The organism is Acidobacteriota bacterium, from assembly GCA_009861545.1.
GTDB lineage: Bacteria > Acidobacteriota > Vicinamibacteria > Vicinamibacterales > UBA8438 > WTFV01.
In genome coordinates, this window is the sequence record VXME01000137.1 from 1 (window position 1) to 51993 (window position 51993).

At 69.5% G+C, this 51993-nt stretch carries 45 protein-coding genes and 1 tRNA gene; 16 read left to right on the plus strand and 30 right to left on the minus strand.

Features of this window, described 5'->3' with window-relative positions; genetic code table 11:
* Positions 1-160: 160 nt before the first annotated feature.
* The 3 genes from F4X11_21460 (at position 161) to F4X11_21470 (ending at position 2270) form a co-directional block, all read left to right on the plus strand.
* Positions 161-868 (plus strand): hypothetical protein, encoded by a 708-nt coding sequence (locus F4X11_21460; protein MYN67561.1) that lies wholly within the window; start codon positions 161-163, stop codon positions 866-868.
* Positions 869-970: 102 nt separating this feature from the next.
* Positions 971-1765, plus strand: coding sequence for a hypothetical protein (locus F4X11_21465; GenBank protein ID MYN67562.1), 795 nt, complete (start codon positions 971-973; stop codon positions 1763-1765).
* Position 1766: 1 nt separating this feature from the next.
* On the plus strand, positions 1767-2270 hold the full coding sequence (locus F4X11_21470; GenBank protein MYN67563.1) for a hypothetical protein: 504 nt from the start codon (positions 1767-1769) through the stop codon (positions 2268-2270).
* Between the two features lie 408 nt (positions 2271-2678).
* Here F4X11_21470 and F4X11_21475 read toward each other — a convergent pair whose 3' ends face one another.
* From F4X11_21475 to F4X11_21495, 5 genes are all read right to left on the minus strand, one after another.
* Positions 2679-2954, minus strand: a complete 276-nt coding sequence (locus F4X11_21475; GenBank protein MYN67564.1) for a hypothetical protein — start codon at positions 2952-2954, stop codon at positions 2679-2681.
* 208 nt (positions 2955-3162) lie between these two features.
* Positions 3163-3591, minus strand: a complete 429-nt coding sequence (locus F4X11_21480; GenBank protein ID MYN67565.1) for a type II toxin-antitoxin system VapC family toxin — start codon at positions 3589-3591, stop codon at positions 3163-3165.
* Positions 3588-3806 carry a DUF2191 domain-containing protein gene (locus F4X11_21485; GenBank protein MYN67566.1) on the minus strand — a complete coding sequence of 73 codons (219 nt, stop codon included), beginning with the start codon at positions 3804-3806 and terminating at the stop codon, positions 3588-3590. The genes F4X11_21480 and F4X11_21485 overlap by 4 nt, the downstream gene beginning before the upstream one ends.
* A gap of 263 nt (positions 3807-4069) precedes the next feature.
* Positions 4070-5020: a hypothetical protein gene (locus F4X11_21490; GenBank protein ID MYN67567.1), complete on the minus strand. Its 951-nt coding sequence runs from the start codon at positions 5018-5020 to the stop codon at positions 4070-4072.
* A 112-nt stretch (positions 5021-5132) separates the two neighbouring features.
* Positions 5133-6131, minus strand: a complete 999-nt coding sequence (locus tag F4X11_21495; GenBank protein ID MYN67568.1) for a hypothetical protein — start codon at positions 6129-6131, stop codon at positions 5133-5135.
* Between the two features lie 401 nt (positions 6132-6532).
* Between F4X11_21495 and F4X11_21500 the strand changes: the two genes are divergently transcribed.
* Positions 6533-8995 (plus strand): ABC transporter permease, encoded by a 2463-nt coding sequence (locus F4X11_21500; protein ID MYN67569.1) that lies wholly within the window; start codon positions 6533-6535, stop codon positions 8993-8995.
* A gap of 966 nt (positions 8996-9961) precedes the next feature.
* Here the strand turns inward: F4X11_21500 and gcvP are convergent.
* The 6 genes from gcvP to F4X11_21530 all read right to left on the minus strand — a co-directional run bounded on the left by gcvP (position 9962) and on the right by F4X11_21530 (position 16844).
* Positions 9962-12934, minus strand: a complete 2973-nt coding sequence (gene gcvP / locus F4X11_21505; protein ID MYN67570.1) for an aminomethyl-transferring glycine dehydrogenase — start codon at positions 12932-12934, stop codon at positions 9962-9964.
* A 7-nt stretch (positions 12935-12941) separates the two neighbouring features.
* A complete protein-coding gene (gcvH, locus tag F4X11_21510; GenBank protein MYN67571.1) occupies positions 12942-13322 on the minus strand; it encodes a glycine cleavage system protein GcvH in 381 nt (126 codons plus the stop codon).
* A gap of 98 nt (positions 13323-13420) precedes the next feature.
* Positions 13421-14551: a glycine cleavage system aminomethyltransferase GcvT gene (gene gcvT / locus F4X11_21515; GenBank protein MYN67572.1), complete on the minus strand. Its 1131-nt coding sequence runs from the start codon at positions 14549-14551 to the stop codon at positions 13421-13423.
* Between the two features lie 89 nt (positions 14552-14640).
* The gene (locus tag F4X11_21520) at positions 14641-15678 is read right to left on the minus strand and encodes a sigma-54-dependent Fis family transcriptional regulator (protein ID MYN67573.1); all 1038 of its coding nucleotides are present in this window, start codon (positions 15676-15678) and stop codon (positions 14641-14643) included.
* Positions 15679-15856: 178 nt separating this feature from the next.
* Complete coding sequence (locus F4X11_21525) at positions 15857-16510, minus strand: hypothetical protein (protein MYN67574.1); 654 nt, start codon at positions 16508-16510, stop codon at positions 15857-15859.
* A gap of 4 nt (positions 16511-16514) precedes the next feature.
* Entirely contained in the window at positions 16515-16844 is a 330-nt protein-coding gene (locus F4X11_21530) for a helix-hairpin-helix domain-containing protein (GenBank protein ID MYN67575.1), read from the minus strand.
* Between the two features lie 471 nt (positions 16845-17315).
* On the opposite strand from F4X11_21530, the gene F4X11_21535 reads away from it, so the two are divergent.
* Both F4X11_21535 and F4X11_21540 read left to right on the plus strand, forming a co-directional pair.
* Positions 17316-18662 (plus strand): adenylosuccinate synthase, encoded by a 1347-nt coding sequence (locus tag F4X11_21535; protein ID MYN67576.1) that lies wholly within the window; start codon positions 17316-17318, stop codon positions 18660-18662.
* A 47-nt stretch (positions 18663-18709) separates the two neighbouring features.
* A complete protein-coding gene (locus F4X11_21540) occupies positions 18710-20512 on the plus strand; it encodes a M2 family metallopeptidase (GenBank protein MYN67577.1) in 1803 nt (600 codons plus the stop codon).
* 97 nt (positions 20513-20609) lie between these two features.
* Here the strand turns inward: F4X11_21540 and F4X11_21545 are convergent, their stop codons facing one another.
* Positions 20610-21002 (minus strand): cupin domain-containing protein, encoded by a 393-nt coding sequence (locus F4X11_21545; GenBank protein ID MYN67578.1) that lies wholly within the window; start codon positions 21000-21002, stop codon positions 20610-20612.
* An 8-nt stretch (positions 21003-21010) separates the two neighbouring features.
* The gene (locus F4X11_21550) at positions 21011-22768 is read right to left on the minus strand and encodes an L-lactate permease (GenBank protein MYN67579.1); all 1758 of its coding nucleotides are present in this window, start codon (positions 22766-22768) and stop codon (positions 21011-21013) included.
* Here F4X11_21550 and F4X11_21555 point away from each other — a divergent pair.
* From F4X11_21555 to F4X11_21565, 3 genes are read left to right on the plus strand one after another with little or no spacing between them, the layout of a single operon-like run.
* Positions 22737-23180: a Rieske 2Fe-2S domain-containing protein gene (locus F4X11_21555; protein ID MYN67580.1), complete on the plus strand. Its 444-nt coding sequence runs from the start codon at positions 22737-22739 to the stop codon at positions 23178-23180. The genes F4X11_21550 and F4X11_21555 overlap by 32 nt on opposite strands.
* Positions 23181-23201: 21 nt before the next feature.
* Positions 23202-23756 (plus strand): hypothetical protein, encoded by a 555-nt coding sequence (locus F4X11_21560; GenBank protein MYN67581.1) that lies wholly within the window; start codon positions 23202-23204, stop codon positions 23754-23756.
* Positions 23753-24904, plus strand: a complete 1152-nt coding sequence (locus F4X11_21565) for a hypothetical protein (GenBank protein MYN67582.1) — start codon at positions 23753-23755, stop codon at positions 24902-24904. The genes F4X11_21560 and F4X11_21565 overlap by 4 nt, the downstream gene beginning before the upstream one ends.
* On the opposite strand, the gene rnc is transcribed toward F4X11_21565, so the two are convergent.
* Positions 24863-25918 (minus strand): ribonuclease III, encoded by a 1056-nt coding sequence (gene rnc / locus F4X11_21570; protein MYN67583.1) that lies wholly within the window; start codon positions 25916-25918, stop codon positions 24863-24865. The genes F4X11_21565 and rnc overlap by 42 nt on opposite strands.
* A complete protein-coding gene (locus F4X11_21575; GenBank protein MYN67584.1) occupies positions 25855-27894 on the minus strand; it encodes a SpoIIE family protein phosphatase in 2040 nt (679 codons plus the stop codon). Before F4X11_21575 ends, rnc begins: the two co-directional genes overlap by 64 nt.
* A 129-nt stretch (positions 27895-28023) precedes the next feature.
* On the opposite strand from F4X11_21575, the gene F4X11_21580 reads away from it, so the two are divergent.
* Positions 28024-28938: a DUF368 domain-containing protein gene (locus F4X11_21580; protein ID MYN67585.1), complete on the plus strand. Its 915-nt coding sequence runs from the start codon at positions 28024-28026 to the stop codon at positions 28936-28938.
* 52 nt (positions 28939-28990) lie between these two features.
* Here F4X11_21580 and F4X11_21585 read toward each other — a convergent pair whose 3' ends face one another.
* On the minus strand, positions 28991-29326 hold the full coding sequence (locus F4X11_21585) for a divalent-cation tolerance protein CutA (protein MYN67586.1): 336 nt from the start codon (positions 29324-29326) through the stop codon (positions 28991-28993).
* Between the two features lie 143 nt (positions 29327-29469).
* Between F4X11_21585 and F4X11_21590 the strand changes: the two genes are divergently transcribed.
* The 3 genes from F4X11_21590 (at position 29470) to F4X11_21600 (ending at position 31459) form a co-directional block, all read left to right on the plus strand.
* Positions 29470-29546: transfer RNA gene (locus tag F4X11_21590), tRNA-Met, on the plus strand.
* Between the two features lie 184 nt (positions 29547-29730).
* Complete coding sequence (locus F4X11_21595) at positions 29731-30069, plus strand: P-II family nitrogen regulator (protein ID MYN67587.1); 339 nt, start codon at positions 29731-29733, stop codon at positions 30067-30069.
* 97 nt (positions 30070-30166) lie between these two features.
* Positions 30167-31459, plus strand: a complete 1293-nt coding sequence (locus F4X11_21600; protein MYN67588.1) for an ammonium transporter — start codon at positions 30167-30169, stop codon at positions 31457-31459.
* A 55-nt stretch (positions 31460-31514) separates the two neighbouring features.
* On the opposite strand, the gene F4X11_21605 is transcribed toward F4X11_21600, so the two are convergent.
* Entirely contained in the window at positions 31515-32585 is a 1071-nt protein-coding gene (locus F4X11_21605) for a tartrate dehydrogenase (protein ID MYN67589.1), read from the minus strand.
* Between the two features lie 34 nt (positions 32586-32619).
* Positions 32620-33804, minus strand: a complete 1185-nt coding sequence (locus F4X11_21610; protein MYN67590.1) for a CoA transferase — start codon at positions 33802-33804, stop codon at positions 32620-32622.
* Between the two features lie 47 nt (positions 33805-33851).
* Between F4X11_21610 and F4X11_21615 the strand changes: the two genes are divergently transcribed.
* A complete protein-coding gene (locus F4X11_21615) occupies positions 33852-34637 on the plus strand; it encodes an enoyl-CoA hydratase (GenBank protein ID MYN67591.1) in 786 nt (261 codons plus the stop codon).
* A 22-nt stretch (positions 34638-34659) separates the two neighbouring features.
* Positions 34660-35952, plus strand: a complete 1293-nt coding sequence (locus tag F4X11_21620; GenBank protein MYN67592.1) for a hypothetical protein — start codon at positions 34660-34662, stop codon at positions 35950-35952.
* Positions 35953-35976: 24 nt separating this feature from the next.
* Here F4X11_21620 and F4X11_21625 read toward each other — a convergent pair whose 3' ends face one another.
* On the minus strand, positions 35977-37806 hold the full coding sequence (locus F4X11_21625; protein ID MYN67593.1) for a transaldolase: 1830 nt from the start codon (positions 37804-37806) through the stop codon (positions 35977-35979).
* The gene (locus F4X11_21630) at positions 37790-39136 is read right to left on the minus strand and encodes a nicotinate phosphoribosyltransferase (protein MYN67594.1); all 1347 of its coding nucleotides are present in this window, start codon (positions 39134-39136) and stop codon (positions 37790-37792) included. The genes F4X11_21625 and F4X11_21630 overlap by 17 nt, the downstream gene beginning before the upstream one ends.
* Positions 39137-39158: 22 nt before the next feature.
* Between F4X11_21630 and F4X11_21635 the strand changes: the two genes are divergently transcribed.
* The gene (locus F4X11_21635) at positions 39159-39779 is read left to right on the plus strand and encodes an isochorismatase family protein (protein ID MYN67595.1); all 621 of its coding nucleotides are present in this window, start codon (positions 39159-39161) and stop codon (positions 39777-39779) included.
* 64 nt (positions 39780-39843) lie between these two features.
* Here the strand turns inward: F4X11_21635 and F4X11_21640 are convergent, their stop codons facing one another.
* From F4X11_21640 to sucC, 10 genes are all read right to left on the minus strand, one after another.
* Positions 39844-42669 carry a c-type cytochrome gene (locus tag F4X11_21640; GenBank protein ID MYN67596.1) on the minus strand — a complete coding sequence of 942 codons (2826 nt, stop codon included), beginning with the start codon at positions 42667-42669 and terminating at the stop codon, positions 39844-39846.
* Positions 42670-42676: 7 nt separating this feature from the next.
* Positions 42677-43621 (minus strand): cytochrome C, encoded by a 945-nt coding sequence (locus tag F4X11_21645; protein MYN67597.1) that lies wholly within the window; start codon positions 43619-43621, stop codon positions 42677-42679.
* A 170-nt stretch (positions 43622-43791) separates the two neighbouring features.
* Complete coding sequence (locus F4X11_21650) at positions 43792-44607, minus strand: DUF4405 domain-containing protein (protein ID MYN67598.1); 816 nt, start codon at positions 44605-44607, stop codon at positions 43792-43794.
* A gap of 22 nt (positions 44608-44629) precedes the next feature.
* Positions 44630-45121, minus strand: a complete 492-nt coding sequence (locus F4X11_21655) for a Rieske 2Fe-2S domain-containing protein (protein MYN67599.1) — start codon at positions 45119-45121, stop codon at positions 44630-44632.
* 276 nt (positions 45122-45397) lie between these two features.
* Positions 45398-46318 (minus strand): HEAT repeat domain-containing protein, encoded by a 921-nt coding sequence (locus F4X11_21660; GenBank protein ID MYN67600.1) that lies wholly within the window; start codon positions 46316-46318, stop codon positions 45398-45400.
* Positions 46319-46519: 201 nt separating this feature from the next.
* Positions 46520-46933, minus strand: a complete 414-nt coding sequence (locus F4X11_21665; GenBank protein MYN67601.1) for a nucleoside-diphosphate kinase — start codon at positions 46931-46933, stop codon at positions 46520-46522.
* Positions 46933-47979 carry a 2-oxoacid:ferredoxin oxidoreductase subunit beta gene (locus tag F4X11_21670; protein MYN67602.1) on the minus strand — a complete coding sequence of 349 codons (1047 nt, stop codon included), beginning with the start codon at positions 47977-47979 and terminating at the stop codon, positions 46933-46935. Before F4X11_21670 ends, F4X11_21665 begins: the two co-directional genes overlap by 1 nt.
* Positions 47980-48027: 48 nt before the next feature.
* A complete protein-coding gene (locus tag F4X11_21675; protein ID MYN67603.1) occupies positions 48028-49926 on the minus strand; it encodes a 2-oxoacid:acceptor oxidoreductase subunit alpha in 1899 nt (632 codons plus the stop codon).
* 174 nt (positions 49927-50100) lie between these two features.
* A complete protein-coding gene (gene sucD, locus F4X11_21680; GenBank protein MYN67604.1) occupies positions 50101-50973 on the minus strand; it encodes a succinate--CoA ligase subunit alpha in 873 nt (290 codons plus the stop codon).
* 17 nt (positions 50974-50990) lie between these two features.
* Positions 50991-51993 (minus strand): ADP-forming succinate--CoA ligase subunit beta (gene sucC / locus F4X11_21685; protein ID MYN67605.1); only part of this gene is annotated, 1003 nt, incomplete at its 5' end.

The following is a 51993-nucleotide window of genomic DNA, read 5'->3' on the forward strand; positions in this document are numbered from 1 at the left end:
ATTCGAGAGATATCCTGTAGAATCAACCACTTGCGGGGTTTTCTGTCGGACACTAATTCTCCTGACGCTCGGGGTCGTCGCGGAGGAAGTCGTGGAGGCACGGAGTTCTCCGCGCCCGTACAGAGCAACTCGTTTCTGGACTCCATGAGAAGAGGAGTCGATGAAGAGACGGATCTTCAGTGCACTGGTTGCAACGGCGATCGCTGCTGTCACGATACTCCTGACGATCGGCACCGTGGAGGTCGTGGACGCAGCGAGCCGGTGCTACCTCGGTGGTCATCTGTACAACCGCAACCGGCAGATCGCTCAAGGAGGCAGGATCTCGGCCGAGTGCCCGAAGGAGTACCCGGTCCCTACCATTCACACGCCGCCGTTCGGCAACTGGGGCGTGTCATCCCGCTTCGGAGGCCGCCGGGACACGTTCCAGTTCGCCGGTTGGAAATGGTCCGACCGGAAGTACCAGTGGAACTCGTGCACGACGCACATCGACTACGACCCTCCGTCCGCCGGCCACTACAACCGACCGCGCAGCGACCGGCGCTGGTGGCAGGAGACCAGGGTTGGTGAGCAACGAGTCAACTCCGCATGGTTCGACCGCGGCAGATCCGGTCAGACGTGCCGGCAGCGGTGGGACAACAGGGTGTACTCGTTCAACAACCTACAGGTGGTTCTGTACGAGCTTGATCCTTGGGACAGAGATGACAAGGTGGCGACGCTGAAGTACGGCGACGTACGGGTTCGACTGGACTGCTCGAGCACGTGGAGGTGCGAAGGCAATTCAGGCTGGAAGTGGGAGCGATCGGTCTCGCCGTCGAACAGCAAGGTGTCGGCGCAGCACTACGTGTTCGTGTCGACGACCGGAAGGTGAGAGCCCCGATGAATACGAAGAGGAAGATGATTGCGGTGCTCGCCGCGGGCGCGGTCGTGACGTTCTTGTCGATCGACGAAGTCGAGAACCAGGGGGCGCCAAGTGACGGGCGTTGTCGCGCGCACGCCGAGCGGCCTGGCGACTGCCGGCAACCCGGTTCAGAACGCCCGTGTCGAGTACTTCGAGGACGGGGCCGACGACAGCACCGCCCTGGTCGCGACGACCGACCAGAATGGACGCTTCGCGTTCCCTGCTGGAGGTTCCGGAATCGTGACGGCGTCGAAGTCCGGATTGGCGACGATCAGCGTCGGTTGGCGAAGCGGCACCGGCGCGCTCCGGATCGAGTTGCCGCCACCGGCCACGCTGACCGGGCGGGTCTACGACATGGCGAGTCGCAGCACCATCGTTGAGGCGCACGTCTCGGTAATGGTCGACCACCCGGTCAGCCCGCGCTCGAGCGCAGTCCTCACGGACAACGGCAGCTTCGATTTCGATGGGCTCCCACCCGGCTCGGCGGTTCTGCTGGTCCAGGCCCGAGGATACGCACCGACCGCCGCGACCGCTACGCTCACCGGCGGAAGAAGCCGGAACGTCGAGGTCGGCATGCTGCTGGAGGGCTCAGTGACAGGAAGCGTCGTCGACGCGCAAGACAACGCTGTGGGCGGAGCCCTCGTCGAGATCGAGTACCAGGGTTTCACCGACGCCGCTCTGTTGTCGAGCGGCGTCAGCGGGTACGTCCTGACCGGGGATGACGGGAGGTTCCTCGTCACCGGCATCGTCCCCAACGAAGGGTTCTCGATCTACGCTGAACTCGAAGACGGAAGCCGCTCGGACAGTCAGACGTTGACAGCGACGCCCGGCACCCTGATCGAAGGCGTCGTCTTGACGATCGATTGACATGATCCGGACGCTTACCGGACTGGTGGTGGTAGGGGCGCTACTCGGCGCCCCGCCGCCCGCTACGGCGCAAGAGAACAGCTTCGGCTTCATCTACACACCAAGCCTGTCGCTGCACGACGAGAGCACGTGCTGTTCCGGAGCTGGGACGTGGATCGCGATCGGTCGGCTGCATGTCGAGCACGTCCTGGCTTGGGACAGCAAGTGGCAGAAGATCGCAGCCGAGTACGACATCCCTGAAGCCACGGCGTCGGAGAAGGTGGACGGTCACGCTCTGACGGCTCTCTGGACTGTGCGGTCGTGGCGTCCAACGGAACGCCTGCAACCTCGGTTCCAGATCGGCGGGCGCTACGCCGCGCCTATCACGCCCACGGACGAGCCGTGGGGCTTCGGAGCCGGCCTGACGGTGGACTACATTGCGGGGCCGGCCGTCCTGCACGGTGCCTTTCGTGCGCTGCTACCGGCGACGCCCGAGTTTCGGTTCGGTTTCGGCTTTCGGTTCTGAAACTGCGCTGCGCGGTCAGACCCGCTCCAGGCATGCACGCGCCCGCATGCGGATATACATGTGCGAGCACGGTGCCGACCGGCCAGATCCGCGAGTTGGCTCTTCAAGCGGGCTCCGCGGCTTCGTCCATCTGCATTCCGCGATCACCTTGTCGCGGCCCTTTGGCCATGCGTCAGATTCGGGCGGTCGCGGGATGCAACCGCGCTCCGGGTCTGGGATTTGCGGCCGGCGCAACAGTCAGCCGAGCCAGCGCAGAGCCCAGCCGGCAGATGGCGCGGCACCTGCGGCGCGAGGTGTACTACACGCCACGCGGGGAGAGCGCGGAGACCCGGGCCGAACGCCTGGAGATGGTCAACCGGCACGACGCTGCTGCCGGAGGATGAGCCGTACCGTTTCCAGGCGCGGCTGTCAGGCGTCCGGCGATCCCCCGCGGTTGAGCAGGTGCGAAGTAAGCATCCGGACATCTTGCTCTACGTCCCGGACATCCTGCTTCACGTCCCGGACGTCCTGCTTCACACCGTCGACGTTCTTCGTGATGCCGGCGTGCGCTTCCTGATTCTCGGCCTTGAAGTTCCGCAGCTCGGCACGGACCGACGTCAAGGTGACGCCCAGCCACACGAGCGCTGCGACCATGCCGACGCCGACCACCGGGCCGTCCAGAGAGAGCAGGCGGACCAGGTCCATGAGATCAAGCTACCACGTTCATCCACGTACAGTCCACGTGCGGGGAGTATGAACGAATCGGCTTGGAGTTGTCCCGTTCACCGAGTGGTCGCTCCGGCGTACGCGTCTACCGGCGGGCACGCGCACTTCAGGTTGCGATCTCCATGGGTCGTCGAGGCGGCCGACGGCGGGCCACGCCGCCGGCGCGTCGGAACGACCCGCTGGGCCGCTACCGCAATGGGTTCTGCCATTGCAGGTCGCCGAAGCGGGCGAAACCGCCGTCCGTCGAGCACAGGACGAGGCCGTGCTCGATGGCCAGGGCGGCCAGATGCGCGTCGGACACAAGATTCGCACGGCCCTCCGCGCTCGCCAGTAGCGGGGCGAGAATCGCCTGGTGGCGCTCCGTCGGGAGCGGGACCCAGACCGACTGCGTCGCGAGCCAGGACTCTGCCTGCCGCCACGCGGCGGATACCGCGACGGGCCGATCGAAGACGCGCGGATTGCTGACGATCCGCACGAAAGCCAGCAGGCTCGGCCACGGAAGACCCACGGGCGCGGCCGCGTTGATGCGCCCATCCAACCACGTGCGCGCCCGCTGATGCTGTGGGAACGAAGCCACGTGCGCGTAGACCAGGAGGTTGGCGTCGACGAGGATCACCGGAAGTCTTCGCCTTCCGCGACCGCGAGCACGTCGGCGATGTCGTCCAGGCTGCCGATCCGGCAGGACCCGAGGTCCACGGCGGGTGTCCGGTAGATCGACGGCGGGCCGGCCGGAGCCGCCATCGCGAGCAGCCCGCAGCGCAGGGCTTCGTTGACAATCGCCTTGAAACTCTGACCGCGCACCCGCTGCATGCGTTCGGCCAGGGCCGCCACGTCGCGATCCAGAGTCAGGGTAGTACGCATACATCAGATCATACGTAGTATGATGCGTTGATGCCGACGGGCTGCGATACGGTCAGCCAGGAGCTTCGTCCGTCGGATTTCGGCTCGCCGGGCCACTCGCTCTGGACTGTGTGGTGTGGGTATTTCGGTGAAGTGGAACAGCGATTCCGGGGATCTGGGACCCGGATTCCGGCGAAGCGGAATGCTCGTCGGAGCGTAGAGACGTTGCTCAGTCAGTTCCCTGTGGGCGGTCCTCACTGATTCGAATACCAGTCCACCAGCAATACGGTGCCGGTCGCGATCCCGCCGAGGAACATCGCGCTCAACGCGCAGATCCCGCCGAGACTGATCTCTTCGCTCCCCGTGGCGACGGCGCCCATTCCCATCAGGCAGCCGGCCCCGCCGACTGCGATCCCGGCGACGATGGCGTTGTGCCTGGTACGGCTGGTCTGCCGCTCGTCCGGTTCCTGTTCTGGAGTCACGACCGGTTCCTGCATCCTCCATACGTCCACTGCCGGCGACAGCTCACGGCCGGACCAAACCAGCATGGCGGTCGGCTGCACGACGAGCGGTATGTGCAGCAGTGGCGTGACGGTCAAGCCAGCGCGCAGCGACAGCCCATCCCGGATGCGGCGCGTGGCGAGCGCTTCCACGTGCCAATACGGCATGAATGCCAATGACCGGAACGGTGCTGCCTCGGCTGGTCGGCGGTAGTGCCAGGTCCACAGCCCGGCCCCGAAGCCCAGGTGGTTGAAGCTGCCGTCATCGCGAATCCACCTTCGCCGCCACGTAACGTGCCCGACGTAGACGGTCTCCCTGTCGTCGTAGTGCGGGACCGCCACGACGCCAGCGGCCCAGCCTTTCCGCTCATCGTACCAGTTGGTCCAAGCGGCACTGATGCTGGGGGTCGACTTCACAACGAAGTCCTCGATGCGCGCCGGGTTGCCGAGCCAGATCCCCGCGCCGGCTTCGATCTCCCGGTGCTGGGCCGCTGCCGGAGCCGCCGTCAGCAGGGCGAGAATCGCAACGAGTCGATGAGCCATATCCACCTCCACCTGGGAATGCGCGAAAGGGGTGTGGATTGGCTCACCAACGCGTCGCGTCAGAGCAGCGACGGTGGCAATGACGCTGTTCGAACGGGAAAGCGCGTCCAGCAATGGGGCTTCGACCAGCCGGACGGTTTCCATCAAGCCGATCGTCAGCAAGAGTGGGTCACGGGCTGGTCGGACGGAACCTCCATGCCGCGGAGACCGTTCCGCAGAGCCTCGTTGACAATCGCCTTGAAGCTCTGACCACGCCCGTTCCGTCTATGGCGTTTCACCGAACGGACGTCCCGGCGTACGCGTCGACAGGCGGGCATGCGCACATCAGGTTGCGATCGCCATGCGCGTCGTCGATGCGGCCGACGGCCGGCCACACCTTGTTCTCGGCGACGAACGGCCTCGGAAACGCTGCGGCCTGCCGGCTGTAGGGATGTGTCCAGGCGTCCCCGGCCACCTCCGCCGCGGTGTGCGGCGCGTTCTTCAGGACGTTGTCGACGGGGTCGGCCCGACCGCTTGCGACGTCGTCCACCTCGTCGCGGATCGCCAGCATCGCGTCGCAGAAGCGGTCCAGCTCCTCGAGCGGCTCGCTCTCGGTCGGCTCCACCATCAGCGTGCCCGGGACCGGGAACGACACCGTCGGCGCGTGGAAGCCGTAGTCCATCAGGCGCTTGGCGACATCCTGCACGGTGATGCCGGCCTGCGCCTGCAGCGGACGCAGGTCGAAGACCAGCTCGTGGGCCACGCGGCCGTTGCGGCGCGCGTACAGCACGTCGTAGCGGGACTCGAGCCGCGACTTGACGTAGTTGGCGTTGAGGATGGCGTGCTCGGTGGCCGCGGTCACGCCGCGGGGGCCCAGCAGGCGGATGTAGGCGTAGGAGATGAGCAGGATGCTGGCGCTGCCCCACGGCGCGGCGGCGATCGGCGCGATGGCGCTCGCCCCGCAGCCGCGCCGCACCGGCCGCGGCACGGAAACTACGACGGCGCCAGCCCGCGGCCGCCAAGACGCCGCAATCGTCGCCTTGCTGTTCTGCGCCGGCCTGCGGCGCTCCGAGGTGGCCCGCTTGCGCTGGCGCGACGTCGTCCCCGCCGCGATCCCCGGCCGCCTGCGCGTGCGCATCCGCGCCTCGAAGTCCCAATCAGGACGGCCGGCGCGAAAGATTGGCGGCTCCTCGTCGGCGCCTTCGCCGCCGCCGTCGAGGATCTGCGCGCGAACACCTCGCGGTCCCGAAGACCACGAGACCGTGGTCCCATTGTCCCCGCGCCAGATCAACACCACCGCCATCCAGCAGGCCGGCGGGTGGCGCAGCCCGGCAGATGGTCGCCCGCTACGCCAGCGCCCGTCAACGTCGAGGCCGGCGCGGTCGCGCGCTTCTTCGGGTAGTGGGTGCCCGACGGCAAGGCCGTCGGGGAACTGCGCGCGCTGGCGGAGTGGATCTATGGCGAAGCGGCAGACGGCGGACCTGAACCTCCTTGGGCCGCCGACGATATAGAGAGCCGCACCCATCGTGAGCCCACTCCTGAACGGAATCCTCCCGAGGACCTTCCGCCGCTGCGTGGAAAATTCGCGTTATTATCTCGATGATGGGGGCAGGTGATGCGCGCGTGGGTCGGGCTGCTGAACGCCGAACGTGAAGCCGAACTCATAGCGACGGTCTTCGGATGACGTGGTAGCAGGTGGATCAGTTACTGATTGACGCGAGGCAGGCGATACGGCAGCTCGGCGCGCGGCCCGGTTTCAGTGTGGCCGTGCTGATCATCCTCGCGGTTGGCGGCGGCGCGAACACGGCTGCGTTCAGCATCGTGCGGGGCATGCTCCTGCAGCCACTGCCCTATCCGGACTCCGAGAACATCGTGGCCGTGGGCCACGCACCACTCCTCAACGCCGAGGGGTTCCCCTACCTGTTGGGCAGCGAACTGCTCCAATTGCAGGCTGAGGCACGCTCGTTCGAGCAGATCACCGGATACGTGCCCAGCCGTGCCGCCGTCATGACACCTGACGGCACGGCCAACCTGAACGGCATGGAAGTGACACCTTCCTTCTTTCCGTTACTGCGGGCGGCGCCACACGCCGGCCGTCTGTTCAACGAAGCGGACGCAGTCGAGGGCGCCCAAGGGGTGGTGCTGTTGAGCTACAGCGCCTGGGTGACATGGTTCGGGGCGGACGAAGGGATCGTGGGCGCCCCGGTCGAGTTGAACACGGATCCGCACATCGTCATCGGCGTGCTCACCGAGGGCTTCGAGTTCGAGGACGCGGATTTCTGGGCGCCATTGGTGGTTGAGACGGGTGAGTACGTCGATGGCATAGCACGCGAGGTCTCCTATTCGGCGGTCGGACGTCTTCAATCCGGCGTGTCGCCAGGCCAGGCCACGGCCGAGGTGCACACCATCCTCGCTCGAACCCCAAGAATGCGCCCGCCGAGCCTCTCGCTCATGACCCACGTGACTCCCTTGCAGGAACAGCGGGGCCGCCCGTTCCACGCTGCACTCCTGATGCTCACCGCCGCGACCGGTCTGGTGCTGTTGATGACGTGCGCGAACGTCGCCGGCCTGCTGCTCGCGCGAGGCATGGTCCGGGCGCCTGAACTGGGCATCCGGGGCGCCATCGGCGCATCCCGCAGCCGGATCGTTCGCCAGTTGCTCACCGAATGCGTGGTTCTGGGCGTCGTTGGCGGATCGGCCGGCTTCGTGCTGGCGGTGGGGATCGTCCGGGCCGCTCCGGCGGTTGGGTCGCATGTTCCCAGGCTTGCCGACGTGGGTGTGGATCTGCCCGTTCTCGCGTTCGCGGCCGGGCTGTCGGTCATCACCGGCCTTCTGTTCGGCTCCGCGCCGGCGATCGCCTGGTCGCGTGTCGATCTCGCCCGCATCATGAACGATGCGCATGCGGCCACCGCCAGCGTCGGCCGGGCCAGCAACGGCCAGACGCTACTCGTTGCCGGACAGGTCGCCATCGCGTTGGTGCTCCTGATCAGCGCCGGATTGCTGCTGCGCAGCTTCGTGGCACACGTCACGTTCGATCCTGGATTCGATCCGGCGAACATCGTGAGAGCCGTTGTTTTCGATGCGTCATCAGACACCGGGAGTAATTCCGGGTACACCGAGGCGCTGATGACGCAGATGGACCGAATATCGAGCGTGCTCGACGTGGAAGCCGTTGCGCTGGCTTCACCACTGCCGCTGAACCCCGCAGCATCGACACCGATTGCAGTTGCCGGCCGTCCGGCATTGAACCTCGCGGCGGGCGTACGCCGCGTGTCTCCCAGCTATGCCGAGACGCTACGCCTCCGGTTGCTGGAGGGCCGGTTCTTCACGGAACTCGACACGGAAGGAAGCCTACCGGTGGCCGTCGTCAGCGAATCGTTCGCACGGGAGGCGTTCGGTGCGGAACCCGCAGTCGGCCAGCAACTGATACAACCCACCGGCCCATCGCTGCCAGGGATCGGTCCCATCGGTGGGGGAAGCTGGGAAGTGATCGGCGTGGTGGCCGACGTGTCCTCGCCATTCCTTCAGACCCTTCCCCTCTTCGCGTCCGTGAATGACATCTACCTGTCCATGCGCCAGCCCAGGATGGAGAGCGTAGCGAGCGTGCTGCTCCAACGGTTCGAACAGGTGTGCGTGCTCGTCCGTACCTTGGGCGACCCCGCCACGGCCATTCCTTTCATCCGCGAAGTGCTGACGGAAGTTGCCCCAAGCGCGACGGTCAACGTCGGCATGATCGAGACGAGGTTATCCAACACAGCGGCCCAACCTCGTTTCTACGCCCTCTGCGCCGGTCTCTTCGGCCTGGTGGCGCTGGTGCTGGCGGCCATCGGGCTCTATAGCCTCCTCAGCCACACGGTGTCCCAACGTCGGCGGGAGATCGGCATCCGCATGGCCCTCGGTGCCGACAGGCGGGACGTCGTCATGCTGGTGTTTCGGCAGGGCGGCATACTCATCTGCGTCGGCGTGATCATCGGCCTCCTGGCGGCCGCCGCAGCCACGCGGATCCTGGGGAGCATCCTGTTCGACGTCACGCCGGCGGACCCATTGACGTTCACCGCCGTCACGGCGCTGCTGCTCACCGTCGCGTTGATTGCCTGCTGGCTGCCGGCGAGACAGGCCGTGCGGATCGCCCCAATGGACGTGCTCAAGGGAACCTAGTGGTGCGTCACATCAAAACCTGTGGGTAGACGGATTTCAGTTTGCACCGTGCATCGTCGGCCTTCATGTGCCAGTCGACACCGCGTTGGGTGTTGTTGACGTCGGCGGACCACGCAGACACTACGCCGTGCAGCGTCGCCAAGTCCCCGATGCGACGCCCCTGGGCTGCGCGAGCTGGCGGAGAACCGTCGCCTCGCCATTCTCGTGTTCACCTTGCCGCCGACCAGTGGCCGCAGGCGCTTCGGGACGCCGGCGCGTTCGAACACGTACAGCCGCGGCTCCGGCAGCGGCCCAGCACCAGGAGATCGAAGCCGGCGCAGGGATCTGGCTCGGCAACCCGGCGCGCATCGAGGACTTCGTTGTGAAGTCGACCCCCAGCATCAGTGCCGCTTGGACCAACTGGTACGATGAGCGGAAAGGCTGGGCCGCTGGCGTCGTGGCGGTCCCGCACTACGACGACAGGGAGACCGTCTACGTCGGGCACGTTACGTGGCGGCGAAGGTGGATTCGCGATGACGGCAGCTTCAACCACCTGGGCTTCGGGGCCGGGCTGTGGACCTGGCACTACCGCCGACCAGCCGAGGCAGCACCGTTCCGGTCATTGGCATTCATGCCGTATTGGCACGTGGAAGCGCTCGCCACGCGACGCATCCGGGATGGGTTGTCGCTGCGCGCTGGCTTGACTATCACGCCGACCATGTCTTCGCGGCGTGCTCGGTCCTCGGCTACGCCTTCATCCCGCGCATCCGGGACCTGCCGTCGAAGCCGTCAGCAGGGCGAGAATCACGACGAGTCGATGAGCCATATCCACCTCCACCTGGGAATGCGCGAAAGGGGTGTGGATGGGTCAGCAAGAGTGGGTCACGGGCTGGTCGGACGGAACCTCCATGCCGCGCAGACCGTTCCGCAAAGCCTCGTTGACAATCGCCTTGAAGCTCTGACCACGCCCGTTCCGTCTATGGCGTTTCACCGAACGGACGTCCCGGCGTACGCGTCGACAGGCGGGCATGCGCACATCAGGTTGCGATCGCCATGCGCGTCGTCGATGCGGCCGACGGCCGGCCACACCTTGTTCTCGGCGACGAACGGCCTCGGAAACGCTGCGGCCTGCCGGCTGTAGGGATGTGTCCAGGCGTCCCCGGCCACCTCCGCCGCGGTGTGCGGCGCGTTCTTCAGGACGTTGTCGACGGGGTCGGCCCGACCGCTTGCGACGTCGTCCACCTCGTCGCGGATCGCCAGCATCGCGTCGCAGAAGCGGTCCAGCTCCTCGAGCGGCTCGCTCTCGGTCGGCTCCACCATCAGCGTGCCCGGGACCGGGAACGACACCGTCGGCGCGTGGAAGCCGTAGTCCATCAGGCGCTTGGCGACATCCTGCACGGTGATGCCGGCCTGCGCCTGCAGCGGACGCAGGTCGAAGACCAGCTCGTGGGCCACGCGGCCGTTGCGGCGCGCGTACAGCACGTCGTAGCGGGACTCGAGCCGCGACTTGACGTAGTTGGCGTTGAGGATGGCGTGCTCGGTGGCCGCGGTCACGCCGCGGGCGCCCAGCAGGCGGATGTAGGCGTAGGAGATGAGCAGGATGCTCGCGCTGCCCCACGGGGCGGCGGCGATCGGCGCGATGGCGGTGTCGGCGGCGGCATCGGCGGCCGGCTCATCCAGCGGGTGCCGGGGGAGGTGCGGCGCGAGGTGGCCGGCCACGGCGATGGGTCCCATGCCGGGCCCTCCCCCGCCGTGCGGGATGGCGAAGGTCTTGTGCAGGTTCAGGTGGCAGACGTCGGCCCCGATGCGCGCGGGCGAGGTCAGGCCGACCTGCGCGTTCAGGTTGGCGCCGTCCATGTAGACCTGCCCGCCCTGCTCGTGAATGGCGGCGCACACGTCCCGGATCGCGTCCTCGAAGACACCGTGCGTCGACGGGTAGGTGATCATCAGCGCGCTGAGCCGCGGGCCGTGCTCGGCCGCCTTCGCCCGCAGATCCGCGAGATCGACGTTGCCGTCGCCGTCGCAGGCCACCACCACCGGCCGCAGACCGGCCATGGCCGCGCTGGCCGGGTTGGTGCCGTGGGCCGAGGCCGGGATCAGGACCACGTCGCGGCCGCCCTCTCCCCGCGCCCGGTGGAACGCCCGGATCGCCAGCAGCCCGGCGAACTCGCCCTGGGCGCCCGAGTTGGGCTGCAGCGACACCGCGTCGAAGCCGGTGATGGTGCGCAGCAGCGCTTCGAGCTCCTCGATGATCAGCCGGTAGCCTCCCGCCTGCGCGGGCGGCGCGAAGGGGTGGACGTTGCCGAACGCGGGCCAGGTGACCGGCTCCATCTCCGCCGCGGCGTTCAGCTTCATCGTGCACGAGCCGAGGGGAATCATCGACGTGTCCAGACCGATGTCCTTGCGCTCGAGCCGCTTCAGATACCGCATCATCTGCAGCTCGGCGTGATGGCGGTTGAAGACCGGATGCGTCAGGAACGGCGAGGTCCTGCGCAGCGCGCCGGGCCACGACGGCGCCGGGAGCGGATCGTCCGGCGCGGGGCCGGGACTCGCCGGGGGGCCGGGGTCTGCCGGAACCGCGTGCGACGGGGCCGGGGCGGCAGCCGGACCGGGCGAGCCGGCGGCGCGCGCGAAGACCTCGACGATGTCCTCCACGTCCGCGGGGGTCGCCGTCTCGTCGAGGGCGATGCCGACGTCGCCGTCCGGGTGATACCGGAAGTTGATGCGCGCGCCCGCCGCCGCGGATCGCACCGCGGCCGCCCCGCCGGCTGATGCCGGGTCGACGCGCAACGTGTCGAAGAACGCGTCGTGGCGCAGGTGCATGCCGAGCGCCGCGAGCCGGTCGACCAGCCGCCGCGCCAGTCCGTGCACGCGCAGGGCGATCTCCCGCAGCCCGGCCGGGCCGTGGTACGCGGCGTACATGCCCGCGACGTTGGCCAGCAGCGCCTGCGCGGTGCAGATGTTCGACGTGGCGCGCTCGCGGCGGATGTGCTGCTCGCGGGTCTGCAGCGCCATGCGGTAGGCCGGCCGGCCGTGCGCGTCGACCGAGACGCCGATCATGCGCCCCGGCATCTGCCGCGCGTGGGCGCGGCGGGCAGCGAAGAAGGCGGCGTGCGGACCGCCGTAGCCGAGCGGCACGCCGAAGCGCTGCGCGTTGCCGACCACCACGTCGGCGTCCATCTCGCCGGGCGGGGTCAGCAGCGTCAGGGCGAGCAGGTCGGAGGCGACGACGACGAGCGCGCCCGCCGCGTGCGCCCAGGCCGTCACCGGCGCCAGGTCGTGCAGGCGCCCGGAGACGTCCGGCGACTGCGCCAGCACGCCGAAAACACCCTCCAGGTCCCCGCCCGCCCGCGCCGCGGCCCCGACGTCGGTCACGTCCACCTGGATGCCGAGCGGCTCGGCGCGTCCCCGCACCACGGCGATCGTCTGGGGAAAGCAGTCGGTCGAGACGAGGAAGCGCCGCGCGCCGGGGCGCTGCCGGGCCTGCAGCCGGAACAGCATCGTCATCGCCTCGGCCGCCGCGGTGGCCTCGTCGAGCAGCGACGCGTTGGCGATTTCCATCCCCGTCAGGTCCGCGACGGCGGTCTGGAAGTTCAGCAGCGCCTCCAACCGGCCCTGCGCGACCTCGGCCTGGTACGGCGTGTAGGGGGTGTACCAGCCGGGATTCTCGAGCAGGTTGCGCAGGATGACGGGAGGCGTCACGCACCCGTAGTAGCCGAGGCCGATGAACGACCGCCACGCCTCGTTGCGGGCGGCGAGCGCGCGCATCCGCGTCAGGAAGGCCGCCTCGGACTCGGCGTCGGGCAGGTCGAGCGGCGCGGGCAGGCGAATGCCCGCGGGGATCGCCTCGTCCATCAGGACGTCGAGCGACGGCGCCCCGACGACGTCGAGCATATGGGGCAGATCGGCCGCGCGCGGTCCGATGTGGCGGTTCGCGAAACCGGTCGTCGCCTCGGCCATGCGGGGATCAGGCGGCTCCGCCGACCAGGTCGCCGTAGGCCGCCGCATCCAGCAGCGTGCCGACCTCGCCGGGATCGTCGAGGGTCAGCACGATCATCCAGGCCGCGTGCGGATCCTGGTTGACCGCCTCCGGCTGCTCGGCCAGCGACCGGTTGACGTCGACCACGGTGCCGCCGACCGGACAGTACAGGTCGGACACCGCCTTGACCGACTCGATCGAGCCGAACTGCTCGCCCTTCTTCAGCGCGCGGCCCACCTCCGGCAACTCCACGTAGACCACGTCGCCGAGCTGCTCCTGCGCATAGTGGGTGACGCCCACGCGGCCGCGGCCGTCCTCCACCCGGATCCACTCGTGATCGTTCGTGTACTGCAGATCTTTCGGATACATCTCGCCTCGCCCGTCAATCGCCGCCGAACGCGACTACCAAGCCGCGCCGCGGGCCGCCGGCCGCCGCTCGACCGGCCCGCCCCAGAGTCTACGCCGTCCTACGGGGCAGACCCCTCGCGCGGACGCCGGTAGAACGGCATCCGCACGACCCGCGCCCGCAGACGCCGGCCGCGGACGTCGATGGAAAGCTCCGTGTCGCGCGCCGCCAGCTCGACCGGCACGTAGGCCATCCCGACGGCCTTCTGCAAGAACGGCGTCAGGGTCCCGCTGGTGACCCGGCCGACGCGGTCGGCGCCAGCATAGACCGCGTGGTCGTGCCGCGCAATCCCGCGATCGAGCATCTCGAAGCCGACCAGCCGGCGCGCCGGGCCGGTCCGCTTCTGTTCGAGCAGCGCCTCGCGGCCGACGAACGACGCCTTCTCCCAGCCGACGGTCCAGCCGAGCCCCGCCTCGATCAGGGTCGTCGTCTCGTCCATGTCCTGGCCGCTCAGGCGCATCCCCGCCTCGAGCCGGAGCGTGTCGCGGGCGCCGAGCCCGGCCGGCAGCAGGCCCTCGGATCCGCCGGCGGCGAGCAGGGTGGACCATACCGTGTCGGCCTGCGCCGGCGGCACGAACAGCTCGAAGCCGTCCTCGCCGGTGTAGCCGGTCCGCGAGATGGTGGCCCGCACGTTGGCCACCTCGCCGTTCGCGAACGTGTAGTAGGCGACGCCGTCGAGCTCCACCGCGGTCAGGCCTTGCAGAATCGCCGCGGCGCGCGGCCCCTGCAGCGCGATCAACGCGTACCGGCTGCTCGCGTTGACGGCCACCGCGTCCCCCGCCGCCCCGATCCCCTTCCGGATCCAGGCGACGTCCTTGGCGATGTTGGCGGCGTTGATCACCAGCAGATAGTGCCCGGCCGCGAGCTGGTAGACGAGCACGTCGTCGACGACCGTGCCCGCCGGGGTGGTCAGCGCGGAGTACTGCGCGCGCCCCGGCTCCAGCTTCCGCGCGTCGTTCGACGCGATGCGCTGCACGGCCGCGAGCGCGTCGTCGCCGGCGATCTCCACCTCGCCCATGTGGCTGACGTCGAAGAGGCCGGCCGCGGTCCGCACCGCCCGGTGCTCCTCGGCGATGCCGCTGTACTGCAGCGGCATGTCCCAGCCGCCGAAAGGCGTCATCCGCGCGCCCAGGGCGCGGTGCCGGGCGTGCAACGGGGTGGTCTGCAGCGTGTCGGCCGGGGTGTGGGCCATCGGTGTGACGGGAGATCGGCGGTGTCGGCTGCCGTGCGCCGGCTCGCCGCCGACGCTTCCCCAACCGTACTACGCGGTCGCGGAAGCGATCAAGACGACTGCGCATGCTGTCCGTCGTCGACCCGCCGTGCCGTCGAGCCCGGTCGCGGCGCCGATCGGGCCGTCGTACTGCCGCCATAGCGCAGATACGACTGCAGCGTGTGGTAGCTGATGCCCAGCACGCGGCACGCCTCGCGCTTGTTGTTGCCGCAGCGGTCGAGGACGATTCGCGCGTAGCGGCTTCCCCATGCCCGCATCGTGTCGTCGCGCAACAGCGACGGCTGCAGGTTCCGCACGTACTCGCCGGTTATCGTCGCCGGCAGGTCCTGGACCCGTATGCGCCTGTTCCCGGAAAAGGCCAGCACGTGCTCGATGACGCGGCGAAGCTCCCGCACGTTGCCCGGCCAGTCGTAGGCCGACAGCGCGTCCATGGCGCACGGGGCCAGGCCTCGTTCGGACTCACCGCGGTGCTGGCGCAGAAAGTGAGTGGCAAGCAAGGGAATATCGGACCGCCGTTCGCGTAGCGGCGGCACCTGAATCTCGACGCCGCTGAGGCGGTAGAACAGATCGGATCGGAACCGGTGTGCTTCGACCATGCTTCTCAGCGTCTGATTGGTGGCCACGATCAGACGAACGTCGAGAGGCCGCGTGGCGTGCGACCCGACCCGTTCGACCGCCAGCTCCTGCACCGCGCGCAGGAGCTTGGCCTGCGCCGCCGACGACAGGTCGGCGACCTCGTCGAGGAAGACCGTTCCCGCGTTCGCGAGCTCGAACTTCCCCGCGCGCCCGCGCACTCCGGTGGCCGTCCGATCTTCGATTCCGAACAACTCCGCCTCGATCAGGGTGTCGACGATGGCCGCGCAGTTGACTGCAACGAACGGACCTTCTCGCCGCGTGCTCTGCTCGTGAATCTGCCGCGCGACCAGCTCTTTGCCCGAGCCGCTCTCGCCCTCGATGAGCACGGTGAAGTCCGTCGTCGCCACCCGCGCGATCTCGTTGCGCAACCGCGCCATGCACGGAGCGTGACCAATCAGGGGCGTCGGCAGCCTGGAAACCTGCGTGGCGAATCCACTTCTCTGAAATTCCATACCGTCCCATCAATCAACATCGGTGCCAATTCGATGTGCTCCCGGTTTTCCGGCGCGGCTTCGAGAGGTGTCCTCCGCTCGCCGCCTCCGACAACGCGGCGTGGGATAGTTGCTACCCCTCGACCGCCGACTGAGTTCGTGCCGGGGCACCGGACGGGTATCAGCTACCCCGCGCGAGTCACCGGGGGCTCCAACGGCCGGTCTGGAAATCGAAGTGGAAGACCTGCACGCGGGCGGTCGCCCCGAGCACCCGCACCGCCGCCTGATGTCCCTCGCGGCTCCTCAGATACAGCGTGCCCGAGGTCGCGGTTCCCAGCGGGGTCAGGCTCAGGATGTCGCTCCCGCCGAGGTTCACCGGATCAGCGCCGGCGCCCGCCGGAGTCGAGCTTCCGATGGCCGGTGCTGCCGGGCTGAGCTCGAACCGCACGCCGCCGAACCGGTCGCCGAGGCTGGTCTCGGTTTCGATCGGGGTGTCGATGCCGTTTCCGATGTCGACCGCACGAACGCCGTTCCCATTCCCGTCGACATAGCTGCGCAGGGCGACCCTTTCGCCGTTGCGCGTAAACCGAATGCCGATCGCGGCCCCGCGCCGCGCGGCGCCCGCCCGCGCCAGCACGATTCGACCGGCGACATGCCGGGCCGCGTTCATCACGTGCTGTTCGTGCCGCCCCGTCGTCACGAAGGGTACCGCGATGCCGACGGCAACGACGACGATGCCGGTGGCGACCAGGGTCTCGGCGAGCGTGGCGCCGCGGTCGCACTGCCCGTGGCTGAACACCGGATGCGCTCCAGGAAAAGCGAGGCAGGCTCCTGACGCCAGGACCTGCCCCATGAAACTAGCGCTCCGCCGGCAAGTCGACGCGAATCAGCGGCCGCAGGCGGAGGAACGTCTTCTCGCCGATGCCGCGCACGTTCATCAGGTCCTCTATCTTCTCGAACCCGCCGTGCTCCTCGCGGTACTCGATGATGCGTTCCGCCGTCCGCTCCCCGACCCCGGGCAGCGTCCGCAGCTCCGACGCGGTCGCCGTGTTCAGCTCCACGGTCTCCGACCGGTCTTCCTCCGCGCTCTGAAGGCCGGGGACCAGCGGACTCGCGACCGCCCGAGCATGGGGCGCCAGGACGAGGAGTCCGGCGCACAGTGCCGCCACTACCAACTTCCGTCGCATGATGAACCTCCGTTCGCACCTTGCTGCCGGCCGGCGCGTGCCTGTCCCGACCCGGCGCGCGGCCCCGCGTCGCGCAGCCAGTTGCAGTCAGGGTCGGGCCGCACCGACCTTCTCTCGGCGGGGCCGCCGGTCATGGGAGCAAGATGCGCGCCACCTCGGGTGCGACGGCGGGAAACCGGCGGCGGCGCGGCCCGCCGGGCGTCTCCGCCGCCGCGACGCTCCCGCACGCAGCGGCCATCGCTGCCCGCATTCGGCCGACTGTCAGCGCAGGTTGCCGGTTCGTCGGCGCGGACCGGGCTCCGTGGAGCAGGTTGGAAGCGCGTCCGCTCCCGCCGCAGCGGAACGGCGTCTTCCTTCCGCGGCCGCACGAGGCGGCCCGCGAGGTGGCAACCCGCGGTGACACCCGGCTTCCCGCCGCCGGAAAGACGGCCGGTTTCCTTCTGCTATCATGGGACGTTTGGCCGCGTGCCGATGACATCGACAGGGAACCTCGCGGTGCTCGGCGCGCAGTGGGGCGACGAGGGCAAGGGCAAGATCGTCGATCTGCTCAGCCCGGCCTTCGCCGTCGTGGCCCGTGCGCAGGGGGGCCACAACGCCGGGCACACCGTCATCGTCGGCGGCGACGAGTTCATCCTGCACCTGATCCCGTCGGGCATCCTGCATCCCGGCGTCACCTGCGTCATCGGCAACGGCGTGGTGGTCGATCCGGCGGCCCTCTTCGCCGAGATCGACGCGCTTCATGACCGCGGCCTCGACACCGCCGGGCGCCTGCTCGTCAGCAGCCGGGCGCACGTCATCCTGCCCTATCACCGCGACATCGAGGCGGCCGCGGAGAGCCGGCTCGGCGCCCAGCGCATCGGGACGACCTCGCGCGGCATCGGACCGAGCTACGAGCACAAGGCCGGCCGCTTCGGCATCCGGATCGGCGATCTGGCCGACGGGCGCCCCGGCGGGCGCCTGGCCGCGCTGATCGAGGCCAACGTCGGCGAGCGCAACCGGACCGTGGCGGGACCGGCGCTGGGCTGGCGGTCCGTATGGCAGGAGGCGGCGGCGGTCTGGGAGCGGCTGGCGCCCCTGGTCGCCGACACGTCGCGCTACCTGCACGACACCCTGGAAGCGGGTCGGCCAGTGCTCTTCGAGGGCGCGCAGGGCACGATGCTGGACATCGACCACGGCACCTACCCCTACGTGACCTCGTCCAACGCGACCATCGGGGGCGTCTGCACCGGGCTCGGCGTGGGCCCGCAGGCGATCGGCGGCGTGCTGGGCATCGTCAAGGCGTACACCACGCGCGTCGGCGAGGGCCCGTTTCCCACCGAGCTCGACGAGGCCGGCGCGCAACGCCTGCGCGAGTGGGGGCGGGAGTACGGCGCCTCGACCGGCCGCCCGCGACGGTGCGGGTGGTTCGACGCCGTCGGGGTGCGCTACGCGGTGCGGGTGAACGGGATGACCGCGTTGGCCATGACCAAGCTCGACGTGCTGGACCACCTCGACGAGCTGCGCATCTGCACGGGTTATCGCCGCGGCGGCGAGGTCCTGACCGATCCGCCGCCGACCATCGACGGCCTCGCCGCCTGCGAGCCGGTGTACGAGACGCTGCCGGGATGGGCCGGCGCCGGGCGGACCGCGGGCGTGACGGACGAGCGCGACCTGCCTGCCGCCGCCCGCGCCTACCTGGCGCGGCTCGAAACACTGAGCGGCGCTCCGGTCGCCATCATCTCGACCGGCTCCGACCGCGGCGACACGATCGTGCGGCGCGACTCCCCCGTCGGCCGCTGGGTGGACGCCGGCGCGCCGGCCGCCGGGCGGGCCCGCTGATCGCCGACGTTCGCCATGGACACGATTTCGATCGCGGGGTGGCGGCGTTGACCAGACCGGCGGCGGCCGCGCTGGCGTGCGCGCTGTCCGCTCTGCTTGCCGCCTGCTCGACGCCGATGCTCGGGCCGACGGCCGCCGACGCCGAGGACTTCGTCGCCGACGCCGAGGCGCGCCTGCTCTCGTCGCGCCACCAGTCGGCGCGCGCCGACTGGGTGCGGCAGAACTTCGTCACCGCCGACACCACGGCGCTGGCCGCCGAGGCCGCCGCCGCGCTGGCCGTCGAGACGGCGGCGCTCGCGCGGGCCGCCACGCGCTTCGACGGGCTGGACCTGCCGGAAGCGACGGCGCGCAAGCTCGCGCGGCTGCGGGGGGCGCCGCTCACCATCGCGCCGAACCATCCGGCGCAGCAACGCGAGCTGGCGGACCTGCAGGCCGGGCTGGAGCGCACCTACCGCGCCAGTGCGAACTGCGCCGCCGCACCGGGAGACTGCCTCGATCCGGCGGCGCTGTCGCGCGCCGCCGCGGACCTGCGCGACACCGATCAACTGCTGGATCTCTGGGACGAGGGGCGGGCCCTGACGCCCCTGATGCGGCGGCGCCACGAGCGGCTGGTGGAGATTGCGAACGCCGGGGCGGTGGAGATGGGCCATGCCGACGCCGGCGAGCGGTGGCGTTCCGCCCACGGCCTGCCCCCGGATACGCTGCGCGGCGAGCTCGATCGACTCTGGAACCAGGTGCGGCCGCTCTACGAGTCGCTGCACTGCCTGGTCCGCGGCGGGCTCGGCGCGGAGTACGGCACCGCGATCGCCCCGCCGGGCGCGGCGATCCCCGCCCATCTGCTCGGCGATGGGGGCAGCGCCCGCTGGTCCGGCCTGTACGACCTGGTCGCGCCGCGCACCCGCGGCGGCTACGACCTGACGCGCCAGCTCGCGCGCAACCGCGTGGACGCGCCGGAGATGGTGCGCTACGCCGAGCGCTTCTTCGCCTCGCTCGGCTTCGACCCGCTGCCCGCCACCTTCCACGAGCGCTCGCGCTTCGTCCGTCCGGCGGACCGCGACGTCGTGTGCAGCCCCGGCGCCTGGAACGTCGACGGCGAGAGCGACGTGCGCATCGGGATGTGCATCACGGTGGACGGCGACAGCTTCGCCGCGGTGCACGCCGCGCTCGCCCGCGCCCACTACCGGTGGTCCTACCGCGCGCAGGATCCGCTGTTCCGCGCCGGCGCCAGCGAGGCCCTTTTCGCGGCCGCCGGCGATGCCGCCGCGCTTTCGGTCACGCCCGGCTACGTCGTCGAGCTGGGGCTGCTGGACACGCCGCCGCCCCCTTCCGGAGACGTCCCGTTCCTGCTCCGGCGGGCGCTCGACGAGCTGGCGCGCCTTCCCTTCGCGCTCGTCGTCGACCGCTGGCGCTGGCAGGTCTTCGCCGGCGCGGTGCAACCGGAGCGCTACAACCGGGCCTGGTGGGAGCTGCGCGAGGAGGTTCAGGGCGTCGGCGCCCCGGCGCCGCTCGCCCCCGCGGACTTCGATCCCGGCACGGTCCCCGAGATCGCCGCCAACGCGCCGCTGACGGACGACTTCCTCGCCGGCATCCTGCGCTTCCAGCTCCACCGCGCACTCTGCGCGGCGGCCGGCTTCGACGGCCCGCTGCACCGCTGCTCCGTCTTCGGGAGCCGCGACGCGGGGGCGCGCCTGCGGACGATGATGGAGATGGGCGCGAGCCGTCCGTGGCCCGAGGCGCTCGAGGCCGTCACCGGCGCGCGCGCGCTGGACGCTTCCGCCCTGCTGGAGTACTTCGCGCCCCTGGCGGCGTGGATGGACGAGCGGAACGCCGGCCGGTCCTGCGGCTGGTAGCGCCGCGAGCGCCAGGAGGCTGCGCCGTAGAACGGCGTAGACGCCTGGTCAGGCCCGGTTGGGCGGCAATCGGAGCCGGCGGCGACGATTGTCGGGCTCAGGCTTCCGCCGCGTATTCGGCGTCGGTCACGGCGTCGAGCCAGGTCGTCGTCGACTCGATGTTGACGGCCAGGTGCGTCATCGGACCGGCGGCCGAAGCCCCGTGCCAGTGACGCTCGCCCGCCGCGATGCAGGCGACGTCTCCCGCCTCGATCTCCCGCACCGGCCCGCCCGCGCACTGCAGGCGGCAACGGCCGTCGAGCACGACGAGCAGTTGCGGCCCGCTGTGCGTGTGCCAGTGCGTGCGGGCGGCCGCTTCGAACGCGACGCGGAACGCCTTGACCGCGGGTGCGTCCGACAGGCCGGGCATGCGCGTCATTCGCGCATGCCCGGTGAACGTGTTCGGATCCGCGGCCTCGGACGCCAGCGCCGCGAGCCGCGCTATCCGCATCCGTCCGCTCACGCGGTTGCCGGCCGCCCGCCGTGGCGCCTGATCATGTAGACCGTGCCGCCGGCGATGAGCGCGACGATCAGCGTCCCCAGGTTGATCAGGCCGCTCGACACCACCAGGTAGCCCACCGACCCGGGCAGCAGGGCGTAGTAGACGAACGGAATGACCGTCATGCGGATGACGGACCCCTCGCGCCCGAGCAGCCCGACGACCGCCGAGGCGGCCACGACGTTGTGGACGCAGATCATGTTCCCGGCGGCGCCGCCGATGGCCTGCAGGGCGACGATCCAGGTCGGATCCACGCCGATCCGCTCGCCCATCCCGAACTGGAACAGCGAGAACATCATGTTGCTGACGGTGTTGCTCCCGGCCACCGCCGCCCCGATGCCGCCGATGAACGGCGCGAAGATCGGCCAGACGCCCCCGACGAGGGCCGCGACGCCGTCGGCCAGCACGATGGGCATCTGGTCGTACCCGGCGGCGCCCCCGCCGCTGTTCAGGAACACCTGCACCATCGGCACCGTGAACACGAGGGCGACCGAGGCCGCGGCCGACACCTTGAGGGAGGTCGACCACGCCTTGGCGTAGTGGTCGCCGGGGATCTTGTGCAGGGCGAACGTGATGAGCGAGGCGACGATGAACAGCGTGCCCGGCAGGTAGAGCGGCTGGAAGCTGGCGGTGATGGACGTGCCGAAGAGCTCGGGGAAGCTCACCACCCAGGACTGCAGGAAGACGCGGAACGGATCGACGAGCCGCGACGACAGCAGCAGCAGCGCGACGACGGCATACGGCAGCCACGCCTTCCACAGGCTCATCGAGCGGCCGTGGTCCACGTCCGTCACCGCGACCGATCCGGTCCACTCGGCCGGCCAGTTCTCCTTCGCGTCGAACTCCCACGCCTCGTCCGGCTTCGGGATGAGGAAGCCCGCCCGCGCCGCGCTCACGACGATGATCAGGCCGGCCATGCTGCCCATCAGGGCCGGGAACTCCGGCCCGAGGAAGTAGGCGGCGGCGAAGTACGGCACGGTCATGGCCAGGGCCGCGAAGATGGCGAAGGGCCAGATCTGCAGCCCCTCGGCGAGAGAACGGCTCCTGCCGAAGAAGCGGGTCATGAACGAGACGAGAATGAGCGGGATCAGCGTGCCCGCGATGGCGTGCAGAATGGCGACCTTCAGGCCGATGAAGGCCAGGAAGTCGGTCCATTCCGTGTATCCCGCCTGCGCCGCGTAGGCCACGATCTCCGGGTTGGTTCCCTGGCCGAGGCCGGTGTTGACGCCGACCAGGATGGGCGTGCCGAGCGCGCCGAAGCTGACCGGCGTGCTCTGGATGATCATGCCGGCGGTCACCGCGGCCATGCCCGGGAACCCGAGGCCGACCAGCAGCGGCACCGCCACCGCGGCCGGCGTCCCGAACCCGGCCGACCCTTCGATGAAGGCGCCGAACAGCCAGGCGATGATGATCACCTGCACGCGCCGGTCCGGCGTGATGTCGGTGAATCCCTGCCGGATGGTCTTGATGGCGCCGCTCTCCTGCAGGGTGTTCAGCAGCAGGATCGCGCCGAAGATGATGTACAGCAGCGTGAACGCGATCACGAGCCCGTTGACCGTAGCGGCGGCCACCTGCAGCATGGGCACCTGCCACACGAAGAGGGCAAGCACGGCAGCCACCGCGTAGGACAACGGCATCGCCCGGCTCGCCGGCCAGCGGAGGCCGACGAGAAAGACCGCGACGGTGATGATCGGCAGCAGAGAGACAATTGTCAGCATCGAGGGGGTTCCTCCTCAGTGGCGGCCTATGGTATCGGAAGACGGATCAACACACAACGGCGTGTCCGGGATGCGCGCGTGGTACGATGGCCGGATGCCGCGCACGGTGACGGTGGCCCGGGCGGAGAGCTTCGGCCCCGGCGCACGGAAGAAGGTGTTCGCCGGAGACCGGCGCATCGCGGTTTTCAACGACGGCGGCGCGCTGCACGCGGTCGACGACGCCTGCACCCACTCCGGCGGCTCGCTCTCGGAGGGCCCCTGCGAGAACGGGGTGGTCACGTGCGCCTGGCACGGCGGGCGGTTCCGGCTCAGCGACGGCAAGGGGCTCGGCCCGCCGGCCTACCGCGGGTTGACGGTGTACCCGGTCGCGGTGGCGGACGGCGTCGTCGTCGTCACCATCGAAGACGTGTAGCCGCGGTCGGGATTCGCAGGGATGCCGACTCCCATCGCGCATGCGCTCGGCGGCGTCACCGCCGGTTGCCTCGTACGGATTTCGGCGGCTCTGCTGAAGCCGGGTCGCGCGCTCGATGCGCCCCTCGTCCGGATCGAAAGGCGCCGCGCCATCGCCGCCCTTGCCTTGCTCGCCACGCTTCCGGACGCGGACCTCCTGCTGGGCATGCACCGCAGCGTGACGCACAGCGCGGGCGCGGTGCTGATCGCCGGCGCCATCGGCTGGGCGAGCGCACGAGAGAGCCGGTTGCTTACCGCCGCCGCCGTCGCGGCGGCGTACGGCAGCCACGTCCTGCTCGACTGGTTCGGCACCGATCCCAGTCCCCCCCACGGCATCATGGCGTGGTGGCCGTGGACGGACGAGTTCTACATGGCGGACCAGCCCCTGTTCATGCGCATCTGCCGGGAGTACTGGCTGGCCGCCTGCTGGCGGAACAACATCCTTGCCCTTGGCCGCGAGCTGGTCGTCCTGGTGCCGGTCACGTCGGCGGCGCTCTTCCTTGCATACCGGCTCCCCCGCCGCACGAGACGCACGTGACCTGGGAAAGACCCGCACTCGAGCGCCGGGTGCTGTCGGCGCTAGACGCCGAGCCCGCCCGCATTCCCGTCCTGCTCGGGGGCTGCGGCAGCGGCCGGACGTCACTCCTGAACCGGGTGGCCGCGTTGTTCGGCGATCGTCGCAGCCGGTACATCGACGTCGAGCGCGTCGCGTCGACCCCGGAACGGTTTCTGGCCGCGGTGACGTGCGCCCCGCCCGCCGGCGCCGGGAACGCTCGCGCGCCGCTGCCGCCCCCCGGACGCCGGAGCCCGCGCGCCGCGTTCGACGAGTTGCTGGCGTTCGTCGGCCGAAAGGGAACCCCGCCGCCGCTGCTGTTGCTCGACGAGCTCCTCGAGGTGCGGACGCTGGAGAGCTTTCCCGGCCTGCGGGGCGGGGCCCGCGAGTTCGTCGGCGCCCTCGCGAACAGCCCGCATCGTTTCGTCCTGGCGAGCCGCTACGTGAACCGCGCACGGCGCCTCCTGCACGACTTCGCCCCGCGGATGGAGCTCGTGCACCTGCCGCCGCTGACCGCCCGCGAGGTCGACGCCGTCCTGCGGGAGAAATCCGCGGCGCGTGACGCGGCCGCCCGAACCCGGCTAGGGCGCCTCGTGCACGCGCTCGCCGCGGGGCGTCCGAGCTACGTCCACGCCCTCTCGGCCGCCGTGTCGTCCGCGGCGGCGCCGGGAGGAGATCCGGTCGCGGTGCTCGCGGCCCAGATGGCGGCGGGAACGCCGCTCTCCCAGCTCTGCCGGTTCTCGTACGAGCTCCGGCTGCATCGGGCGCGCGGCTACGGTGTCCTGAAGGCGATCCTGGGCATTCTCGCGGAAAGCGAGCCGCTGAGGCTGACGGAGGTCGGCCGGCAACTCGAACGAACGCCGGGATCGACCAAGGACTATCTGTCGTGGCTGGAAGACGTAGACCTGGTGGAGACGCGCGAGAAGCGCTACCGGTTCTCCGACCCGGTGCTGCGCCTGTGGGTCCGGCTGCACGGCCGGCGGACCGCCCCGGGCGGACAGGAGCGCGCACGAGCGGTTCGGCAGTACGCCGCCGAACGCCTCGGCGGCGACGGGGTCGCGGCCGCCGCGCCTTCGCCCGCACCGGTCACGTCACTGCGGCGCCCGTCCGGGGACCTCATCGAGATCGACTGACGGCGTCCCCTGCGCGTCGGCGACGAGTACGGCCAGCGCCTGCCGGGCGGCCTCGCGCTCGGCCTCCTTCTTCGTCGGGCCGGAACCGCTCGCCACCGGTCGGTCGCCGACGAGCACGTCCGCCACGAACTCCTTGCGGTGATCCGGCCCCGTGGCGCCCGCCAGCCGGTATACGGGAAGGGGCAGCGACCGGGCCTGGAGCCATTCCTGCAGGGCCGACTTGTGATCGCGGGTGCCGGCCGGCGACACGCCGTCCTTCCTTATCCGTTCGAGCAGCGGCCGAAACGTCCGTTCGATGAAGGCGGTCGCCGCCTCGTGCCCCCCGTCGAGGTAGATCGCCCCGACCACGGCCTCGAATGCGTCGGCAATCAGCGACCGCTTCCGGCGCCCGCCGGTCTTCTCCTCCCCGCGGCCGAGCAGCAGATGGTCGCCGAGCCGGAGGTCGTCGCCGAGCCCCGCCAGGGTCGCGGCGGACACGAGCTGCGCCCGCGCCTTCGACTTGCGTCCCTCGTCGTAGTGCGGAAACTCGCGAAACAGGCGATCCGCGATGACCAGCCCGAGCACGGCGTCGCCGAGGAACTCGAGCGACTCGTTGTCGTCCACCCCGCCGCTGTCGTCCTCGTGCGCGCGGGAGCGGTGCGTCAGCGCGCGTACGAGCAGATCGCGATCCGTGAACGGGTGGCCCAGGCGCGCCTCCAGTACCGGCACCCCGTTTCGCGGAGCTCCCTCGGCCGCGGCGGCGCGGTAGTCCCCGAGCAGACGCACCGCGTGCTCCGCCTCGTCCGCACGCACGGACAGCCGTACCTCGCCGAGTCCGTCGATCGCGAGCGGAAACACCGCGTGGGGCACGTCCGACGAGATCAATACGCGTATGCCGTGCGTCTCGAGCAGCGCCCGCGCGATGTTCGCCTCCACGTCCGACTGCGTGCGCAGGACGACGGCCAGCGTGCTCACGCGCCTGCTCCCGCCTCGACCGCGGCGCCCGCCGGTTCGGTCCGTCCGTCGCGGCGCCACACCTCGTCGATGCGCAACAGCACCATCGTCATGTCGTCGTGCTGGGCGGCCGAACCGACGAAGGCGTCCACGTCGCGCAGAATGCGCTCGTGCAGCGCCTCCGAGGAATCGGCGGCCTCGTCGTCCTCGAGCAGCCGCGCGAGCCTCGCCTCGCCGAAGAGATCGTCCTGTTCGTTCATCGCCTCGGTCACCCCGTCGGTGAACAGCACGGCAACGTCGCCGGGCTGCACCGCCATCTGGTGCTCCTCGAGCAACTCGGTGAACTGCCTTTCGAGACCACGAAGCCCCAGCACCAGACCGTCGGGGATCAGCACGCGCACCTTGCGCCGGCCGCCTTGCGCGGACGCGTGGATCAAGGGCGTGTGCCCCGCCCGGGCGTACGTCAGGGTTCCGGCGTCCAGGTCGATCACGGCGTAGAGCATCGTGATGAAGCTGCGGCTGTCGAGCGCCCCGGCCAGAATGCGATTGGCCTCGATGAGAAGCTGCCGCGGCGACTCGTAGGTATGCCCCAGGCTCAGCACGAGCCCCTTGAGCTCGGCCATGTAGAGCGCCGCCGAGGTGCCCTTGCCCGACACGTCCGCCACCAGCACGCCCAGCCGGCGCTCGCCGAGCCGGATGAAGTCGTAGTAGTCGCCGCCGATCTCGCGCGCCGGCCGGCAGACGGCGGTCACCGACAGACCGGGCACCGACGTGGGATCGCGCGGCAGCAGCGACATCTGGATCTGGCGGGCGAGCCGCAGCTCGTTCTCCAGACGCTTCTTCTCCGCGGCCTGGTGCAGCAATCCCTCCACGCTGGCCGTCATCGCGTTGAACGACTCGGCGAGGTCGCCCAACTGATCTCCCGACGTGACGCTTATCCGCTGCGTGAAATCGCCGCGACGAATGCGATCCGTCCCGATGGACAGGGCATGAATCGATCCCGTGATGGACCGCGCCAGAGCGAGCCCCATCACGAACGCCGCCAGCTCGATCACCAGAAAGAGGCCGCCGATGGCGGCCAGCAGCACGAGGAAGAAGTACCTGACGCTCGCCTCGTCGGCGCCGACCCGGGCGCCGAAGAACTGCTCCGAGAACGCGGCCGCCGGAACGCGGATGAACAGATTGCCGGACTCCTCGCCGCCGGTGGCCCAGTCGAGCGGGTCGAGGAACACCACCCAGGCCAGCCCGTCGGCCGACGCCAACCGGGCCGGATCCAGCGTATCGTCCCCCGGCAGCGATGCGAACGAATCGATGTCGACGCCGGTGGCGGTCGCGATGCGTTCCTGCACGTACGTGTCCAACGGCACGTCGATCACGACGGCTCGCGCGTCCGCCCGCCCGACCCACGCGACGGCGCGAACGGAGAGGGGCCATCGCGAGCCGACCGTCACGAGCCCCGCCAGCCCCTGTTCACCGACCCATTCGGGTATTCCGTCCGGACGCGGGCCGCCGGACCAGGGACCGGCCGACACCGGCCCGCCGGCCGCGACGGGGCGGAGCACCAGCGCCGAGGCGCCCGGGTAGTCCCCGTGCAGCTCCGACCCCAACGGCTCGAGTGCGGCGGAGATCTCCATTCCGCTCGACAGCCGCGCCGCGATCCCCGCCGCCGCGACCCGAACATCCGCGACTACGCCGTCGATCTCTCGCCGCACGGTCTCGGAGCTCGCCGAGAGCACCGACATCGCGCCGGCGACCGCGAAGAATGCCGCGACCAGCAGGACGGGCACGAAGCCGATGAAGACGTAGGAGAGGATCAGCTTCCGCCGGACGCGCCACAGCAGGCGCCTCCTGAGCCGTGCAACCGACTGCAGCAGCAGGTGACCCAGCCCGACCGCGAGCGCGAGCGACGCGGAGACGTCCACCCAGGCGAGCAGCGAGCCGCCGGCCGTGACGAAAGGCAGCAGCAGGATCTTGGCGAGCGCACCGGCCAGCAGAAACCGCCCCGGCCAGGACCGCGCCAGGGTACGAGGTAACGCCCGCAGCCGCTCTCGAACCATCCCGCGCCTTCCCGAATCGTATCAGATGCCGCCCCGGCCCTGGCGGTCTCGGCGTTCACTTCGTTGCGTTCTGCGGCGCAGGCTCCCTAGAATGGGTCGGCGTACCGGAGCGCCCCACCGCCGCCTTCCATGCCGCACGGTCCTGCACGAAGCCATGCACCGCCAACCTCCCCACTGCGGGGCTGGTCGCTGGTCGTGCGCGGCGTCGCCGGGGGTGCGTTCATGGGGCTCGCCAACCTCGTGCCGGGCATCTCGGGCGGCACGATGCTCCTGGCCGTGGGCGTCTATCCGCAGTTCATCGGCGCCGTGGCGAAAGCGTCGACCCTTCGGTTCAGCCCGACGGCCCTGTTGCTGCTCGCCTGCGTGGGCGGGGGCGCGGCCGGCGCGATAGCGGGCGGCGCAGGCGTGATCGGGACGCTCCTGGATGGATATCCGTCCGCCATGTACAGCCTCTTCATCGGATTGACGCTCGGCGGCGTCCCGATCCTGTGGCGCATGGTTCAGCCGCTGGATCGCCCGGTCATCGGCAGCGCGGCCGGCGCCATCGCCCTCATGATGCTGCTCGCGGCGACGGACCCGGAGCGTGCCGGCACCGGCGCGTCCTCGGATGCGGCCGCGTACGCCATGCTCGCCGTCGCCGGCTTCTCCGGCGGGGCCGCGATGATTCTGCCGGGCGTGTCCGGCGCCTATCTGCTGCTCCTGCTCGGCCAGTATCGTCCCATCGTCGACGCGGTGGCCGCCGTCGCGTCGGCGGCGCGGGCCGGAGACGCCGACATGGCGGCGGCGGCGCTCTTCGTGCTGTTGCCCGTGGCGGTCGGCGTGGGACTGGGCGTGGTATGCGTGAGCAATCTCGTCGAGCTGCTGCTCGAGAGGTACCGGCGCACGACGCTCGGGTTCCTGCTCGGGCTGCTGCTGGGATCCGTCGTCGGCCTGTGGCCCTTCGCGGGCGTTCCGTCCACGGCGCAGGCCGCGGCCGGAGCCGCGCTGGCGCTGACCGGATTCGCGGTCTCCTGGACGATTTCGCGGCTCGGCCGCGCCACGTAGCGCGCGGAAACGCTGGGCTGGCTCGGCGTTTCCGCGCTGACTTCCAGCCGCCTCAGGCGTCCCGGGTCGATTCCGCGACCCACGCGAGATAGGCCGGGTTGCCGTCGACGACGGGCACCACCACCAGCTCCGGCACCTCGGCAGGATGGAGCTTCCCCATTCGATCCCGGAGGGCGGCAATGCGGTCGCGCGTCGTCTTGATCATGACGAGCTGCTCCTGATCCTCCTCGATCGCCCCGCGCCACCGATACACCGAACGCACCGGCAGTTGCGCCGTCACGCAGGCCGCAAGGCGCTCCTCGACCAGCACCCGTGCGAAGCCGCGTACGTCCCCTCCGGCAGGCCAGGTCGTCCAGGCCACCACCGCTTCCGAACCGTCCTCCGTCATCTCTCCACGATAGTGCACGCCGCGGTGCGGCGTCATCCGCTGCCCTGCGCCACGGGCCGCCGATGTGATGTCGCATCCGGCGGCGTATCGAGTTGACCGCGCAGAGGCGGCCGTGCTATATTGCTGCTCTGGCAATTTTCTGGCGCGGGGTGGAGCAGTCCGGTAGCTCGTTGGGCTCATAACCCAAAGGTCGGGGGTTCAAATCCCCCCCCCGCTACCAATCTCAGGTCCCCTTCGGAACATCCGTCTTTCCTCGTCGGCCGATTGGCGCGCGGCTTTCCTGCGGCAGCCTGCCTTCTTGTGGGTTCGAGCGCCGGTACTGCTATAGTGGGCACCGCCCGCTGGAGCACGGAACCCTCCGTGCGGCCCGAATCGCCGGGATACCGCGGGGAAGGAGTACGGGAATGAAGCTCGTCACCGCGATCGTCAGGCCCCACGTAGTCGACGACGTGCGCGACACGTTGTCCCGTCTCGGCGTGACCGGTCTGACCGCGACCGAGGTGAAGGGTTTCGGCCGCCAGAAGGGACATACGGAGATGTACCGCGGCGCGGAGTACTCCATCGACTTCGTGCCCAAGGCGAAGCTCGAAGTCGTGATCGACGACGACAAGCTCGACGCCGTCGTCGAGGCGGTCAAGTCGGCGGCCCGCAGCGGCCAGATCGGCGACGGCAAGATCTTCGTCAGCGACGTCGGGCAGGCGGTTCGCATCAGAACCGGCGAGATGGGCTCGGACGCGCTCTGACGTCATCCGCGCCGGTCCGGCGCGGGCTTCCTGTTCGGAACGCGGCGGCACGCGCCGCCGCCCCGTATTCCCGGTACCAGCCCCGAAGGACCAGACCATGACCCATCACATGACCAGGCTCGCCTTCCTCGTTGCCGCCGCCCTCGTGCTGGCGCCGCGCCTCGCGTGGGCGCAGGACACGCTGGATTCGGGCGACACCGCGTGGATGCTCACCGCGAGCGTGCTCGTGCTGTTCATGACCATCCCCGGTTTGTCGTTGTTCTATGCGGGGCTGGTCCGCGCCAAGAACGTCCTGTCGGTAATGATGCAGTGCTTCGCGATCGCCTGCATGGTCACGATCCTGTGGACCGTCTACGCGTACGGCCTCGCGTTCGGCGACGGCGGCGACCTGAACGCCTTCGTCGGGTTCGGCAAGTTCTTCCTGTCGGACGTCGGCGTCGACACGGTGTCGGGCTCGATCCCCGAGTCCGTCTTCCAGATGTTCCAGTTGACCTTCGCCATCATCACGCCGGCACTCATCGTCGGCGCGTTCGCCGAGCGCATGAAGTTCTCCACGATGATGGTCTTCATGGCGCTCTGGCTCACGATCGTCTACGCGCCGGTCGCCCATTGGGTGTGGGGCGGCGGCTGGCTGGGCGAGATGGGGGTGCTCGACTTCGCCGGCGGCACCGTCGTGCACATCAACGCGGGTATCGCCGCCCTCGTGCTGTGCCTCGTCATAGGGCGGCGCCAGGGCCATCCCGGCACGCCGATGCCTCCCAACAGCCTCGTGCTCACCGTGGTGGGCGCCTCGATGCTCTGGGTCGGGTGGTTTGGGTTCAACGCCGGCAGCGAGCTGGCCGCAGACGGTGTGGCCGGCATGGCGATGGCGGTCACCCACATCGCGACGGCCACCGCCGGTTTCACCTGGATGCTGATCGAGTGGAGGAACCACGGCAAGCCGAGCGTCCTGGGGATCGCCACCGGCGCGGTCGGCGGGCTCGTGGCGATCACCCCGGCCTCCGGAACCGTCGGCCCGATCGGCGCCCTCGTCATCGGCGCCGCGGCGGGAATCTTCTGCTACATCGGCGCGGGCAGCCTCAAGCGCTACTTCGGCTACGACGACTCGCTCGACGTGTTCGGCGTGCACGGCGTGGGCGGCTTCGTCGGCGCCATGCTGACGGGCGTCTTCACGGCCGAGGCCTTCGGCGGCGCGGGCCTGGAGAACGGGATCGGCACGCAGGTCTGGCTGCAGTTCGTCGGTGCGGCGGCCACGATCGCGTACAGCGGCGTGCTCACCTTCGTGCTGGCGAAGGCGCTCGACGCCACGATGGGACTGCGGGTGACCGCCGCCGAGGAGTCCGAGGGACTCGACATCGCACTCCACGACGAGACCGGCTTCCATCTCTAGCGGCCGCCGGGCAGCGAGACGCGCGGGGTTCCCGCCTCGGGAACTCCGCCGCCGCCTACTCCGTGTTCTCGACGCGCCGGACGAGCGCTTCGGCGACGGCGTCGGTCGCCGCCTCCCCACCCAGATCGCGGGTGACGACCGCGCCCTCGGCGAGTTGCGCCTCGATCGCTGCCACCAGCGCCCCGGCCGCGTCCGCCTCCTCCAGGTGCTCGAGCATCATGGCGGCCGTCCAGACCTGTGCGACCGGATTGGCGATACCCTGCCCCGCGATGTCCGGCGCGGACCCGTGCACCGGTTCGAACATCGACGGGGCCGTGCGCTCGGGATTCAGGTTGGCGCCCGGCGCGAGGCCGATGGAGCCGGCGATGGCGGGACCGATGTCCGAAAGGATGTCGCCGAAGAGGTTGCTCGCGACGACCACGTCGAACCAGTCCGGATGCTGCACGAAGTGCGCCGACAGGATATCGATGTGGTACTGGTCGGTGGTGACGTCGGGATACTCCCCCGACAGCGCCGCGAAGCGCTCGTCCCAGAACGGCATGCTGTGGATGATCCCGTTCGACTTGGTCGCGGAGGTGAGATGCCGCGCCGGACGCCGGCGGGCCAGCTCGAACGCGTAGCGCAGCACCCGGTCGACCCCGCGGCGGGTGAACACCGCCTGCTGCACCGCCATCTCGTCGTCGGTTCCCCGATAGAGCCGCCCGCCGATCTCCGAGTACTCCCCTTCGTTGTTCTCGCGTACGACCACGAAGTCGATCTCGTCCGGCCCGCGGTCCGCCAGCGGCGAACGCACGCCGGGGAGCAGCCGCACGGGCCGCAGGTTGATGTACTGGCCGAACGCTCGTCGTATCGGAATGAGCAGCCCCCACAGCGAGACGTGGTCGGGCACGCCGGGATATCCCACTGCGCCCAGGAAGATGGCGTCGTGGCGCCGCAACTGCTCGAGCCCGTCCTCGGGCATCATCTGCCCCGTCCTCGCGTAGCGCTCACAGCCCCAGTCGAAGGACGTCCACCGGCAGTCGAAGCCGAAACGCCGGCCGGCCGCGTCGACCACCCGCATCGCCGCCGGAACGACTTCCTGCCCGATGCCGTCACCGGGAATCACCGCAATCGAATAGCTCGCCATCGGAACCTTCTTCCCTTTCTCGTGCGGCCACCCGTCACCGCACGACCGCGGCCGCCCGCAACGCCGCGATCTCCTGCTCTCCGTATCCCGCCGCCGCGAGCACCTCGTCCGTATGCTGCCCGAGCAGCGGCGCCGGCCGGCCCGGCGTGAGCGGGGTGCCGGAGAGCTTGATCGGCGTGCCGAGCGTCGGCAGGGTCCCCAGCGTCGGATGCCGCGTCTCGACCACCATCTCCCGGGCCCGGACCTGCGGGTCCCGCATCACCTCGCGGTAGTCGTTGATCGGTCCGCATGGAATGTCGTGCTGCTCGAGGCGCTGCAGCCAGTACTGCCGCGCATGCCGGGTCGTCACCGCCTCAATGAGCCTGGCCAGCTCCGCCCGGTGCGCGACGCGGGCCGAGTCGCTCTCGAAGCGCGCATCGTCCAGCCATTCGCGATGCCCCAGCAATTCCGCCAGACGCCGGAAGATCCGGTCGTTGGCGGCGCCCAGCGTGATGTAGCCGTCCGCGCACCGCACGGCCTGGTAGGGCGCGCTCATGCGATGCGCCGAACCCAGGGGTCCCGGAACGACGTCGCGCGAGAAGAGCTCGGTCGCCTCCCAGACCGACAGCGCCACGCCGGCGTCGACGAGCGATGTGTCGACGTGCTGTCCCTGCCCGGTCCGTTCCCGTGCCTGCAGCGCGGCCAGGATTCCACACGCGGCGAAGAGGCCGGCCCCCAGGTCGGTCAGCGGGACGCCGACCTTCACCGGTGGTCGATCCGGCTCACCGGTCACCGACATCAACCCCGACACGCCCTGGGCGACCAGGTCGAACCCGCCCTTGTGCGACGCCGGCCCCGTCTGACCGTAGCCGGAGATCGAGGCGTAGACGAGTCGCGGGTTCAACTCGCGCAGCGACCCGTGATCGAGGCCCAGCCGCCCCAGGACGCCCGGACGGTAGTTCTCTATGAACACGTCCGCGCCGGCCGCCAGCCGCCGCAGGACGTCCGGGCCGCCCGCGGCCTTCAGGTCGATCACGACGCCGCGCTTGCCGCGGTTGACCGCGTTGAACGAGGCGCTGTCGTTGCCGCTCGCCCCGGCCATCCGGCGCGACGAGTCGCCGGCCGGCGACTCGACCTTGATCACGTCGGCGCCCATGTCGCAAAGTAGCATTGCGCAGAACGGACCTGCCATGACCTGCGTGACGTCGAGCACGCGGATGTCCTGCAGCGCGCTCGTCATCGGTCCATCACCCGCCGCGCCGCACCGCGGCCCAGGAGGTGCTCGTTTTGCCGACGCCGCACGTCGTCCTCGATCGGGACGGCCCCATCGCCACCGTCACGTTCAATCGCCCCGAAGCGCGCAACGCCATGACTTGGCCGATGTACGACGCCCTCGTCGAGTTCTGCGGCGCGCTGGAGAGCGACGCCGCGGTACGCGTCATCGTTCTGCGGGGCGCCGGCGGGAAGGCCTTCGTCGCGGGCACCGACATCGGGCAGTTCCGGACGTTCCGCACCGAGGCGGACGGGGTGGCCTACGAGCACCGCATCGATGCGGTCGTGGATCGCCTCGAACGGGTCGCCAAGCCGACCATCGCGGCGATCGACGGCGTGACGACGGGGGGCGGCTGCGCGCTGGCCGCCGCCTGCGACCTGCGCGTATGCACCAGTCGCTCGCGATTCGGGGTGCCAATCGCCCGTACGCTCGGCAACTGCCTGTCGGCCGCGAATCATGCCCGCTTCCTGGATCTCGTCGGTCCGGCCCGGCTGAAGGAGATGCTCTACACCGGCCGCCTGTTCAGCGCCGAGGAAGCGGCCGCGGCCGGTCTCGTGAACCGCGTGGTGGAGCCGCACGACCTCGACGCGGTCGTGGGAGAATACGCCGAGACGATGGCCGCCAACGCCCCGCTGACCATCCGCGCCAGCAAGGAGATGATCCGTCGCGTGCAGAGCCACCGCCGTATCGAGGCGAGGCTGGGCCGCGACCTGATCGTGAACTGCTACACGAGCGCCGACTTCCGCGAAGGTGTCCAGGCGTTCCTCGACAAACGCCCGCCGCGCTGGACGGGCCAGTGAGATTCTATCGTGAGGCCCGCAAATGACGCAGTTCCCGACGAGACACCGGCGCATCGGCGATGGCCGCGGCCTGACCCGCAAGGCGTTCCTCGAAGCGGTGGGAGCGGCTGCCGCCGCCGCCCTGTGGCCCGCCGCCCGTCCGCGCGCCCAGGAGGCGCCGGCACGAGACGCGCGCGCGCGCATCGCCCGCATCGTCCGCGAGTACGACAGTCAGGGCGACCATCGGACCGGTTCTCCCGTCGACGCCGAGAGCGGCCGCTGGCTGGCTGATCGGGTGGACGAAGCGGGTCTGGTTCCCGAGATCGAGTGGATGGGATTCTCCCGCATCGGCGTCCAGGCCGCCTACGTCGAGGTGGGCGATCGCTGGGCCGAAGGGGTGCCCCTCTTCGACGGCGGCTTCACGGACGCCGCCGGCGTGACGGGCGCCCTGGGCTCGATCGACGGCGCGGGCACGATCGGGCTCGGCCACGTCGGCCCGCGCACGGGAGCGGACTTTCGCGCCCACCGCCGCGCCACATCGCAGCGGGCGGTGGTGACGGTGACGGGCGGTGCCTCCAACGGCGTACCGGAGGGGCTCGCCCTGATGAACGCGCCCGACTTCAAGGCGCCCTTCGGCCCGCCGGTGCTGCAGGTCGCAAGCCGCCATCGCGCCTGGCTCACCGCCGCCGCCGCATCCGGCGCGACGGCGCGGGTGGTCGCCCACGTGACCCGGCGTCCGGAGGAGGTGTTCAACGTCACGGCGACCCTGCGCGGCAGGGAGCCTTCGCTGGCGCCCGTCTTCGTGATGACGCCGCGCAGCGGGTGGTGGACCTGCGCGTCCGAACGCGGCGGCGGCATCGCCGTCTGGATCGAGATGATCCGCGGCATGGCGGCCGCGGCGCCGCCGCGGCGCACGACGGTGTTCCTCGCGTCCACGGGACACGAGCTGGGCCACTACGGGCTTGAAGAGTTCCTGCGCACCCGGTCGCGCCTCGTCCGGAGCGCCGCCGCCTGGATCCACCTCGGCGCGAACTTCGGGGCCGCCATCGGCGGCGATCCTCTGCTGCAGGCATCGACGGCCGAATTGCAGGACCGGGCGCAGGATGCACTGCGGCAGGTCGGCGAGGCCCCGGTGCGCCGCCGCCCCGCGGGCGAAACTCCCGGTGGTGAAGCACGTCACATTCACGCCGGCGGCGGGACCTACCTCTCGGTCGTCGGCGCAAACGGGTTGTTCCATCACCCCGCGGACCGGTGGCCGGACGCGGTCGACGTCGACCGCGTCGCACGCTACGCCCGGGCGTTCACCGACGTCGGGCTGCAGCTGGCCAACGCCTGACCGGGCCGGCGCGGCACGCGCCGTTCACCGCGCCGGGACCCTTCTCCTGCCCCGTGCGACGGCGGCGAGCGCCTCGGCCACCAGCGCGGCAACGGCGGCGAGTCCGCTCCCGACCTCGCCATCGAGATGGAGCCGGAGCCAGCGCCGGCGGCGCGCCGCGAGCACGGCGCAGTCTCCGGCCGCCTGCGCTTCCTTCACCGTGCCGAACGTGAGCGCGCCGTCCGGGGCGGCCACGTCGATGACGTCCGCGCAGGTGAGGATGAGGAACAGTCCGTCCGCGGGACCGCCCTTGTGCGCCTGCCCCGTCGAATGCAGGAAGCGCGGTCCGAAACCGACGGCGGTCGCCACTCCCGTCGCCGCGCGCACCTGGTGCCGCAGGTCCTCGAGAATCCGCCGATACGGCTCGCACATCTCGAGATAGGCCAGTACGGCGAAGTAGCTGCCGGGTCGCAGCCGGCGGATGTGCGCGGCGACCCACTGCGCCAGCGGGGCCTCTGCGCCGACCGACCGCCGCAATGCCGCGGAGTACGGGCGCGCCGCATAGGCGCGGATGACGCCGGCGTCCCAGGCCAGCTCGGCCACGGGTCCCGCCGCCGCTCGGTCGCTCCCCGGCCCCTCACTCGTGATGGCGCGGGTCGCGACCTTGCTCGCTTCGACGTCCGGCTGATTGAAGGGGTGTACGCCGAGAACGGCTCCCGCCACCGCCGTGGCGAGCTCCCAGCGGAAACACTCCGCGCCCACGTCGTAACGGTCGTGCGCGTGCAGCCGGACCACCGGATGACCCGCCCGCGCCAGCGCGCTCAGCACGCTCTCGCACTCTTCGTCCGGTTCGTCCCCGAGCGCGGTCGAAACGAACAGGCGGTCGTCCCGGTAGATCGCCGGATCGTCCGTCCGCTCGCCGTCCACGGGGATGATTCCGACGCCGTCCTTGCCGGTCGACTCCGCCAGCAACTGCTCGATCCAGGCGCCGAGTCCGTCCAGCCCGGGTGCGGTCACGAGCGTCGTCTTGTTGCGGCCGGCACGGGCCGCAAGCCCGAGCCAAAGGCCGAGCTGAACACCGGGGTTGCTCGCTGCGGGCGACTCGGAGCCGCAGGCTTCGGCCATGGCCCGCGCCCGGTCGAGCAGCAACCGCAGGTCGATGCCGAGGAGCGCGGCCGGCAACAGCCCGAAGTACGACAGGGCGGAATACCGACCGCCGATGCTCGCCTCGCCGTGGAACACGGCGCGGAAGCCGCGTTCGGTTGCCAGGCGGTCGAGCGCCGATCCCGCATCGGTCACCGCCACGAACCGGGACCCGGCCGCCTCGCTGCCCGCACGTTGGCGCACGCGCTCGAAGAAGTGCGCGTGCAGCAGGCTGGTCTCGAGCGTGGTGCCGGACTTGCTGGAAACCACGAAGAGCGTCCGATCGAGGTCGATTTGCGCCTCGAAACGCCTGAGCTGGGCCGGATCGGTCGAGTCCAGCACCCGCAGCTCGATGCCCCCGGCGCCGCCGAAGATGCGCTGCAGCATCTCGGGACAGAGGCTGGATCCCCCCATGCCGAGGAGCGCGGTGACAACGAAGCCGTCCCGCCGCGCCTGATCGACGAAGGCCTCCAGCCTCCGCACCTCCGCCCCGTCCGGCTGGGGGACATCCAGCCAGCCCAGCCAGCGTCCCTCGTCGCCGCCGGTCCACACGGTGGGATCCCGCTGCCAGAGACGTCCGAGAAGTCCCGCCGGCGACCACGCCGCCGCCTCCTTCTCCACCGCTTCCCGCAGCGCCGGCGGTGCATCGACCTCGCCCGTGAGCTTCTTCTCGGTCACACCCTCTCCACGTTCCTTCCCCTGCCGGCCGGACCGGTCAACCGGCGACCGCATGCATGCGCTGCCGCAGATCCTCCGTGAGCCGCACCAGACCGTCGCTGACGACGACCTGGTAGTCGGTCGGCTCCTCCAGCCGCAGCACCCCTGCCGGCAGCGCCTCGACCGCCCGCAGCGCATGGCCCTGAATCTCCCGCATGGGAGGACCGGGTCGCAGCCGTCGTCCCCGACGCATTACCGGCGAGAGCAGGGCCCGCCCCTGCCCCGGCGGCGGTTCCCGATCTGTCGCCAGCACGTCGTGGGTCACGGCTCCGCAATCCGCGACGCGCCACACCTGCTTCGGCCCGGGATACGTCCCCTTGCCGCGACTCAGCTTGAGCACCGGCTGCACGAGGCCGGCCCGGTCCACTTCGACCAGCTTGTACACGCCCCCGAGGGCGGGCGCGTCGGAGGAAGTGCTCAGCGCGGTGCCGACGCCGAAGATGTCGATCGGAGCGCGGTCCTCCACCAACTCGGCGATGCGCCGCTCGTCGAGGTCGCCGCTCGCGAAAATCCTGGTCCCGCGCAGACCTGCCGCGTCGAGACGCGCGCGGATCGCCCGGCTCTCGGCGAGCAGGTCGCCGCTGTCCAGGCGTACGCCGAACGGAGAGAGCCCCGCGGCGGCGATGCGATCTACCGCACGCTCGCTGTCGTAGGTGTCGATGAGGAGCACCGTCCGATCGCCGTACATGTCGATGAAGCGGATGAACGCTTCCTTCTCCGAGTCGTGGCTCATGACCCAGGAGTGCGCCATCGTGCCGGCCAGCGGCAGGCCGAAAGCCAGACCCGCTTCGACATCGGATGTCCCGCTGCAGCCGCCGATGAACGCCGCTCGGCCGGCGAGCGCACCCGCCTCGGCGCCATGGGCGCGGCGCGCGCCAAGCTCGAACACCGGGCGTCCGGCCGCCGCCCGGACCACGCGAGACGCGCGGCTCGCCACCGACGTTTGGAACAACACCGTCGACAGCAGCGCCGTTTCGACGATCTGCCCCTCGATGAGAGGCGCCGTGACGCGGAGCAGCGGCTCGTTCGGAAAGACCGGTTCGCCCTCGGCAACCGCCCAGACGTCCCCGCTAAAGCGAAACCCCGGCAGGTAGTCGTCGAAGAAACCCGCCGGAGCCCGCCGGAGCTGCGGGATCTGCCGCAGGTACTCTATGTCCGCCGCCGTGAAACAGAGCCCTTCCAGATAGACCAGCGCCGGCTCGATTCCCGCCGCCAACAGGTATCCTCGGTCCCTGGGCAGGCTGCGGACCGACAGTTCGAAAGTCGCCCGAGGAGGCGCGCCCGCGCCGTAGTGGCCCGCCGCCATCGTCAACTCGTAGAGGTCGGTGGACAGCGCGCTCGGCATCACGTTGTAATGTACCACTGCAATGTCGCCCGGCACCGCTGTCGCACTGCTCGTCGTGGACGTCCAGAACGACTTCTGCGCCGGCGGGGCCCTGGCCGTTCCCGATGGCGATCGCGTGGTCGATCCCATCAACCGTTTGCTGGCGGCCCATTCCGCGGCGGGCGCGGCGATCTTCGCTACGCGCGACTGGCACCCCGTCGGATCGTCCCACTTCAGCGACCAGGGCGGGGACTGGCCGGTCCACTGCGTCGCCGATACCCCCGGCGCCGCCTTTCATCCACGGCTGCGGTTTCCCGCCGCGACGGTCGTAGTGAGCAAGGGGCAGGCGCGCGACAGCGACGGGTACTCGGCCTTCGACGGCAGGCTCCCCGCGGGTGAACCCCTGGCCCGCGCTCTCGCCGAACACCACGTCGGCCGCCTGATCGTCTGCGGGCTGGCGACCGACTACTGCGTGCGGGCCTCGGTGCTCGACGCCCGCGTCCGCGGGCTCGATGTCCTCGTCGTGCGCGACGCCATCGCCGCAGTCGACCTGCGTCCGGGCGACGGCGCCACGGCGCTGCGGGAGATGGAGGCCTCCGGCGCCCGTCTCGTCACCCTCGATCGGGCGCTGGCTCTCGCCGAAGGCGACGCGGACCGCAACTGAGAGAGCGCGCCGCCATGCATCGCTGCATGGGGCGCGCTCTTGAAAACCGGCCGGCCGGCGCGGATCAGTTGCCGCGGATGGGAGACGGACCGCCCTCGAACGTCAGCATGTAGTCGCGAATCGCTTCCAGTTGCCGTGGTCCGTCGCTGTCGAGCTGCGGGTACGGCGACGCGGGAAAATCCGTCCAGAACATCGGCATGCGGGTTCCAGGCTGGATTTCCAACGGCGCCCGGAGCCAGTCGACGATCCAGTCCGGCTGCAGCCGCTCGCGCGCCATCCGCAGATCCGGCGCGAGATTGTCGGTCGGCTGATCGGCCGGGATCGTGTCCAACACGTGACACTGCTGGCACCGGAGCAGATCGAACAGCTCCTCGCCTTCGCGCGGCACCGCCGCCGCCGACAAGGTGTCGTGGGTCCGGAACTCGCCGACCGTGCCCGAGATGGCGCCGAAGTAGTCGATCACCCCGTTCCAATGCGCGTCGTCGAGCGCGAAGCTCGGCATACGCACGTCCAGCCACGGGCGAATCGGGATCGGCCCCTGCAGGAAGGCATACATCCAGTCCGGTTTCACCTTGGCGCCTTGCGGCGTGAGCATCGGCGGGGCCAGCGACGGATCGTCCACGAGCGCCACGTAGTCGCCGCCGTCCTCCTCGATCTCGTGACATCCGATGCAGTTGCGGCGCCGGACCAGGTTGCGGCCATCGCGCAGGGCGTCGTTCCGGGCCGAGCGCGGCGGCTTCGCGGCCAGCGGCTGCACGTCGCTCTGGAAGCTCATGATGGCGGTGGCGAAGAGCTTCGACTCTTCCTCGCTCATCTCGAAATCCGGCATCCGCAGCTTCTCGAGCGGCTGCAGCACGCGATTCCTGTCGAACGCACGCGGATCGCGCATCTTCTGCTTGAACCACTCCACCTTCGTATGCGGAATGTCGTGGACGAAAGCGAAGTCGAGCCGCGGCAGCAGCTTCGATCCCTCTTCCGACAGCTCGATCCCGATCGGCTGGGCGCCCTCGAACCCCGCGATTTCGTGACAACTGTAGCAACCGTAGCGGCCAATCACGCGTTGTCCGAGGTCGACCCGCTGCTCGTCGAGCGACATGCCTCCGACGAGCTCCTCCGCCTCAGCGGTGGGCAGGATGGACCTCACGTAATCCAGCAGCACCGCGGTGACCTCGCCGTCGTCGTAGGTCGCTTCCGCTCCTCGTCCGTCCGGACCGGTGAGCGTGCTGAGATAGGTCGCGATGTCCGCCGCCTCGCGATTCGTCAGCCGGAGATCCGGCATGTACGTCTCGCTGCTGAAGTGCGTCGGGTCCCGCACCCAGTCGAAGAGCCACTCGTAGCTGGTCTTGTTGCCGATGTTCTGGAGCGGCTGCCCGAAGGTGCGCCGCGTGCCGGCGGCCAGACGGTCCTGGTCCTCGGTGATGTGGCAGGCCAGGCAGCCGACGGACTCGACGAGGTCCTGTCCGCGCTCGGCGTTTCCGCGCGGCGGGAACAGCACCGCGTAGTCATGCTCCTCCGAGTTCGCGAACAGGTACGCGACCGCGGCGTCTATCTCGACCTCGTTGCGAACCGCGTCCTCCGGACTGCTCGTGTTCGAGTTGTACCAGACCCGCGGCATCCACGTGCTCGGCTTGACCTCCCGTGGATCGCGAATCCACGAGGACACCCACTCGGGTGAGAGCTTCGAGCCGATTTTCGTGAGGTTCGGACCCGGCTTGCGCAGATCGGTGAAGCCCGTGGTCGTGTGGCAGGCGTAGCACCCGGCGCGCTCGTACAGGCCGTAGGCCAGGTTCAGGTTCTCCGCCTCGTCCACGTACACCGTCTCCGTGTGACACTTCGCGCAGGACGCCTCGGTCATGTCCGTGGGCAGCATCGGGTAGTCCCACAAGTGGGGCACCGCCCAACCGTACTGCTCCTCCCAGGCATGCATCTGCTCCTCGGTCTCGGGCGTGTGCGAGGAGTGAACGAAGCCGATCGACTGCCCCATCCCCTCGTGACACACGGTGCAGCCGGTGGTCGCCAGCGGATGCGGCGACGCGCTGCCGACGTACGTCTCCAGGCGCGGATGCGTCGTGTACGGCTGCGGGTACGCCTCGTAGCCCTCGCGGTCGATCGCGATGTGGCACGTCCGGCAGCGATCCATCTTCTGGAAGCGGATGAAGTTCAGCTCGTCGTGGACGTTCGGCGTAATCGTCTGCTGCACGGTCAGGCTCGGGGCCATGAAGTCGAGCAGCGGAGCGTTCAGCAGGTAGTCTCCGACAAAGTCGACCTGCAGGTCCTCGACCAGGGCGGCCAGCCGGGTCGCCTCCGCCGTCAGCTCGCGGATCTCGGTGTCCGCGTCCACCACGCCGCCGGTGTATTCCCCGATCTGCGCGCGCAGATCGTCGCGCCGCGCAACCAGCTCTTCGACGCGCAAGCCCAGCTCGACCCAGCGGTCGTACATGTCGTCGATCGCGGGACGCAGCTCCGCGGCTTCCTCCGGATGCTCTTCCTGCAGCTCCTCGTACGCGTACCGCTCGACGTCGTAGTCGGCCTTCAGGAAGTTGTACTGCTGGTTGGCGAGGTAGAAGTCCGCCTCGACGTCCGCCAACTGGCCCTCGAGCTCGGCCACCCGCTCGCCGTTGGCGGCGAGCTCCTGCTCGGCCGCAGCCCGCTCGGCGTTCAACTCCTGCAGGCGTTCCTGGTCGATGCCGGCCTGCGCCGCCTGGAGGCTCAGCGAGGTGACGTACCCCTCCAGCAGCACGAACTGCCGCTGGTAGCCCTTCCACTCGCGGTCGAAGTCGTCGAAGACCATCCAGATGGTCGTGAAGAACAGGAACAGGCTCGACGCCGCGAAGACGACGTTGAGAAAGTCGACGTTGTAGGCGTGTCCGACGCTTTTCTTGTTGGCCATGGTGGGCTTAGATGTTGAAGAACCACTCCGGGATCGAGACGACGTACTTCAGGTTCACCAGCCAGCGGCTGAACATCTTGATCGGCAGCGACAGCATCATCAGGAACAGGAAGGCTCCCACGTAGAAGCGCGTCGGTCCCATCTTGTCGTAGTACCGCTTCAGGACGGTCTTGGCCAGGAGCACCGGCAGGACGGTGACGTAGGCCAGCGAGAGCAGGATGCCGACCCCCTCGCGCACGAGGATGTTGTCCGGGAGCGCCGTGCCCGCACCGCGCACCCAGAGGTACTCCGACAACTGCACGTTGTTGAGCGCCTCGAGCTTGTGCACGTCCCAGTACTCGAAAGGTCCGAAGAAGTTCCAGTTCGGGCCGCGGAGGAACGTCCCCAGAACGATCAACGACGACCAGAGAATCACGAAGCCGAACAGGAAGATCGTGATCTCCGCCTTGCGCTCGTTGAACGTGTAGTAGCCGTTGCCCTTCGGATTCGTGTCGATGTACGGGATCGCCATCAGGCCCACGATGATCAGGCTGGGCAGCACGACGCCCGCGAGCCAGGGATCGAAGTAGACGAGCATCTCCTGCAGGCCCAGGAAGTACCAGGGCGCCTTCGAGGGGTTCGGGGTGTTGGCCGGATTGGCCGGCTGCTCGATGGGCGCCTCGAGGGCGATCGACCAGACCACCAGAACGGCGCTGCAGAGGACGAGGGCGATCAGCTCGGTGTAGACGAGGTCCGGCCAGACCCAGACGCGGTCGGACTCCTGCTTCTCGATGACGTCGTCTCCGGCCGCGACGCGCTGGTCGTTGAGAACGGCCTCGCGCATCGAGTACCAGGTGAAGAAGACCACCAGGAAGATCAGCGCCACGATCGGCACGTTGTCCGGCTTGGCGATGATCAGCACGAAGTTCTCGTCGGTCAGGCCGAACAGGAAGAACACCGTGAGAAAGCCCATCAGGCCGTAGCCCACCGAGAGCTTGGCGAAGGCCTCGCGCTTCCACACGATCAGCGCCAGCGCGACCACCGATAGCAGGAAGAACAGCCGCGGATCGGAGACCAGGTTGAAGAATCCCTTTATCGCTTCCATGGTGTCGTGATCTCTCTACGTCCAAAGGCGAAGAGGCTCTAGAGCGGCCCCGAGATTCCGCCGTCCTTGCGTACGCGCCAGAAGTGCACGGCCATCAGGAATCCGATCACGAGCGGCAGAGCCACGCAATGCAGCACGTAGAAGCGCAGCAGGGCTCCCTCGCCCACGAACGTGCCGCCGAGCAGTGCGAAGCGGGCGTCGTCGGCCGCGTGAATCAACTGCACGTCGCCGATGGCGAGCAGCGATGCGCCGGGACCCTCGTACCCCAGGAACGGCGTCGCACGCGCCATGTTCGATCCGACCGTGATGGCCCAGATCGCCAACTGGTCCCACGGCAGCAGGTAGCCGGTGAACGACAGCAGCAGCGTCAGGACCAGCATGATGACCCCGACGTTCCAGTTGAACTCCCGCGGCGGCTTGTACGATCCGGTCATGAAGACCCGGAACATGTGCAGCCACACGGTGATGACCATCGCGTGGGCGCCCCAGCGGTGCATTTCGCGCATGATGCCCAGCGGTACGTGCTCCCGCAGCCCGACGATGTCGGAGTAGGCGTACTCCAGCGTTGGCCGGTAGTAGAACATCAGCAGCACGCCGGTGAACGTGAGCACGAGAAACAGAAAAAAGCTCAGTCCGCCCATGCACCAGGTGTACCGCAGCCGGACGCCGTGCTTCTTCAGCCGCACCGGATGCAGGTGCAGGAAGACGTTGGACAGCATGACCAGCACGCGGTTGCGGTCGTTGAGCGGCGCGTCGTGCCGGAAGACCGACGCCCAGATCTGCGTCTCGGTGAGCCAGTTCCAGGCGCGCTCCAGCGCACCCGCCTGCGGTTGGATAGATTTCGCCTTCGCCATGATTCAGCAGCTCCGAGTCTTCCTAGACGCCAAGGAACGCCTCGGGGTCGGTCCACTGCCCCAGCTCTTCCTGGAACTTGCGCGCCTTGTCGATCATGATTTGTCCATCTTCGGCCAGCACGATGCGAGCGCGTTCGAGGGGACGCGGCGCCGGACCTTCGAAGTTGATTCCCGTCGGCCGGAACCCGCTCCCGTGACAGGGGCACTTGAACTTGCTCTCGGCGGACAGCCAGTTCGGCGTGCAACCCAGGTGGGTGCAGGTGACGAGCAGCGCGTAGAAACCGGACGTTTCGTGGTAATCGTCGAACGGCGTCCGCACCACCCACACCCCGAAACGGTCCTTCCACCGCTCGTCCACTCCCTCGCCGTACTCGTCCGGGAAGCCGATCGTGAACTGCTGCGGCGGCTCGTTCAGCACGTTCGGGAACATGAAGCGGCCGGTGGCGGCCAGACAGCCGGCCGTGGCAGCCGTGAACGAGCCCCACGCCAGGCCCATCCAGCCGCGGCGTCCCATGAGCGGGGACACGTCGTCCGGCGTCCGCGGCACCACGCGATCCGCCAGCTTGGTGGCCGCGCCGACGAGCGCCGCGGGAACGGCCGTCTTGGCCGGGGCCTCCGCCTCGACCGCTCCCTCTTCGGGCGCGGCGGGCTTCTCGCGAAACAGCAGGATCACCAGAATATGCGCGGCGAACATCGCGACGCCGCTGATGAGGACGGCTATCAGGGGATTCACGCGTCGGGCCTCCGTCGAAATCTCACGGTCTTCGGTACGCTCGGGAGCAACATCGCCTCAGTGGATGAGATTCCTGGTCGATTGATTCAACAGGTCCAGAGTCTTGATCGCCAGCTCGCGAACCCGGAGGTTCTCGTCCGTTTCGCTCAAGGCCTCTATCGGTTGCCGCAACTCCCCGGCGCGCAACGAGGCGGCGGCCTGCAGACCGCTCACGATTACCTCGCTGACCGGATCCAGAGGGTCGTCGGCGTTCGCCCGACGCGTGACCATGCGGGCCACGTACTCGCGATCGAGCATCCGGCGAATCACGGTCACGCCCTCGTCCCGGCCATGCCGGGCCAGCGCCACCGCCGCGTTCCACTGCACGTCGGCGGCAGGGTCGTCGAGCGCGTTGCGCAGCGTGGCATGGTCTCCCGAGCCTACCAGGGCGCCGAGCGCGTAGACGGCCATCTTCCGGACACCCGCGTCATCCGAGCGGTACATGGACTCGATGTCGTCCACCGTCGACTCGTCGCCGAGCGACGCCAGCGCCCAGATGACGCTGATGCGCGTCTCCGTGTCCGGATCCTGGAGGGCCGCGGTGAGCTCGGCGACGGCTCCGGGAGGCGGAAGCGTCAGCCGCCCGATCGCCAGCGCCAGATAGCGCCGCACCCGGGGGTCGTCTCCCTCGGAATCGACGAACGCCTGAACGATGCTCGCCCCGAGCTGCGGGTTCCGCCGCTCGGTCTCCGGGTCGTCGAGAACCCGCGAGAGCTCGTAGGCCGCCGGCCAGCGCCGCTCCCGGCCACCGGTCCGCACGTCCGAGAGCAGCTCGGCCGGGGTGCGCTCGGTCGTGAGCAGCATCCGGAAGCCGCCGTACACGAGCACGATGACGCCCACGACCGCGAGGGGAATCAGGAAGAACTGGACAGCCAGAGCCGGGGCCGAGCTCAGGGCGCTCGGACGGGGGGCGGATTCACGCTCGACCAGCTTCGGCATCGCCAATTAACGTCTGGAAACGGATGCCCGGCGGGCCGCCGCGGATGCGCTAGACGCGCCACCGCGATGCGTTCGTCGTCAGGCAACCAATGGTACAACGGCGTGCCGCCGCGGTCAAGATCGGAGCGCGCCCATCCGCCCCTACCTCATGCGCCCTCAGTCACTTAGCCGCTCCTGCGGGGTGCTCGGAGCGGCCCCGGATCAACCGATCTCGACCCTGCGGAAGAAGTAGCCGATCTCCGTCGCGGCCGTCTCCGGCGCATCGGAACCATGCGTGGCGTTGCGCTCGATCGAGGTGCCGAACTCCCGCCGCAGGCTCCCCGGAGCCGCCTTGGCCGGATCGGTGGCCCCCATCAGCTCGCGCCAGCGCCGGATCGCGTCGTCCGCCTCCAGGGCCAGGACGATCGCGGAGCCCGACGACATGAACGCGGTCAGGCTGTCGAAGAACGGACGCGCGCGATGGACCGCGTAGAAGCCCTCCGCCTCCGCCCGCGTCAGGTGTACGAGCCGCATGCCGCGCAGCTCGAAGCCACCGGCCTCTATGCGTTGCAGGATGGCGCCGGCCTGCCGGCTGGCGACCGCGTCCGGCTTGATTATGGCAAGCGTACGCTCCATTACCGCAGACTCTCCATGATGTCGTCGAGCACCGCTTTCTGCGGCCGCACACGCTCCTCGGGCAACGTCGCCAGCGGCTCGTCCACGAGGTTCAGCACGTCGAGGAAGTCGGGCTTGACCGGCTCCACGTAAATCAGGCCGGTCGCGAACTCGCCCCGCCCGCGCGTCTCCTGGAGCACCCGCATCGCGGCCACCTTGCTCAGCGGGTCGTAGTCGGCGTCGAGCTTCTTCAGGTACAGCTTCGACCCGTCGTGCATGACGACTTCCCGCGTCGTTCCAGGTTCGTAGTCGACGCTGATGTCCTCGAAGAAGGGTACGAAGTCGAGCTCCTCGAGCGGGTCGTCGTGCGCCTTGGCGTACGCGTAGCTCTTGGTCGAGCCTTCATGGTCGTTGAAGGTGACGCAGGGCGAGAGCACGTCGAGCATCGCCGTGCCGCGGTGACTGAGGGCAGCCTTCAGGATCGCGTTGAGCTGCTTCTTGTCGCCCGAGAACGAGCGAGCCACGAACGACGCCCCGAGCTCGATGGCCAGCGCACACGTGTCGATCGGCGGCAGATCGTTCACGACGCCGGTCTTGGCCTTCGATCCGAGATCGGCCGTCGGCGAGAACTGCCCCTTCGTCAGACCGTAGCAGCCGTTGTCCTCGATGATGTAGATGATGGGCAGGTTCCGGCGCATCAAGTGCACGAACTGCCCGATGCCGATGGCTCCGGTGTCGCCGTCGCCGCTGACGCCGATCGCCACCAGATTCCGGTTAGCCAGCATCGCGCCGGTTCCGACGGACGGCATGCGGCCATGGACGGCGTTGAATCCGTGGGCGGACCCGAGAAAGTAGGCGGGGCTCTTGCTGGAGCAGCCTATCCCGGAGAGCTTGACGACCCGTTCCGGCTGGATGCCCATCTCGAAGCAGGCGCCGATTATCCGCTCCGAGATCGCGTTGTGCCCGCACCCGGCGCAGAGCGTGGTCTTCGAACCGCGGTATTCCCGCGCCTCGAGCCCGACGCGGTTCACCTTCTTCTTCCGTTCCGGCGATGTTGCGACAGCCACGTATCCTCTTCCCGCGTTCCGACGATCCCAGTCCGCCGACCGAACCCGCTATTCCCCGCCCACGCCGGCTTCCCGCGGGACGCGCGAGGTGTCGGCGCCCGTCTTCTGCACGCGATACCCTTCCTGAATCAGCACGCTGTCGGTGATCGACCGCGCGTCGATCGGCAGCCCCGAGTAGTGCAGGACGCTCCGCAGCCGGCGGGCGAGATCCGGTTCCAGATCCAGCTTCATCAGGCTCAGCATCTGGCCGTCCCGGTTCTGCTCGATGACGTATACCCGCTCGTGGCGCTCGATGAACGACGCCAGCGCGGGCCGGAAGGGATAACCGCAGACCCGGTAGTACGACGTCTCCAGATCGGCCTCGGCCTTGAGCTGGTCCCGACTCTCCACGACCGCCCAGTGCGTCGTGCCGTAGGCGATGACGCCGATCGAAGCCTGACGGTTGATCTCCACGATCGGCGCGGGCATCCAGTTCCTGGCGTTCTCGAACTTCCTTCCCAGACGATCGACATTGTTCTGGTAGTCGTCGGGCCGCTCGCTGTACTGCGCCCACTCGTTGTGCCCGGACCCGCGACAGAAATAGGCCGGCATCTTGTCGCCCGGAACGCTGCGGTAGGGCACGCCGTCGCCGTCCACGTCCCGATAGCGTCCGAACCGGCCGATGCGCTCGAGGGTTTCCTCGTCCAGTACCTTGCCGCGGTCCAGCGGTTTCTCCGGGTAGTCGAACGGATCGGACATCCAGGTGTTCATGCCCAGATCCAGGTCGGTCATCACGAAGACCGGGGTCTGGAACCGCTCGGCAAGGTCGAAGGCCTCGACCGCCATCGAGTAGCACTCGCCGACCGACGACGGGAAGAGCATGAGGTGCCGGGTGTCGCCGTGCGACAGGAACGCGGTCGAGAGCACGTCTCCCTGGGCCGTGCGCGTCGGCAGCCCGGTCGACGGACCGACCCGCTGCACGTCGAAGATCACCGCCGGCACTTCGCCGTAGTAGGCGAGACCGGCGAACTCGCCCATCAACGAGACACCCGGGCCGGACGTCGACGTCATGGCCCGTGCGCCGGCCCAGCCCGCGCCGATGGTCATGCCCAGAGCCGCGATCTCGTCCTCGGCCTGCACGACCGCGAAGGTGGCCTTGCCCGTCTTCTCGTCGATCCGGTGCTTCTGCAGGTAATCGATGAGGGTCTCGCAGAGCGACGACGACGGTGTGATCGGGTACCACGCCACGACCGTCACCCCGGCCATCATGGCCCCGATGGCGGCGGCGGCGTTGCCTTCGATCAGGATCTTCCCCGCCGTCTTGTCCAGCGCCTCGATCACGTAGGGGTCGCGCTTCTCGAAGTGCTCCTCGGCGTAGGCGAAACCCACCTCGAGCGCGTGCTGGTTGAGCGCCACGGCCTTCGGCTTGCGGCCGAGCTGCTTCTGGAGCGCCTGCTCCATCTTCTGGAGATCGATCTCCAGGAGCTTGGCCAGCACCCCGTCGTAGATCATGTTGCGCACGAGGCGCCGCAGCTTGGCGTCGGTGCAGACCCCCGCTACGAGCTTGTCGAAAGGCACCGGGTAGAAGGTCAGATCACTGCGCACCTTGTCGAGTGCGAGGCCCTCGTCGTAGACGACCGCAGCCCCCGGCTCGAGCGACAGCACGTCCTCCTGCGCGGTCTCCGGGTTCATCGCCACCAGGAAGTCGATCTCCTTCTTGCGGGCGATGTAGCCGTCCTTGTTGGCCCGAATCGTGAACCAGGTCGGCAGGCCGGCGATGTTCGACGGGAAGAGGTTCTTCCCGGAGACGGGCACGCCCATCCGAAAGATGGAGCGCAGCAGCACCAGGTTGGCCGTCTGGCTGCCGGAACCGTTGACCGTGGCCACCTGAATGCTGAAATCGTTGACGATCCGCCCGGTGCTGCGAGCGACTGGAGCTTCTTGAACCGCGACTTCAGCAGGCGCCATGCATCCTCAACTCTGGAGAGCGGCAGCGGCTTGTCCAAGCACTGCCCCGATTCCCATTAGTTCAACCCCGAATACTAACATGACGGGCGCTGCCGGAGCTTCCCCGGCTCGCCCGTCAGGGCCACCATCGTCCCGCGGGTGCGGCCCGCCGCTCCATCCGGCCGGTCGCGCGACTCAATCACGGAGTCGGCGGGCCATTGCGGCGCCGATATCGGCAGGGCTCTTCACCACCGTCACGCCGGCCGCGGCGAGCGCCTCCTGCTTCTGCGCGGCCGTTCCCGCGCCGCCCGCGATGATCGCGCCGGCGTGGCCCATGCGCCGCCCCGGCGGCGCCGTCTGCCCGGCGATGAACCCGACGACCGGCATCCGAAAGCCGTCGGCGATGAACGCCGCGGCATCTTCCTCGGCCGTGCCGCCGATCTCGCCGATCAGCACGACGGCTTCCGTCGCCTCGTCGGCCGCGAAGAGTCGCAGCGCATCGACGAAGGTGGTGCCGATCAGCGGGTCGCCGCCGATGCCGATGCACGTCGTCTGGCCGAGGCCGAGCCGGGTCAACTGGTGCATCGCCTCGTAGGTCAGCGTTCCGCTCCTCGATACCACCCCGACGTTCCCTTCGCTGCCGATGTGCCCAGGAATGATGCCCGCCTTGGCCTTGCCCGCGGACAGCACGCCCGGGCAGTTCGGTCCGACCAGTCGCGTCGGGCGGCCTTCGAGAAACGCGATCACCGGCAGCATGTCGCGCGTCGGGATCCCCTCCGTGACGCACACCACGACATCCAGATCCGCGTCTGCGGCTTCCAGAATGGCATCGGCCGCCGCCGGCGGCGGGACGAAGATGACCGACGCGTTCGCTCGCGTCTCACCGACGGCCTCGCGGACCGTATCGAAGACCGGCCATCCTTCGTGCGTCGTACCGCCCTTGCCCGGGCTGACGCCCCCGACCACGTTCGTGCCGTAACGCGCCGCCTGCTGCGCGTGGAACGTCCCCTCCCGCCCCGTCAACCCCTGCACCAGCAGGCGGGTCCGGTCGTCGACGAGCACTGCCATGATTCGGTCCCCGGGATTCAGCCGGCGGCAAGCGCGACGACGCGCTCCGCGGCCTCGCTCATCGTGTCGGCGGTCGTGAAGTTCAGGCCGCTCTCGCGCAGCATTCTCTTGCCCGCCTCGACGTTGGTGCCTTCCATCCGGATGACCACCGGAAGCGTGACCTTCAACTGCCGGACCGCCGCGATCACGCCTTCCGCGAGCACGTCGCAGCGCAGGATGCCGCCGAAGATGTTGATCAGGACGGCGGTGACGTTGGGGTCGGCCATCAGGATCCGGAACGCGTTCCGGATCTGATCGGCATTCGCGCCGCCGCCCACGTCCAGAAAATTGGCCGGCTCGCCGCCGGCCAGGTGGATGATGTCCATGGTGGCCATGGCCAGTCCGGCGCCGTTGACCATGCACCCGATACGGCCGTCCAGCCGGACGTAGCTCAACGCATGCTCGGAGGCTTCGACCTCGAGCGCCTCCTCTTCGGCCTTGTCCCGCAGCTCCCGCAGCTCCGGATGCCGGAACAGAGCGTTGTCGTCCAGGTTCACCTTGGCGTCGAGGGCCAGCACCTCCCCGCCGGAAGTCACGACGAGCGGGTTGATCTCCAGGAGCGACGCGTCGAGGTCCAGAAACGCGCGCGCCGCGGCCAGCATGACCGCGGCCGCCCGACCGGCCACGGGCCGCTCGAGACCCAGGCCGAACGCCAGCCGGCGAGCCTGGAACGGCAGCAATCCCGCCACCGGATCCAGCGCTTCCTTGCGGATCGACTCGGGCGAATCGGCGGCCACCTGCTCGATGTCCATCCCGCCTGCCCGGCTCGCCATCAGCACCGGCCGTGCCAGCGCCCGATCGATGACGAGCCCGACGTACAGCTCGCGCTCGATGTCGAGCGCCTCCTCGATCAACAGCCGTCCGACCCGCCGCCCGCCGGGACCGGTCTGGGCGGTGACGAGCGTCATGCCGAGCATGGCCTCCGCCGTGCGCTCGGCCTCGGCGGGCCCGGAAACCAACTGGACGCCCCCGCCCTTGCCC

Excerpts from the sequence above, each read along its gene's own strand:
- F4X11_21635 (MYN67595.1), top strand. The coding sequence starts at position 39,159 with ATGTCGCCCGGCACCGCTGTCGCACTGCTCGTCGTGGACGTCCAGAAC.
- F4X11_21650 (MYN67598.1), bottom strand. The coding sequence starts at position 44,607 with ATGGCGAAGGCGAAATCTATCCAACCGCAGGCGGGTGCGCTGGAGCGC.
- F4X11_21675 (MYN67603.1), bottom strand. The coding sequence starts at position 49,926 with ATGGCGCCTGCTGAAGTCGCGGTTCAAGAAGCTCCAGTCGCTCGCAGC.
- F4X11_21655 (MYN67599.1), bottom strand. The coding sequence starts at position 45,121 with ATGGGACGCCGCGGCTGGATGGGCCTGGCGTGGGGCTCGTTCACGGCT.
- F4X11_21575 (MYN67584.1), bottom strand. The coding sequence starts at position 27,894 with ATGGTTCGAGAGCGGCTGCGGGCGTTACCTCGTACCCTGGCGCGGTCC.
- F4X11_21665 (MYN67601.1), bottom strand. The coding sequence starts at position 46,933 with ATGGAGCGTACGCTTGCCATAATCAAGCCGGACGCGGTCGCCAGCCGG.
- F4X11_21660 (MYN67600.1), bottom strand. The coding sequence starts at position 46,318 with ATGCCGAAGCTGGTCGAGCGTGAATCCGCCCCCCGTCCGAGCGCCCTG.
- F4X11_21605 (MYN67589.1), bottom strand. The coding sequence starts at position 32,585 with ATGGCGAGCTATTCGATTGCGGTGATTCCCGGTGACGGCATCGGGCAG.
- F4X11_21550 (MYN67579.1), bottom strand. The coding sequence starts at position 22,768 with ATGCTGACAATTGTCTCTCTGCTGCCGATCATCACCGTCGCGGTCTTT.
- gcvP (MYN67570.1), bottom strand. The coding sequence starts at position 12,934 with ATGGCCGAGGCGACGACCGGTTTCGCGAACCGCCACATCGGACCGCGC.
- F4X11_21525 (MYN67574.1), bottom strand. The coding sequence starts at position 16,510 with ATGGGGCAGGTCCTGGCGTCAGGAGCCTGCCTCGCTTTTCCTGGAGCG.
- F4X11_21545 (MYN67578.1), bottom strand. The coding sequence starts at position 21,002 with ATGCGGATAGCGCGGCTCGCGGCGCTGGCGTCCGAGGCCGCGGATCCG.
- gcvT (MYN67572.1), bottom strand. The coding sequence starts at position 14,551 with ATGGCCCACACCCCGGCCGACACGCTGCAGACCACCCCGTTGCACGCC.
- F4X11_21625 (MYN67593.1), bottom strand. The coding sequence starts at position 37,806 with ATGCGGTCGCCGGTTGACCGGTCCGGCCGGCAGGGGAAGGAACGTGGA.
- F4X11_21630 (MYN67594.1), bottom strand. The coding sequence starts at position 39,136 with ATGCCGAGCGCGCTGTCCACCGACCTCTACGAGTTGACGATGGCGGCG.
- F4X11_21610 (MYN67590.1), bottom strand. The coding sequence starts at position 33,804 with ATGACGAGCGCGCTGCAGGACATCCGCGTGCTCGACGTCACGCAGGTC.
- F4X11_21460 (MYN67561.1), top strand. The coding sequence starts at position 161 with ATGAAGAGACGGATCTTCAGTGCACTGGTTGCAACGGCGATCGCTGCT.
- F4X11_21535 (MYN67576.1), top strand. The coding sequence starts at position 17,316 with ATGACATCGACAGGGAACCTCGCGGTGCTCGGCGCGCAGTGGGGCGAC.
- F4X11_21560 (MYN67581.1), top strand. The coding sequence starts at position 23,202 with ATGCCGACTCCCATCGCGCATGCGCTCGGCGGCGTCACCGCCGGTTGC.
- F4X11_21470 (MYN67563.1), top strand. The coding sequence starts at position 1,767 with ATGATCCGGACGCTTACCGGACTGGTGGTGGTAGGGGCGCTACTCGGC.
- F4X11_21585 (MYN67586.1), bottom strand. The coding sequence starts at position 29,326 with ATGACGGAGGACGGTTCGGAAGCGGTGGTGGCCTGGACGACCTGGCCT.
- F4X11_21620 (MYN67592.1), top strand. The coding sequence starts at position 34,660 with ATGACGCAGTTCCCGACGAGACACCGGCGCATCGGCGATGGCCGCGGC.
- F4X11_21475 (MYN67564.1), bottom strand. The coding sequence starts at position 2,954 with ATGGACCTGGTCCGCCTGCTCTCTCTGGACGGCCCGGTGGTCGGCGTC.
- F4X11_21595 (MYN67587.1), top strand. The coding sequence starts at position 29,731 with ATGAAGCTCGTCACCGCGATCGTCAGGCCCCACGTAGTCGACGACGTG.
- F4X11_21600 (MYN67588.1), top strand. The coding sequence starts at position 30,167 with ATGACCCATCACATGACCAGGCTCGCCTTCCTCGTTGCCGCCGCCCTC.
- sucD (MYN67604.1), bottom strand. The coding sequence starts at position 50,973 with ATGGCAGTGCTCGTCGACGACCGGACCCGCCTGCTGGTGCAGGGGTTG.
- F4X11_21555 (MYN67580.1), top strand. The coding sequence starts at position 22,737 with ATGATCGGCAGCAGAGAGACAATTGTCAGCATCGAGGGGGTTCCTCCT.
- F4X11_21580 (MYN67585.1), top strand. The coding sequence starts at position 28,024 with ATGCCGCACGGTCCTGCACGAAGCCATGCACCGCCAACCTCCCCACTG.
- gcvH (MYN67571.1), bottom strand. The coding sequence starts at position 13,322 with ATGTATCCGAAAGATCTGCAGTACACGAACGATCACGAGTGGATCCGG.
- F4X11_21520 (MYN67573.1), bottom strand. The coding sequence starts at position 15,678 with ATGGAATTTCAGAGAAGTGGATTCGCCACGCAGGTTTCCAGGCTGCCG.
- F4X11_21645 (MYN67597.1), bottom strand. The coding sequence starts at position 43,621 with ATGGGCTTTCTCACGGTGTTCTTCCTGTTCGGCCTGACCGACGAGAAC.
- F4X11_21640 (MYN67596.1), bottom strand. The coding sequence starts at position 42,669 with ATGGCCAACAAGAAAAGCGTCGGACACGCCTACAACGTCGACTTTCTC.
- F4X11_21530 (MYN67575.1), bottom strand. The coding sequence starts at position 16,844 with ATGCGACGGAAGTTGGTAGTGGCGGCACTGTGCGCCGGACTCCTCGTC.